This is a genomic window from Streptomyces sp. NPDC093065 (assembly GCF_044754585.1).
Taxonomy (GTDB): domain Bacteria; phylum Actinomycetota; class Actinomycetes; order Streptomycetales; family Streptomycetaceae; genus Streptomyces.
The window spans coordinates 113,027-170,511 of sequence record NZ_JBIVPJ010000012.1; the positions used below are offsets into that span (position 1 = coordinate 113,027).

Sequence of the window (57,485 nt, forward strand, 5' to 3'; positions counted from 1 at the left end):
ACGCCCTGTGGTCCCGCCTGGAGCGCGCCGCCCGCCTGATGGGCCGCGGCATCCCGACGGGCCTGGTGCTGCGCCGTCCCAACGGCCAGACGACGGTCGCCCACCGGGGCACGCCGGTGGTGACGGCCACGGGCGAGCCGTCCGAGCTGCTGCTGTTCGCGTACGGCCGGCAGGGCGCCGCGAAGGTGGAGCTGGAGGGCGAGGCGGACGCGGTCGCGAAGCTGCGGGAGACCAAGCAGCTCGGTATCTGATCTCCGCGTCGCTCACTTCGGCAGCTCGGCCCGCCGCACGCCAGGCGCGCACAGGGCGACGACCCCGCCGAGGCCGCAGACGGCGGCGCTGACGGCGAAGACCGGGCCGGTGCCCCAGACGCCGATGGCCGCGGCGGACAGCGGCATGCTCAGCGGGGCGATCCCCAGGCTGACGATGCCGCCGACGGCCGTGACCCGCCCCAGGTAGGCGGGGTCGGACTGGGTCTGCAGGAGGGCTCCGCACATGGCGCCGCTGAGCCCCGTGAGCAGGCCGATGAGCAGCGCGGTGCCGACGGCCACGGGGAGGCCGGGCGCGTGGGCCAGGCCGGCGATCGCGGCCGAGCCGGGGATGATGGCACCGGCGGCGACGCACCCGGCGCGCGGCAGGCGTCCCCGTAGGGTCAGCAGCAGGGCGGCGACTCCCGCGCCCGTCCCGAACCCGGCGAGCACCCAGCCCATCCCCGACGCGCCCCAGCCCCGCTCGTCCGCGAGCAGGGTGAGGCCCACGTTGAGGGGGCCGACGAAGCCGAGGTCACCCAGGGCGATGGCCACCATCAGCGGGCCGAGGACGCGGTGCCGGCGGACGTAGCGGAGCCCGCCCACCAGGTCCCGCCAGGCGGTGGTCGTCGGCGCGGCGGCCGTGTCGTCGGCCGGCAGTTCCCTCATCCGTACGGAGATCAGCAGCGGCACGGACACGGCGATGAGCAGCCCGGCGAACGCGAAGGCCGCCGCCGCGCCGCCGACCGCCACGCCGAGCCCGCCGAGCGGCGCGCCCACGACGGCGGCGAAGCGTATGGCGAGGCCGCGCATGCCCTGGACGCGGGCGAGCTGGTCCTTGCCGGTGATCCGCGCCGGGAGCGCCCCCACGGCGGGCATGAACACGGCGTCGACGGTGCCGAAGACGACGGCGAGCAGAGCGAGGAGCCACAGCCCGGGGTCGGTCGCGAACAGCACGGCGGCGACGGCGAGGACCGCGGCGCACCGTACGGCGTCGCTGCCGATGACGACCCGGCGCGGCCCGAGCCGGTCGGCGATCACTCCGCCGCCGAGCATGAGCAGCGCGCGGGGCACCGCGCTGACGGCGGTGACGACGCCGGCCTGCGCGGGGGTGCCGTTCTGCACGGCGGCCCAGGACAGCGCCAGGAAGAACACCATGTCGCCGACCATGGACGCGGTGTAGGCGCCGACCCAGCGCAGGACGTTGCCGTCGCGGTGGGCGGGCACGGAGGCGCCGGGTGTCCGTACGTCCGTCGCGGACGTGGTCGCCTCAGACACGGAAGGGGAATCCGTAGACGTGCAGGGCGACGTTCTCGCGCCCCTCGGTGTCGCCGGCGGCTTCGGCGGCCCGGCCGCGCTCGTCGTACTTCTTCGCCAGGGCGAGCAGTTCGTCGCCCAGTTCCTTCAGGTCGGCGGGGGTCAGGCGCAGCTGTGACTCGTTGTCGGGGGCGGCGGAGTTCCACTCGGGGCCCCAGGTGGAGCGTTCGTCGAGGTAGCGGCGGTACATGTCGGCGCGCTGCTCGTGGAAGAGCCGGGTGGCCGCGAGGTGGGCGGCGGCCCGCTCGGGGGCGTCCCGGAAGTTCTCGCCGCGGATGCTGACCCCTTCCGACGACAGCTGCCACCAGCGTTCCCTGCCGTCCGCGCTCTGCGGATCGGCCTGCTCGATCAGCCCGTGCTCGGCGAGCTTGCGCAGGTGGTAACTGACCAGGGAGACGGCCTCGTCGACCTGGTCGGCGAGCTGCGAGGCGGTCGCGGTACGCGCCACTCCGAGGTTGCGGTAGAGCTGGATGCGCAGGGGGTGGGCGAGGGCTTTGAGGGTGCCCAGGTCGGTGATGGGGTGGCTCTCCTGGCTCGGCATGCACCCAGGCTAAATCAGGAAAGAAAAGTTGCGCAATAAGTTTTGTGCAACTTTCCTTTCGCATCTTGGTTTCTCCGCCGCTCCTCTACCGGACGGGGTGGCCCGCCTCGCGAAGCGTCTGCTTCACCTGCCCGATCCGCAGGTCGCCGAAGTGGAAGACGGAGGCCGCCAGCACCGCGTCCGCGCCCGCCTCGACCGCCGGGGCGAAGTGGGCGAGGCTGCCCGCGCCGCCCGAGGCGATGACCGGCACGGTCACGTGCTTGCGGACCGCCGCCAGCATCTCCAGGTCGTAGCCGTCCTTCGTGCCGTCCGCGTCCATCGAGTTGAGCAGGATCTCCCCCGCGCCCAGCTCGGCGGCCCGGTGCGCCCATTCCACCGCGTCGATGCCGGTGCCGCGCCGGCCGCCGTGGGTGGTCACCTCGAAGGTGCCCGCCTCGGTGCGGCGCGCGTCGACCGACAGGACCAGGACCTGTCGGCCGAACCGCTCGGCGATCTCGCGGATCAGGTCGGGGCGGGCGATGGCCGCCGTGTTGACGCCCACCTTGTCCGCGCCGGCCCGCAACAGCTTGTCGACGTCCTCGGCGGTGCGCACGCCGCCGCCGACGGTCAGCGGGATGAACACCTGCTCGGCGGTGCGGCGCACCACGTCGTAGGTCGTCTCGCGGTTGCCCGACGAGGCGGTGATGTCCAGGAACGTCAGCTCGTCGGCGCCCTCGGCGTCGTACACCTTGGCCATCTCGACGGGGTCGCCCGCGTCGCGCAGGTTCTGGAAGTTGACGCCCTTGACGACCCTGCCGTCGTCCACGTCCAGGCAGGGGATGACTCGGACCGCCAGGGTCATGAATCCACGGCTCCTCTATACGCTTCCACTTCGACCGACACCAGGACCCGCGAGTCGATGAAACCCTGCACGACCAGCAGGGTCGTGGCCGGGCGCACGGAGTCGAACAGCTCCTTGTGGGCGCGGCCCACCGCATCGACGTCGCGGGAATGTGCCAGGTACACACGGGTCCGGACCACGGACTCGACACCGAGCCCGAACTCGCCGATCGCCTCGACGGCGGTGGCGAAGGCGACCTTGGTCTGTTCGTACGGGTCGCCCTCGCCATAGAGCATGTCGCCCTTGAAGGCGGTGGTGCCCGCCACGATGACCCGGTCGCCCGCCGCCACGGCGCGTGCGAAACCGAAGGACTCTTCCCAGGGACTTCCGCTCTGCACGCGTCGTACGGCTTCGGACGTCATGTCGACACAGCCTCCAGGGCCTCTTCCAGAGTGAACGCCTTCGCGTAGAGGGCTTTCCCGACGATGGCCCCCTCGACACCGTCCGGGACGAGCCCGGCGATCGCGCGCAGGTCGTCCAGGGACGACACACCGCCCGAGGCCACGACCGGGCGGTCGGTGGCCGCGCAGACGTTCTTCAGCAGCTCCAGGTTGGGGCCCTGGAGGGTGCCGTCCTTGGCGATGTCGGTGACGACGTACCGGGCGCAGCCCTCCTTGTTCAGGCGGTCCAGCGTCTCGTAGAGGTCGCCGCCGTCGCGGGTCCAGCCGCGGCCGCGCAGCGTCGTGCCGCGTACGTCGAGGCCCACCGCGATCTTGTCGCCGTGCTCGGCGATGACCTTGGCGACCCACTCGGGGGTCTCCAGGGCGGCGGTGCCGAGGTTGACCCGGGTGCAGCCGGTGGCGAGGGCGGCGGCGAGGGTGTCGTCGTCGCGGATGCCGCCGGACAGCTCCACCTTGATGTCCATGGCCTTCGCCACCTCGGCGATCAGCGCGCGGTTGTCGCCGGTGCCGAACGCCGCGTCCAGGTCCACCAGGTGCAGCCACTCGGCGCCGGAGCGCTGCCAGGCGAGGGCGGCCTCCAGCGGGGAGCCGTAGGAGGTCTCGGTGCCGGACTCGCCGTGCACGAGGCGGACGGCCTGGCCGTCGCGGACATCGACGGCGGGCAGGAGTTCGAGCTTGCTCATCTCTACCGGGCTCATCTCTACAGGGTCTCGATCCAGTTGGTGAGGAGCTGGGCGCCGGCGTCGCCGGACTTCTCGGGGTGGAACTGGGTGGCCCACAGCGCGCCGTTCTCCACGGCGGCCACGAAGGGCTCGCCGTGTGTGGACCAGGTGACCCTGGGCTCGGCGATCAGCGGGTTGTGCGTCTCCTGGGTCCACTCGTGGACGGCGTAGGAGTGCACGAAGTAGAAGCGGGCGTCGGCGTCCAGGCCGGCGAAGAGCTGGGAGTCGGCCGGCGCCTCGACCGTGTTCCAGCCCATGTGGGGCACGACGTCGGCCCGGAGCGGTCCGACCGTGCCGGGCCACTCGTCCAGACCCTCGGCCTCCACTTCGTGCTCGATGCCGCGCGAGAAGAGGATCTGCATGCCGACGCAGATGCCCATGACCGGGCGGCCGCCCGACAGCCGGCGGTCGACGATCCAGTCGCCGCGCGCGGCCTTCAGGCCCTCCATGCAGGCGGCGAAGGCGCCGACGCCGGGTACCAGCAGCCCGTCGGCGTTCATGGCCTTGTCGTAGTCACGGGTGATCTCGACGTCGGCCCCCGCGCGCGCGAGGGCGCGCTCGGCGGAACGGACGTTGCCGAAGCCGTAGTCGAAGACGACGACCTTCCTGGCCGGGGCGGCGCCGGTCAATTCCAGACCTCCAGCCTCAGGACGCCCGCGAGCAGGCACATGCCGGCGCCGATGGAGAGCAGCACGATCAGGCCCCTGGGCATCTGCTGCTTGGCGAAGGAGTAGATGCCGCCGAGGAGGAACAGACCGACGACGATCAGTGCGGTGGACGTGCCGTTCATCGGTTACAGCGCGCCCTTCGTGGAAGGCAGGATGCCGGCCGCGCGCGGGTCGCGCTCCGAGGCGTAGCGCAGGGCCCGGGCCAGCGCCTTGAACTGGCACTCCACGATGTGGTGCGCGTTGCGCCCGTAGGGCACGTGCACGTGCAGGGCGACCTGGGCCTGGGCGACGAAGGACTCCAGGATGTGCCGGGTCATCGTCACGTCGTACTCGCCGATCATCGGCGCCATGTTCTCGGGCTCGGTGTGCACGAGGTAGGGGCGGCCGGACAGGTCGACGGTGACCTGGGCGAGGGACTCGTCCAGCGGGACCGTGCAGTTGCCGAAGCGGTAGATGCCCACCTTGTCGCCGAGGGCCTGCCTGAAGGCGGCGCCCAGCGCGAGGGCGGTGTCCTCGATGGTGTGGTGGGAGTCGATGTGCAGGTCGCCGTCGGTCTTCACGGTCAGGTCGAACAGACCGTGCCGGCCGAGCTGGTCGAGCATGTGGTCGTAGAAGCCGACGCCGGTGGCGATGTCGGTCTTGCCGGTGCCGTCGAGGTCGATCTCGACGAGGACCGAGGTCTCCTTGGTCGTGCGCTCCACGCGTCCCACGCGGCTCATGTGTTCTGCTCCTTCTTGACTTCACGTACCGCGTCGAGGAACGCGTCGTTCTCCTCCGGGGTGCCGGCGCTGACCCGCAGCCATCCCGGCACGCCGTTGTCCCGGACCAGGACACCCCGGTCGAGGATCTTCCGCCAGGTTTCGTGGGAGTCCGCGAACCGCCCGAACTGGACGAAGTTGGCGTCGGACTCGGTCACCTCGTAGCCGGTGGCGCGCAGTTCGGCGACCAGCCGGTCCCGCTCGGCCTTCAGCTGCTCGACGTACTTCAGCAGCGTGTCCGTGTACTCCAGGGCGGCCAGCGCGGTCGCCTGGGTGACGGCGGACAGGTGGTACGGCAGCCGTACGAGCTGGACGGCGTCGACGACGGCCGGGTGCGCGGCGAGGTAGCCCAGGCGCAGGCCCGCCGCGCCGAACGCCTTCGACATGGTGCGGGAGACGACCAGGTTCGGCCGGCCCTCCAGCAGCGGCAGCAGGGAGGTGCCGTGGCTGAACTCGATGTACGCCTCGTCCACCACGACCATCGACGGCCTGGCGCGCTGCGCCGCCTCGTGGAGGGCGAGGACCGTCTCGGCCGGGACCGCGTTGCCGGTGGGGTTGTTGGGGGTGGTGACGAAGACGACGTCCGGGCGGTGCTCGGCGATCGCCTTCTCGGCGGCGGGCACGTCGATGGTGAAGTCCTCGTGGCGCGGCCCGGAGATCCAGCCGGTGCCGGTGCCGCGCGCGATGAGGCCGTGCATCGAGTACGACGGCTCGAAGCCGATCGCGGTGCGGCCGGGGCCGCCGAAGGTCTGCAGCAGTTGCTGGATGACCTCGTTGGAGCCGTTGGCCGCCCAGACGTTGCTCACGTCCAGGGGGTGCCCGGAGGTCTTGGTCAGGTACTCGGCGAGCCTCGTGCGCAGCTCGACCGCGTCCCGGTCGGGGTAGCGGTTGAGGTCGCGGGCGGTCTCGCGGACGCGCTCGGCGATCCGCTCGACCAGGGCCTCGGGCAGCGGGTAGGGGTTCTCGTTGGTGTTCAGCCGTACCGGCACGTCCAGCTGGGGCGCGCCGTAGGGGGACTTGCCGCGCAGCTCGTCCCGTACGGGGAGATCGTCGATGCCGAACGTCACTTGCTTTCCGGGACCTTCCACTCGAACCTCGCCTTGATCGCCGCGCCGTGCGCGGGCAGGTCCTCGGCCTCCGCCAGCGTCACCACGTGGTGCGCGACCTCGGCGAGCGCGTCGCGCGTGTAGTCGACGACGTGGATGCCGCGCAGGAAGGACTGCACGGACAGGCCCGAGGAGTGACAGGCGCAGCCGCCGGTGGGCAGGACGTGGTTGGACCCGGCCGCGTAGTCGCCGAGCGAGACAGGCGCCCAGGGGCCGACGAAGATCGCGCCGGCGTTCTTGACCCGGTCGGCGACGGCGGCGGCGTCGGCGGTCTGGATCTCCAGGTGCTCCGCGCCGTAGGCGTCGACCACGCGCAGTCCCTCGTCCAGGCCGTCCACGAGGACGATCGCGGACTGGCGGCCGGCCAGCGCCGGACGGATCCGGTCCTCGACGTGCTTGGTCGCCTCGACCTGGGGCTGGAGCTCCTTGTCCACCGCGTCCGCCAGCTCCACGGAGTCGGTGACCAGGACGGCGGCGGCCAGCGGGTCGTGCTCGGCCTGGCTGATCAGGTCGGAGGCGACGTGCACCGGGTCGGCGGTCGAGTCGGCCAGGACGGCGATCTCGGTCGGTCCGGCCTCGGCGTCGATGCCGATCTTCCCGGTGAAGTAGCGCTTGGCGGCGGCGACCCAGATGTTGCCGGGGCCGGTGACCATGTCGGCGGGCGGGCAGGACTCGGTGCCGTAGGCGAACATCGCTACGGCGGTGGCGCCGCCCGCCGCGTACACCTCGTCGACGCCGAGCAGGGCGCAGGCGGCCAGGATCGTGGGGTGCGGGATGCCGCCGGCCGGGTCGTTCTCAAAAGCGGGGGCCTGCGCGGGCGAGGCGAGCGCGATCGAGCCGACGCCGGCCTCCTGGGCGGGCACCACGTTCATGACCACGGACGACGGGTAGACCGACCGGCCGCCGGGCACGTAGAGCCCGACCCGCTCGACCGGCACCCACTTCTCGGTGACCGAGCCGCCGGGCACGACCTGCGTGGTGTGCGTGCTGCGGCGCTGCTCGCGGTGGACGAGGCGGGCACGGCGGATCGACTCCTCCAGCGCGGCGCGCACGTCCGGGTCGAGGCCCTCCAGCGCGCGGGTCAGCTCCTCGGCCGGAACACGCACCTGTTGCAGCCGGACCCCGTCGAACTGCTCGGTGAAGTCGATCAGCGCCGCGTCCCCGCGATGATGCACGGCCTCGCAGATCGGACGCACCTTCTCCAGGGCGACCGAGACGTCGAAGTCGGCTCGGGGCAGCAGGTCGCGCAGGGCGGGGCCCTCGGGGAGGGCGTCGCCGCGCAGATCGATTCGGGAGATCACGGAACCAATTCTCTCAGACCCGCGTCCGGCACGGTCCGCGCGTATCAATGGCTGATACAGAACGCGACGGACCTCACGGCCCAGGGTGAACTCGCGCGATCCGTGCTCACTTTGAGTGTTCGGAAGGTCACACAGTGGGCATGAACGGTTGTACGAAGCGTGAGCGACCGACGAGTAGTTGGGGAGGGAGTGAAGCACCGTGACCCAGGGGGCCCGCCGTCGTGACGGAGAGCTGCCGGACGACCTGACCACCGCCGAGGCGGGCATGTGGCAGGCCTTCCGCAACGGCAGTGTGTACGACCTGCGCAGCGGTGACACGCTCGTCGACGATCCGCACGGCGGGCAGCCGTGGGGTCCGGAGCGGACGGTGCGGGCGCGCGTCGTGTGCTGGCTGCTGCTCGACGGGCCGCCGGCGCTCGCGGGCCGGGTGTCCTCGCTGCAGCTGGTGGGCGTGCGGATCAGCGACACGATGGATCTGGCGGGCGGCACGGTGGTGCCCTACGTGGAGCTGCGGCGCTGCCGCTTCGACCGGGAGCTGCTGCTGCCGGAGACCCGGTTCACGACGGTGCGGCTGGTGGACTGCGCGGTGCCGCGCCTGGAGGCCGCGCGGCTGCACACCGAGGGCGACCTGCACCTGCCGCGCTCCCGCTTCCCGGGCGGCATCCGGCTCACGGACGCGCAGATAGGCACCGACCTGCTGCTCAACCAGGCGATCGTGCACCGGGACCGCAGCGGGCGGTCCATCGCCGCGGACGGCATGACGGTGGGACAGGACCTCCAGGCCGAGATGCTGGAGTCGCACGGCGAGGTGAGCCTGCGCAGCGCCCAGGTCGGCGTGTCGCTGAGCCTGCGCGGCGCCCGGCTCCTGAACCCGTACACGCGGCACGCGCTGAACGCCCCGCAGCTGACGGTGGAGCGCACGCTGTACCTGACCCCGGCGGGTCTGGGCAGTCCGCTGCTGCGCGGGACCACACCCGCGCAGGGCACCCGCATCCAGCGCTTCGAGTGCGAGGGCGGGGTGCGTCTCGACGACGGGCGGTTCGGCGACGCGCTGGACCTGGAGCACGCGCGGTTCACCTTCACCGACGAGCAGGAGCTGTCGCTGCGCCGGGTGCAGACGCCCGAGCTGCGCTTCCTGGGCGAGCGTCCGGCGCGCGGGCGGGTGGTGCTGTCGGGGGCGCGGGTGGTCAACCTGATGGACCGGGCGGACAGCTGGCCGGGCCCGGGACGGCTGCACATGGGCGGCTTCGCCTACGAGAACCTGGTGCCGCGCGGGCCGTTCCCCCTGGAGAAGCGGCTGCGCTGGGTGGGCGCCGCCACCGCCGAGTACCACCCGGAGCCGTACGAGCGCCTCGCCGCCGTGCTGCGGGCCGGCGGCGAGGACGAGGACGCCCGCGAGGTGCTGCTCGCCAAGCACCGCAGGCGCCGCGAGAGCCTTCCGGTCGCCGCGAAGCTGGTGGGCTACGCGCAGGACTGGACGGTCGCCTACGGCTACCGGCCGGGCCGGGCGGCGGTGTGGATGGCGGTGCTGTGGGCGGCCGGCTCGCTCGCCTTCGCCCGCGCGGAGCCGCCCCCGCTGAAGAGCGGCGAACACCCGGACTGGAACCCGGCACTCTTCGCCCTCGACCTCCTCCTCCCGGTGATCGACCTGGGACAGGCGGGCTCCTGGCAGCTCCACGACGGCTGGCAGTGGCTCGCGACGGCCCTGGTCCTGCTGGGCTGGGTCCTGGCGACGACGGTGGCGGCGGGGGCGACCCGCCTGCTCCGCCGGAACTGATCCCGCCGGGGGTGCCCGCGGTCCGCCCGGGCCGAGCACGTCCCCCGCCCCGAGGAGGCCCCGACAGCGGGCCCGGCCCCGCCCCCGCGGCAGGACAGACGGCCACGGCAGCTGCCCGAGACAGCGCATCACCTTCCCGGCTACCCGTTCGTCCCTGGCCCCGGCGAGGCCCGCTTCGACCCGAGACGGCTCAGGAAGGCTCGGGGTAAGGCCCGCTTCCCCCGGGGCGGCTCAGGAAGGCTCGGGGTCGGCCCGCTTCGGCTCGGGGCGGCTCGGGGTCGGCCCGCTTCCGCCCGAGGCGGCTCAGGGAGGCTCGGGGTCGGCCCGCTTCCCCCGGGGCGGCTCAGGGAGGCTCGGGGTCGGCCCGCTTCGGCTCGGGCGGTTCGGGCGGTTCGGGCCGCCCTGGGCGGCGCGGGGCGGCGCGGGATCCGCTTCGCGGGGCTGCTTGTCCCCGGCTCCCGGAGGGTTCGGCTCCTGCCCGGAGGGTTCGGCTCCTGCCCGGAGCCGGCCACGGGCCGTCGGCCACCCGGCACCCGGCACCCGGCACCCGGCACCCGGCACCCGGCACCCGGCACCCGGCACGGTACTCCCGGGACGCGCGGCGCTCGGGGCACGTCCACCCCGTTCACCGCCCGCCACCGGCCGCGGGGCAGCCGCCGCGGACGGGGAGTCCCCGCCTGGGCCGCCCGCGGGCGCGACCCCGGAACGCGCAGCCGGTGCGGGACGGCCGGTGCGGGTGGGAACACGACCGGCCGAAGGCGAAGCCGGGGCCGCACAACCATCCCGAACCCTCGACCGTCGTACTGGCCATGCTGCGCGCGTTCCTGCGGACCGCCGCTGTCCGGGCCCGCTCCCGGTCACCACGGCCCGCCCCAGACGACGACGTGCTCCTCGACGCCCCCGACGACCGCCTCGCCCCCGCCCTCGTCGCCGCGGCCCGCGGCGAGCACGGCCCCGCGGCCGGCCTGCTCGCCGGTACCCGCGTCAACGCCGAATGGGACCACCGCGACCGCTACGCGACCCGGCTCGCCGCCTTCGCCCGCTCCCGTTCCGGGTGGCTGGACACCTGGCGGGCGGCCGCGCCGGACGACCCCGACGCCCTGCTGGTGGCGGCCCGTCTGACGGTCCACCGCCGCTGGGACTCCCCGGCCCGCACCGAAATGCTGCGCCAGGTGATCCCCGCGCTCGTCGCCGCCGCCGAGGCCGCCGGCCCCGTCGACCCGGTGCCGTGGCGCACCGCGCTGGACGCCGCGCGGGGCGCGCACGCGCCGCACGCCGAGTTCGAGCGGCTGTGGGAGCAGGCGGTCCGCCGCTCCCCGCACCACTACGGCAGTCACGTCGCCGCCCTGGAGTACCTGGCCGACGCCTCGCCCGGGGCCCACGGCGAGTGCCTGGACTTCGCGGAGACGGCCGCTCAGGACGCCCCCGAGGACGCGCTGGTACGGGCCCTGCCCCTGCGCGCGGCCTTCACCTGCCTCACGGCCACCGGCACCTCCGCCACCGGCACGTCCGCCGACGGCGCCACCGCCGTACGCACGCACCGCCGCCGCCTGGACGGCGCGGCCGACCGCGCGACCGCCCTCTCTGCGGCCCACCCGGCGGCCGACCCCTGGGCGGCGGAGCTGCGGAACCTGCTCGTCTACGTCCTCGTACGCCTGGAGCGCCACCGGGACGCGGCCGAGCAACTGCGGCTGACCGGCCCGTACGTCACGTCCTTTCCGTGGGAGCGGGACACCGACGACCCCGACCCGCTCGGCCGCTTCGTCCAGGTGCGCGCGGACGTCCGTGCGCGCCTGGAGACGGGCGCCCATTAGGCTTCTGCGTCGTGACCACCGTCCGGCTCCCCCTCTTCCCCCTGAACTCGGTCCTGTTCCCGGGGTTGGTGCTCCCGCTCAACGTCTTCGAGGAGCGCTACCGCGCCATGATGCGCGAGTTGCTGAAGACCTCGGAGGACGAACCACGCCGGTTCGCCGTCGTGGCGATCCGCGACGGCCACGAGGTGGCCAGGACCGCCCCCGGCCTGCCCGACCCGACGGCCACCGTCGAGCACGGGCCGACAGCCGGGTTCGGGGCCGATCCGCTCAAGGCGTTCCACAAGGTCGGCTGCATCGCGGACGCGGCGACGATCCGCGAGCGGGCCGACGGCAGCTTCGAGGTGCTGGCCACCGGCACCAACCGGGTGCGCCTGACCTCGGTGGAGACCTCGGGCCCCTTCCTGACCGCCGAACTGGAGCCGCTGCCCGAGGAGCCGGGCGACGAGGCGGGTGCCCTGGCCGAGGGTGTGCTGCGCTCCTTCCGGCAGTACCAGAAGCGGCTGGCGGGGGCCCGCGAACGGTCGCTGGCGACCGGCGCCGACCTGCCGGACGAACCGGGTGTGGTCTCCTACCTGGTCGCCGCCGCGATGATGCTGGACACGCCGACGAAGCAGCGCCTGCTCCAGGCCCCGGACACCGCGTCGCGGCTGCGGGACGAGCTGAAACTCCTTCGCTCCGAGACCTCCATCATCCGTACGCTGCCGTCCCTGCCGGCGTCGGAACTGACGCGCGGCCCGACGAGTCTCAACTGAGGTACTGGCCCGCATGGCGAAGAAGCCGAGCAAGGCGAACAGGAAGCAGCAGCAGTCCGGCGGCACGCCCGCGACGGTGGCGCTCACGGCGGCGGGGGTGACCTGCACGGTCCACGCCTACGAGCACGACCCGGCCCACGCGTCCTACGGCGAGGAGGCGGCCGAGGCGATGGGTGTCTCCCCCGAACGGGTGTTCAAGACACTGGTGGCGGACGTCGACGGTGCCCTGACGGTCGCGGTGGTGCCGGTGGCGGGCCGGCTGGACCTCAAGGCGCTGGCGGCCGCGGTGGGCGGCAAGCGGGCTGCGATGGCCGACCCCGCCCTGGCCGAGCGCACCACGGGCTATGTACGCGGCGGCATCTCCCCGCTGGGCCAGCGCAAGCGGCTCGCGACGGTCCTGGACGCCTCGGCCACGGACCACGCCACGATCTGCGTCTCGGCGGGCCGCCGCGGCCTGGAGGTCGAACTCTCCCCGGCCGACCTGACCGCCCTCACGAACGCGACCCTGGCCCCCATCGCCCGCTCCGCATAGCCTCCTCCCCCAGCTGCGCGCAGTCGTGCCGCACAGCCCCCCAACTGCGGGCAGTCGTGCCTCCCCCAGTGCCTGAACGGCCTGGGAGGTACCCCCAGGGCGGCACGGGTGGGCGCAGGCGGCACCCCGCAACGCCGGGCCGCGCACCCACCCCGCCACCCGCCCGGCGATGCCTACTTGCCGTACGGCCCCGCCGGATACTGCCCCGGCGCCGGCCAGGGATCCGGCTCCGGGTCCCGCGGCCCGAACAGCCCCGTCAGCCCCAGATGGACCACCAGCGCCGCGAAGGACCACGCCAGCAGCACGCCCTTCGCCCCCAGCTTCAGCGGCGCGGAGAACGTCACCCCCTCACCCGCCTCCTTGGCGTGCGCGATCACGTCCTGCGTCGGCCCGAGCCACACCCCGAGCCGCCACGCCAGCAGCGACCCGAGCACCCCGCCGACGCCGAGGGCCACCACCAGCGGCACTCCCCCGCGCCGCCGCAGCAGGAAGACCACGATCGCGCTGAGCGCCCCGAACGCCAGCGCGAGCAGCGTGAACGTTCCGTCGACGCCGATCGCCTGCTCGCCCTCGGAGTCCTTGAGGTAGACGACCCAGTTGCCGTCGACCACGTCGCCCACCAGCGGCACACTGGGCGCCAGCTTCCACCACAGCACGCCCAGCAGCGCGCCGAAGACCGCGACCGCCACCACGGTCACGGCGGCCTGCCGCACTTCCTTCAACATCCCGGGGCCGTCCTGTTCGCCATGAGGGTCACCGTGGGGGTCGTACGGGCCGCCGGGCGCGGCACCCACCGCGTCGGCGCCCACCGCGTGCGCACCGGCGGGCGGCGGCACCGGCCCGCCCCGGTACGACGGGCGTTCGTTCGGCGGCGGTGGCGGAGTCAAGGGTGCGGTCACCGTGCCATCGTGCCAAACCCGCCTGTGCGGCGCGTCACCGGACGGCGGCCCGGCGGTACGCCCAGGTGGCCACGGCCAGCGAGATCACCCCGACCGCGGCGCACACCGCGAGGTCGCCGAGGACGAAGCCCCAGTCGGGCCGTCCGCCGAACGTGCGCGCGAAGGCCTCGACACCGTACGTGGAGGGCAGCAGGTCCCGGGCCAGACGCACCACCTGCGGCATCCGTTCGGGCGGCAGCACGCCGAGGAGCAGGGCAGCCGACATGCCCAGCTGGCCGAGGAGCGTGGCGAACTCGGGCCGGGGGGCGAGCAGGCCCAGCGCCGCGCCCAGTCCGGCGAGCGCGGCGCCCGCCAGCGGGATCACGGCCAGCAGCACCCACAGGTGGGTCATCGGCAGCCCGAACAGCAGGCAGCCGAACACCGCCGTCACCACGGTCCCGGGCGCGGTGAAGGACGCGTACGCGCCCGCCGCGCCCAGCACCACCGCGGCGGGCGGCACCGGCAGCGTCGCGTAGTGGTCGAGGCCGCCGCTGGCGCGCAGCTGGCCGAAGTACTGGGCGAGGAGGTTCAGCGCGACGAAGGCCACGACGAGCACCGCGGACCCGGCGACCACGGCCTGCGCCTCGCCGCCGCCGTCCACGACGCCCCGCATCAGGACCATGATGCCGATCGACTGGAAGGTCGCCACGAACAGCAGCGGGATGCGCGCGACCCGCGCCCGGGACAGCTGCGCCCGGTACACGGCCACCAGAGAGGGCCACAGCCGTGCCCTGGGCCCCAGCTCGGCCGGGCCGGTCACGTGCCGCTCCTCGGCTGCCGGGGCAGCGCCCTGCAGGGCATCGGCGGGTACGACACTCACGTCGCGCTGCTCCCCTTCGCTAGGGTCGTTCGAAGCGCTCACCCGAACGGGTGCACTCGTCCCGACGGGTACGGATGCTGCGGCCGGTGTGCTCACCGCTCGCGTGCTCACGCCCTCACCAGCCCCTGCCGCGCGGCGCCGCCCAGCGCCAGGTAGACGTCCTCCAGGCTGGGCGTGGCCAGGGTGAAGTCGTCCAGGGCGGCGAAGGCCGCGCCGCCGGTCACGGTGGCGACGACCGCGCGGGCCTCCTCCGGGGCCAGCCGCAGCGTCCAGCGGCGCCCCGCCTCGACGACGCGGTCGCGCAGGGCGGCGACCTCCGGGACGTGCAGCGGCGCGCTCTCGCGCCACACCAGGTCGACGCGGACCTCTCCGGCGACCTTCTCCTTGAGCCCGGAGGGCGTGTCGCAGGCGATCACGCGGCCCCGGTCGAGGACGGCGACCCGGTCGAGGACGGTCTCCGCCTCGATGACGTTGTGGGTGACGAGCAGCACGGTGGTGCCGTGTTCGGCGCGCCGCCGGTCGACGGCCGTCCACACCGCGCGCCGGGCCACCGGATCCATGCCGGTGGTCGGCTCGTCCAGGACGAGCAGCGGGCGCTGCCCCACCAGTGCGGCGGCGAAGCAGGCCAGGCGGCGCTGGCCGCCGGAGAGCTTCTTGATCGGACGGGCGGCGAGGCCGGTCAGCCCCAGCTCCTCGAGCACGGCGTCCCGCTCGGCGCGGGCCCGGCGCACCTCGAGGCCGCGCAGCCGCCCGGTGGTCTCGGCGGCGAGCGACACGGTCAGCTCGTCCAGGGCGCTGGACTCCTGGCCCAGGTAGGCGAGGATCCGCGCGGCCCGCTCCGGGTGGCGCACGATGTCGTGCCCGAGGATCTCCACGCTGCCGCAGTCGGGCCGCATCAGTCCGGTGAGCTGGCGTACGAGGGTGGACTTGCCGGCGCCGTTGGGCCCGAGCAGTCCGAAGATCTCACCGCGGCGGATGTCCAGGGTGACGTCGTCGGTGGCCCGGACCTCGGGAGTGGCCGGAGCGCCGCGCCGGCCGCGTACGGCCGGATAGGTCTTGGTCAGTTCGCGCACCACGCACACGGCATCGCCACCGGGTCGAGATGCCTGTGCCGCGCGCGTACTCACAAGGGACGAGACTACGGGGTCGGTCCCCCCGGCCCGTCCCCGGGTCCGCCCATAAGTGTCGATTCAGCCGGGTGGAGCGCAGGTGTGCCGGGGCCGTCGGGGCGCCTCACTCCGCGGCAGGCGTGCGTTCGGTCGCCGTCCGCACGTCGACCTCCCGCCAGAACCCGGCCCGGATCGCGTACCGGTCGTGCTCGTCGATCTGGTCGTCCTTGTGCGCGAGCAGCCCGAAGCGGGCCGCGTAGCGCAGCAGCTCGCCGTCGACACGGTGCGGGATGCGCGGGTACATCCCGGACAGCTTCTGCAGGTGGGCGTGGTCGCCGAGGCGTTCGAGCCAGCGGCGGGCGAAGACCTGCCCGACCTCGTACGGGTCGCCGCCGACCGTGGTGATGTCCTCCTCGCGGTCCGCCCAGCGCTGCTCGGCCGTGGTGAGCTGGGCGAGCGTCGGCAGCGAGGCGGCCTCGGACGACTCGGCTGCGGGCCGGTCGACCCAGCCCTTGTCGGAGGACCAGCGCAGGGTGGCGTTCGTCGGCTGCGGGGCGGAGTGGGCGCCTGGGGCGCGCAGGGCGGCGAGGTCCTTGGGGGTGGGCACGCCCTTGGCGGGCGGCACCCGCTCGTCGGTGCCGCCCGCGGCGGCCGTCGTGGTGGGGTGCTCGGGCGTCTCGGCGGGCCGCCGGGCGGCGGAGAGGGCGGACTCGGGCAGCGGCGCGGAGAGGATCGCGGCGATCTCGGGGCGCGGCACGGGAGGCGGCGCGCAGATGCCGCCGAGTTCCTTGGCGCGTACCGCCTTGGTGATCCACGTGCGGTCGAGGACGCGGCGTTCGTCGGCCTCGGCGACGAGGTCCTCGGACTGGTTGTAGTCGCCGTCGGCGGCCTGTACGGCCCACAGGTGGACGGCGACGCCGTGTTCCTTGGCGGCCATCATGCCGGGCAGCAGGTCGCCGTCGCCGGTCACCAGGACGACGTCGGCGCAGGCGCGGTTGCGGGCCAGCTCGGTCAGTTCGGCGTGCATGGCGGCGTCGACGCCCTTCTGCGCCCAGCGACCGTCACTGCGTGTGAGGGCGCCGAGCCGAACGGTGACCCGGGGCATCACGCGCAGCCGCCGGTGTTCGGGCTGCGGGACGCGGTCGGGGGCGCCGTCGAACCAGTAGATGCGCAGCAGGGGCTGCTGCGTGTCGGACTCGGCGCGGTCGCGCAACCCCTGGACGAGAGCGGCGTGATCGACGGTGATGCGCGAGCGCGAGGGCTCTCCTGCCAGGAGACTCGCGGCGGCCCCCAGCAGATACCCGGCGTCCACCAGGACGATGCAGCGGTCCACGCGATCCACCCTCTTTCCGGGAGGTTTGCTTCGGGCTTCCTTCGAGTCTGCCCGACCACGCGGAGGTTAACGGCCCGAACTCGATCTTCGGCGTGGCGTTTCGGCACTCCGCGTCCGCCCGGACCGCGTCACGGACGGTAATTGCCCGATATGCGTTCTTTGTTGGCCTATGTGAATCTGGTTCCGGCCCTGGCCCCTAGATCCCCCTCAGGAGGTAGATCACCATGGCCAAGAACAAGAACAACCGTGATCGTAAGCAGCCCCAGTCCGAGCGCTCCCCGCAGACGGCCGAGTCGGCCGTGCTGGACCGCGAGGAGCAGCACTCCCCGCAGCTGACGACGCCGGGCGACGCGGCTTCCCGCAAGCGGCAGAAGCGCTTCGGCCACAACTGACGTTCACGACGAAGGGCGCACCCGGCAACCGGGTGCGCCCTCGCTCGTTCGACGCTCAGCCCGCCAGGCAGGACGGGCCGAGCAGCACCTTCAGGTCGCCGAACAGGGCCGGATCGGGCTTCACCCGGTGCCGGTCCAGGCGCAGCACCGTCGTCTTCGTGGGCCCCTGGAGCTTGATCCGCACCTCGCTGTCGCCCCGGTGGTGGGTGAGGATCTCACCGAGCCTGCTGACCATCGGCGGGGTGATGCGGGTCGCCGGGATGGTGAGGACCACGGGCGCGTTGGTGCCCGCGTTGGACAGGTCGGGGATCATCAGCTCCATCGCGACCAGCCGGGGCACGTCCTCCCGCTTGTCGAGGCGCCCCTTGACGAACACCACGGCGTCCTCGACGAGTTGCGTGGACACCAGCTGGTAGGTCGCCGGGAAGAACATGCACTCCAGCGAGCCGGCCAGGTCCTCGACGGTGGCGATGGCCCAGGCGTTGCCCTGCTTGGTCATCTTGCGCTGCAGGCCGGAGATGATGCCGCCGATGGTGACGACCGCGCCGTCGCCGAAGTCACCGCCGGTGAGCTGGGAGATGCCCGCGTCGGCCTTGTCGGAGAGCACGTGCTCCAGGCCGAAGAGCGGGTGGTCGGAGACGTAGAGGCCGAGCATCTCCCGCTCCTGGGCGAGGAGATAGGTCTTCTCCCACTCGTCCTCGCCGAAGACGACGTCGAGTCCGAAGCCGGGCTCGTCGTTCTGCTCGTCGCCCATGCCGCCGAAGAGGTCGAACTGCCCCTCGGCCTCCTTGCGCTTGACCGCGACCACGTTGTCGATCATCGGCTCGTACTGCGCGGTGAGGCCCTTGCGGGTGTGCCCCATCTCGTCGAAGGCTCCGGCCTTGATCAGCGACTCCGTCGTCCGTTTGTTGCAGACGACCGCCTCGACCTTGTCCAGGTAGTCGGGGAAGGACGCGTACTTCCCCTTGGCCTTGCGGCACCTGATGATCGACTCGACGACGTTGGTGCCGACGTTGCGCACGGCGGAGAGGCCGAAGAGGATCACGTCGTCGCCCTGCGCGGCGAAGTTCGACATGGACTCGTTGACGTTGGGCGGCAGCACCTTGATGCCCATGCGCCGGCACTCGTTCAGGTAGACGGCCGACTTGTCCTTGTCGTCCTTGACCGAGGTGAGCAGGGCGGCCATGTACTCGGCCGGGTAGTTCGCCTTGAGGTAACCGGTCCAGTAGGAGACCAGGCCGTACGCGGCCGAGTGCGCCTTGTTGAAGGCGTAGCCCGCGAAGGGCACCAGCACGTCCCACAGGGCCTGGATGGCCTCGTCGCTGTAGCCGTTCTTCCTGGCTCCGGCCTGGAAGAGGACGAAGTTCTTCGCCAGCTCGTCGGGCTTCTTCTTGCCCATCACGCGGCGCAGGATGTCGGCCTCGCCGAGCGAGTAGCCCGCGATGATCTGGGCGGCCTTCTGCACCTGCTCCTGGTAGACGATCAGGCCGTAGGTGACCGCGAGGACCTCCTGGAGGGGCTCCTCCAGTTCCTTGTGGATCGGCGTGATCTCCTGGAGGCCGTTCTTGCGCAGCGCGTAGTTGGTGTGCGAGTCCATGCCCATGGGGCCGGGACGGTAGAGCGCGGAGACGGCGGAGATGTCTTCGAAGTTGTCCGGCTTCATCAGCCGCAGCAGGGAGCGCATGGGTCCGCCGTCGAACTGGAAGACGCCGAGCGTGTCGCCGCGTTGCAGCAGTTCGAAGGTCTTGGGGTCGTCCAGTGGCAGCGACAGCAGGTCGAGGTCGATGCCCTTGTTGGACTTCACCATCTTGACGGCGTCGTCCATGATCGTGAGGTTGCGCAGGCCGAGGAAGTCCATCTTCAGCAGGCCGAGCGACTCGCACTGCGGGTAGTCCCACTGCGTGATGGTCACGCCGTCGGTGTGCCGCACCCAGATCGGGGCGTGGTCGACGATGGGCTCGCTGGACATGATCACGCCGGCGGCGTGCACGCCCATCTGCCGCACCAGGCCCTCGACGCCCTTGGCGGTGTCGATGACCTTCTTCACGTCCGGCTCGTTCTCGTACATCGAGCGGATCTCGCCGGCCTCGCTGTAGCGCGGGTGCGTCGGGTCGGTGATGCCGTTGAGGTCGATGCCCTTGCCGAGGACGTCGGCGGGCATGGCCTTGGTGAGCCGGTCGCCCATCGCGTACGGGTAGCCGAGGACGCGCGCGGAGTCCTTGATGGCGTTCTTCGCCTTGATCTTGCCGTACGTGCCGATCATGGCGACCTTGTCGGCGCCGTACTTCTCCGTCACGTACCTGATCACCTCGACGCGCCTGCGCTCGTCGAAGTCGATGTCGACGTCGGGCATGGAGACGCGCTCGGGGTTGAGGAACCGCTCGAAGATCAGGCCGTGCGGGATGGGGTCGAGGTCGGTGATGCCCATGGCGTAGGCCACGATCGAACCGGCAGCGGAGCCTCGGCCGGGGCCCACCGCGATGCCCTGCTTCTTGGCCCACATGATGAAGTCGGCGACCACGAGGAAGTAGCCCGGGAACCCCATCTGGATGATGACGTCCATCTCGTACTCGGCCTGCTTCTGGCGGTCCTCGGGGACCTGGCCCGCGAAGCGGCGCTCCATGCCGCGGCGGACCTCCTCCTGGAACCAGGTGACCTCGGTGAAGCCCTCGGGGATGTCGAACTTCGGCATGAGGTCGCGCTTCTCGAACATACCGGCCGTGTCGATCATCTCGGCGACCAGGCGGGTGTTGGCGCAGCCCTCCTGCCAGGCGTCGGAGGAGTCGACGGCGTACATCTCGTCCGTCGACTTCAGGTAGTAGCCGGTGCCGTCGAAGCGGAAGCGGTCCGGGTCCGAGAGGTTCTTGCCGGTCTGGATGCACAGCAGGGCGTCGTGCGCGGTCGCCTCGTGCGCGTAGGTGTAGTGCGAGTCGTTGGTGACCAGCGGGGGAATGCCGAGCTTCCTGCCGATCTCGAGGAGCCCGTCGCGGACCCGGTGCTCGATGTCGATGCCGTGGTCCATCAGTTCCAGGAAGTAGCGGTCCTTGCCGAAGATGTCCTGGTAGTCGGCGGCAGCTTTCAGGGCCTCGTCGAAGTGGCCGAGGCGCAGCCTGGTCTGCACCTCGCCGGAGGGGCAGCCGGTGGAGGCGACGATGCCCTCGGACCACTGGCTGATGGTCTCCTTGTCCATCCGGGGCCACTTCTGCAGCCAGCCCTCGGCGTACGCGTCGGAGGAGAGGCGGAAGAGGTTGTGCAGCCCCGTCTTGTTGGTCGCCCACATCGTCTTGTGGGTGTAGCCGCCGGAACCCGAGACGTCGTCCCGCTTCTGGTGCGGCTGGCCCCACTGGATCTTGCGCTTGTTGCGCCGGGACTCGGGGGCGACGTACGCCTCGATCCCGATGATCGGGGTGACGCCGGCCTTCTGCGCGGAGTGGAAGAAGTCGTACGCCCCGTGCAGGTTGCCGTGGTCGGACATGGCGATGTGCGTCATGCCCATCTCGTTGCACGCGTTGAACATGTCCTTGAGCCGCGCGGCACCGTCCAGCAGCGAGTACTGGGTGTGAACGTGCAGGTGCGTGAACGGCGGCTTGGACACGTGCGGCCTCCTGGGAAAACTGGGGACGACTGGCTGCGGTCGATCCGGGGGGTCAGCGTCGAAGTCTATGCCTCGCCACTGACACTCGAAGGCTCCCGCCGCGTACCTTCTGGGGCGGGCACTCCCGCATCCCCTCGAACGTTGGCCCGGGTGGAGATCCGCTCCACCCGTCAGGCATCACCGCACCAGGAGGCACCAGGCATGTCGGTCCCGCAGCTCAACGAGGAGCACCGCGGCGAGGAGATCCTCGCCGTCTTCGACACCGCCTTCGGTCAACTGCTGGCCGCGGATCCCGCGGCGTTCCGCGTGAAGTTCCGGAAGATGGCGGCGTCGGCCTTCGCGTTCTACCGCGGCACCGCCGGTCTCTTTTACCGCGATTTGACCGAGGACCCGGAGTTCGGGGACCGGCACGGCGGCGCCTACCTGGACGAGCGGACCTCCCGGGTGTGGATCCACGGCGACCTCCACGCGGAGAACTTCGGCACGTACATGGACTCCACCGGCCGGCTGATCTTCAACGTCAACGACTTCGACGAGGCCTACGTCGGCCCGTTCACCTGGGACCTCAAGCGCTTCGCCGCCTCCGTCGCGCTGATCGGGTACGCCAAGGCGCTCAGCGACGAGCAGATCACCGAGCTGGTGGGGGTGTACGCGGGCGCGTACCGCGAGCGGATCCACGCCCTGGCCACCGGCGCCAAGAGCGACGAGGTGCCGCCCTTCACGCTGGACACCGCGGACGGACCGCTGCTGGGCGCGCTGCGGATGGCCCGCTCGCTGACCCGCTTCGGGCTGCTGGACTCGATGACCGAGATCCGTGACTTCGAGCGCCGCTTCGCCCCCGGCGGCGGCTCCGTAGAGCTGGACGCCGCCACCCGCTACAAGGTGCTCGCGGCCTTCGACGGCTACCTGGAGACCCTCCCCGAGTCCTCCCTGGCCCGCCCGGACTCCTACCGCGTGAAGGACGTCGTCGGCCGCCGGGGCATCGGCATCGGCTCGGCCGGCCTGCCCTCGTACAACATCCTGCTGGAGGGCAACAGCGACGCCCTGGAGAACGACGTCGTGATCTACATCAAGCAGGCCCAGACCCCGGCCGTCTCCCAGTACGTCACCGACCGGGCGATCCGGGACTACTTCCAGCACGAGGGCCACCGCACGGTGATCTCCCAGCGGGCCCTGCAGGCGCACGCCGACCCGTGGCTGGGCTGGACCGAGCTGGACGGCGCCGGGCAGCTGGTCGCCGAGGTCTCGCCGTACGCCGTCGACCTGGACTGGGGCGACATCGACGACCTGGAGGAGATCGCCGAGGTCGTCGCCGACCTGGGCCGGGCCACCGCCACCATGCACGGGGCGGCCGACGACCAGTCCGGGGAGTCCCTGGTGCCGTTCTCCACCGAGCGGGCCATCGACGCGGCGATCGCGGCCGACGAGGAGGGCTTCGCACCCCTGCTGGTCGACTTCGCGCACCGGTACGGCGCCCGCGCGCGGGCCGACCACCAGACCTTCGTCGACCTGTTCCGCAACGGCCGCATCCCGGGCCTGTAGCCGGCCCCGCCTGTCGGGACTCTCACAGGCAACCTTTAGGGGTCCCTTACCGGACCCCGTGACACACTCTTCTACTGCTATGGACATATCCGGAACCCCGCTCAGAGCCGTACGCGCGGCGCTGTTCACGGCACTCGCCGTGACCCTCAGCACCGCGTCGCACGTGCTGCTGTCCGGGGTCCCGCTGCCGCTGAGCACGGTGGCCGCGGTCGCCGCCGCCGTGTTCCTGATCGCGTACGCCCTGGCCGGGCGGCGCGAGCGCGGCTTCGGGCGGATCGCCGCCCTGCTGATCCCGCTGGAGCTGGCCGCCGACACCGTCTTCACCACCGGCCAGCACGTCTGCTACGGCCGGGCGGGCGGCCCGGTCGCGGGCCCGCTGCGCTCCGTCGGCTTCGACGTGCTGTGCGGCGACGGGACCGGCATCCACGCCGGGGTGACCGCGCCGCTGACCCGGGTCACCGGGGCCGAGACCGACCGGATGGCATCGGTGCTGGCCCAGGCCGACCCCCGCACCGCCTGGCTGCTGCTCGGCGCGCACATCGGCGTCGGGCTGCTCGCGGCGGCCTGGCTGCGGCGCGGCGAGCGGGCGCTGGCCCAGCTGCTCGGCGCGGTGGCCGCGACCACCTTCCGGCCGCTGCTGCTCGCCGTCGCGGCCGTGAGCGTACGCCGGGCACCGGCGGTGCGCCGCCCCGTGCCCCCGGCCCGCCGCGCCGCCGGCGCCCGCGAGCGGATCCTCACGCACTCCCTGGGACGTCGCGGACCACCGAGCCCGGTGGCGGCCCTCGTGTGACCCGGCACCACCCAGGTCGCACGAGCACCACCGAGCACGGCAGTCCCCCCATACGCACCTCCGCACACCCCCGTGTGCGCGTCCCCGGAGAGATCATCATCATGAGCAAGCGGAACAGCCAGGCGGCGAAGACGGCGGCCCGTGAGCGTCTGCGTCAGGAGCGCGAGCGCCAGGCCAAGCGCGACAAGGTCAAGCGGCAGCTCGTCGTGGCCGCCTCCATCGTCGGCGTGCTGGCGATAGCCGGCGGCATCAGCTACGCCGTCGTGCAGAACAACAAGCCCACCGGCTGGGACAAGGCCGCCGAGGCGAAGGTGGTGGCCCCGGCCAACACCTCCGGCAAGGACGGCACCACGGTCGTCATGGGCGAGTCCAAGTCCGACAACGTCGTCCACCTCTACGAGGACCCGCGCTGCCCGGGCTGCGCCGCCATGGAGCAGAGCATCGGCGAGACCGTCAACAAGGGCATGGAGGATGGCGACTACAAGCTCTCCTTCACCATCGGCACCTTCCTCGACGGCAACCTGGGCGGCGAGGGCTCGAAGAACGCGCTGAGCGCGCTCGGCGCCGCGCTGAACGTCGGCCCCGAGGCGTTCGTGGACTACAAGACCGCGCTGTACTCCACCGATTACCACCCCGAGGAGTCGACCGACGAGTTCGCCAAGGACGACTACCTGATCAAGGTGGCGAACACGGTCGACGCGCTGAAGGACAACAAGAAGTTCCAGGACGCCGTGGAGAAGGGCACCTACGACGCCTGGGCGATGCGGATGAGCAAGTCCTTCGACAAGGCCGAGGGTGTCGAGTCGACGCCGACGATCAAGATCAACGACAAGGTGGTCGAGACCCCGAGCACGCCCGACGCGTGGCAGAAGGCGCTGAAGGACGCGGGCGTCACCAAGTGACCCGGCGGCTCCGCCGGTTGCGGTGACCGCCGTCCGACGAGTGGGCGAACTTTTGCGAGTTCGCCCACTCGCCCGCATACCGATCAGTAACCTGATCGGCCGTGACCAGTCGACACAGAGCGTCCCAGAAGAACGTGAACCCCGGGAGCCCCGAGGACTCCGGCAACTCCCGCACCCCGAGCCGCCGTACGGTCGTCAAGGCCGCGGCGGCCGGGGCCGTCCTGGCCGCCCCGCTCGCCTCGGCGCTGCCCGCGGGCGCGGCCGGCGCGGCCCCCGCCTTCCTCCACGGCGTCGCCTCCGGCGATCCCCTGCCCGACGGCATCCTGCTGTGGACCCGGGTGACGCCGGTGCCCGAGGCCATACCCGGCTCCGGGACCGGCCCGGACACCGAGGTGGGCTGGGTCGTCGCCACGGACAAGGCCCTCTCGAACGTCGTCGCCAAGGGGTCCGTCACCGCGACGGCCGCCTCCGACCACACCGTCAAGGCGGACGTCCGCGGCCTCGCGCCCGCCACGGACTACTGGTTCCGCTTCTCCGCGGGCCCCACCGACTCCCCCGTCGCCCGCACCCGCACCGCCCCCGCGCACGACGCCGCCGTCACCGGCCTGCGCTTCGGCGTGGTCTCCTGCGCCAACTGGGAGGCCGGGCACTTCTCCTCGTACCGGCACCTCGCGGCCCGCGGCGACCTGGACGCCTGGCTGCACCTGGGCGACTACATCTACGAGTACGGCACCGGCGAGTACGGCACCCGCGACACCGTCGTACGCCCGCACGCCCCGGCCCACGAGATCCTGACCCTCGCCGACTACCGGATCCGGCACGGCCGTTACAAGACCGACCCCGACCTCCAGGCGCTGCACACCACGGCGCCGGTGGTGGCGATCTGGGACGACCACGAGATCGCCGACGACACCTGGTCGGGCGGCGCCGAAAACCACACCGAGGGTGCCGAGGGCACCTGGACGGAGCGTCAGAGCGCCGCCAAGCGGGCCTACTTCGAGTGGATGCCGGTGCGCCCGGCGATCGCCGGCACCACCTACCGGCGGCTGCGCTTCGGCAAGCTCGTCGACCTGTCGCTGCTCGACCTGCGCTCCTTCCGCTCGCAGCAGGCGGCGCTCGGCAACGGCGAGGTCGACGACCCGGACCGCACCCTCACCGGCCGCGCCCAGCTCGACTGGCTCAAGTCCGGCCTCGCCGCCTCCGACGCCACCTGGCGGCTGGTCGGCAACCCGGTGATGATCTCGCCGTTCGCGGTCGGCTCGCTCCCCGCCTCGCTGCTCGGTCCGCTCGCCGAGCTGCTCGGGCTGCCGAAGGAGGGCATCGCCCTCAACACCGACCAGTGGGACGGCTACACCGACGACCGCCGCGAACTGCTGGCCCACCTGCGCGCACACGCGATCCGCAACACCGTGTTCCTGACCGGCGACATCCACATGGCGTGGGCCAACGACGTGCCGTACAACGCCGGGACGTACCCGCTCTCCGCCTCGGCGGCCACGGAGTTCGTCGTCACGTCGGTGACCTCGGACAACCTCGACGACATCGTGAAGGTCCCCGAGGGCACCGTCTCGGCGATCGCCGCGCCGGTGATCCGGGCCGCGAACCGGCACGTCCACTGGGTCGACACCGACCGGCACGGCTACGGCGTACTCGACGTCACCGCCGACCGGGCGCAGATGGACTACTACGTCGTCTCCGACCGCACCGACCCGGACGCCACGTCCGCCTGGGCCCGCTCCTACCGCACGCGCAGCGGCACACAGCGGGTCGAGCGCGTCTACGCCCCGCTCTGAGCCTCCTGAAGGGACTCGAGGAAGCCGAGCGCCACCCGCCAGGTGGCCTCGGCCGCCTCCGCGTCGTAGTCGTCCAGCTCCGGGTCGGTGTACAGGTGACCGGCGCCGGGATATCTGTGCACCTCGACCTCGGCGCCGATCCGGCCCATCTGGAGGTACCAGGCGCTGAGCCAGTCGTCCGTCTCGAAGGGGTCCGGCTCGGCCACGTGCAGCTGGACCGGCAGGCCGTCCACCGAGGCGTTGGGCGCGAGGTCCGAGGTGCCGTGCAGGAGCAGCAGTCCGCGCGCCCGGTGGTCGCCGAGGGCGAGGGTCTGGGCGACGGAGGCGCCGAGCGAGAACCCGGCGTACACCAGCCCGCGCTCGGAGTAGGGGGCGGCGGCCAGCACGGCCCGCTTCAGCAGCTCCTCGCGGCCGATCCCGTCCTGATGGGCCATGCCCTCCTCGACCGAGTCGAAGGTGACGCCCTCGAAGAGATCCGGGGTCCACACCTGGTGGCCGGCCTCGCGCAGCCGGTCGGCGGCCTGCCGCACCGCGGGCCTCGGGCCGAGGGTCGAGTGAAAGAGCACGATGTTCATGGGGCCATGGTGCCAGCCGGGTGTGACACAGCCGCGCCCGGCGACACCCCGGACGGGACGTAGGTCACAGGTTCACAGCGCCGCGCGGCCGGTTACGTTCGAGGGATGGAGACGATACTCCGCCCGCTGATCGTGGTCGGCGGCTCGGTGCTGCTGACCCTGGTCATCGGCTGGGCCACCGACCTGTTGCTGCGCAAGGCCGACGGACGACACCCCGAGACACCGCTGTGGGGGCTGCTGCGGCGCGCCCGCGTGCCCTACCAGATCGTGCTCTGCGCGGGGCTGCTGAGAGGGTCGTACGTCGAGGCCGAGGTGTTCCCCGAGCACCAGACCGGGGTCGGGCGGACGCTGACGCTGGCGCTGATCGGCTCGGCGGCCTGGCTGGTGGTCCGGATCGCCGCGGCGGTCGTCGAGACGTCCTACTCCCGTTACGCGCACGCCCACGCCGAGCGCGACCCGGCCCGGGTGCGGCGCGTGCGGACCCAGGTGTCACTGATCATGCGGGTGGTCACGGCGGTCGTCGGCGTGGTCGCCGTTTCGTCGATGCTGCTGACGTTCCCGGCGATGCGCGCGGCGGGCGCCTCGCTGCTGGCCTCGGCCGGGATCATCGGCATCGTCGCCGGTGTGGCGGCCCAGTCCACGCTGGGCAACCTGTTCGCCGGGTTCCAGATCGCCTTCGGCGACATGGTGCGCATGGGCGACACGGTCGTCGTGGACGGGGAGTGGGGCACCGTCGAGGAGATCACGCTGACGTACCTGACGGTGCGCACCTGGGACGAGCGCCGGATCACGATGCCGGTGTCGTACTTCACCTCGAAGCCGTTCGAGAACTGGTCGCGCGGCACCCCGCAGATGACCGGGACCGTCTACTGGCACCTCGACCACTCGGCGCCGATGGACCTGATGCGCGAGCGGCTGCGGGACGTCCTGCGCGAGTGCCCTGCCTGGGACGGGCGCAACTACAACCTGACCGTCACGGACACCACCCCGACCACCATGGAGGTGCGGGCCCTGGTGACGGCCAGGGACGCGGACGACATCTGGACGGTGCGCGTCACGGTGCGCGAGGGAATGATCCGCTGGCTGGCCGACGAGCACCCGTACGCGCTGCCGCGGATCAGCACGGCCGAGGCGGCACCGCGCCCGCTGCACGACGGCTTCCCACACGCCCGCCGCTCCCCCGACGCGGACTCCCCCCGTTCCTCGGACGCGGGCTCCCGCCACTTCACGGAGCGGCCGACGAAGACCCGGAGCCACTGACCGGTGTGGGGCCGTGCCCGCGGGTCAGCGCAGGCTGCGTACGTCGAGGTGGCGCAGGACCCGGTCGACGATCTCCGGGTCCGCGCCGGGCTCGCTGCGGGCCGCCAGCACCTCGTGCCGGGCGGCGCTCAGCATCTCGCCCTGGATGCGCCGCACCCGTTTGATCCGCCGGGCCCGCTGTTCCTGCGCCTCCCGCCGTTCCTCGTCCCCGAGGTCCGGGCTGATGCGTATCCCGATGTCGAAGGCGCGCCGCAGCATCTGCTCGGACAGCTCCTCCGGCAGTTCCTCCACCGACTCGATCTCCTTGAGCCGCTGCTTGGCCGCCCTGGCCGCCCGGAGGGCCAGGTCCCGCTCGAACTCCTGCTCCCGCTCGGTGTTCGCCCGTACCCCGAGCCGGCCCACCAGCCAGGGCAGTGTCAGGCCCTGCAGCAGCAGGGTGCCCATGATCACGCCGAACGCGATGAAGACGATCTCCTCCCGGTGCGGGAACGGCGCTCCGTCGTCCGTCTCCAGCGGGATCGCGAGGGCGAGCGCGACGGAGGCCACGCCCCGCATCCCGGCCCACCACATCACGACGGTCTCCCGCCAGCTCGTCGGGATGTCCTCGTCCTGGTCGCGTCTGGCGTGCAGCCGCTGGGTCAGCCAGGTGGCCGGCAGCAGCCACAGCAGCCGGACCAGGATGACGACGCCGAGGATGGCCGCCGCCCAGCCGAGCAGCTCCGTCCACCGGCCGGAGGCGGTGCGCACGGCGTTGTGCAGTTCGAGCCCGATCAGCCCGAAGGCCACCCCGGTGACCAGGGTGTCGACCACGTCCCAGACGGTGTGGCCGCCGAGCCGGGTCATCACGTCGTCGGCGTCCGAGGCGTACTCGGCGAGGAACATGGCGGTGGTGAGCACGGCGAGCACGCCCGAGCCGTGCAGTTCGTCGGCGGCGACGTAGCTCACGAAGGGCACCAGCAGGGTCAGGCCGATCTGCAGCGTCGGGTCGCCCAGCACGCTCATCAGCTTGTTGGAGCCCCAGCCCAGGGCGAGCCCGATCGCGACGGCGACGACGGCGGACAGCACCAGGTCGAAGCCGGCTCCCCACGGCGAGAAGGAACCGCCGACCGCCGCGGCGATGGCCACGTGGTAGAGGACGATGGCCGTCACGTCGTTGAAGAGCCCCTCGCCCTCCAGGATGGACACCAGGCGGCGCGGGAGCCCCAGTTGCCCGGCGACGGCGGTCGCGGCGACCGGGTCGGGCGGCGCCACCAGCGCGCCCAGCGCGAAGGCGGCGGCGAGCGGCAGCCCCGGCACGATCGTGTGGGCCACGGAGGCCACACAGAGCATGGTGACGAAGACCAGCGCGACGGCCAGCAGGAAGATCGGGCGTTTGTTGGCCGCGAACTGCCGCCAGGACGTGCGCCGTACGGCGGCGTACAGCAGCGGCGGCAGCAGCGCGGGCAGGATCAGTTCGGGCGGGATGTCGACGTTGGGCACGAAGTCGAGCAGGGCCAGGACGATCCCGAGGAGCGTCATCAGCACCGGCGCCGGCAGTCCGAGCCGGTCACCGATCGGGACGCTCAGCAGGGCCCCGAGCAACAGCATGAACAACAGGGCCAGCTGATCCACAGTCACCGCTCCGGTTGGGGTTTCTGGCGTTGCACGGCGGACCTCAAGCCTGCCACGCCACCGGCCCCACCAGCCCGTTCGGCGCCCCGGCTACAGGGGTCGCCGCATCGCGCGGTGCGGAATCCCGGCGTCCGGGAACTCGGGTCCGTAGGCCTGGTACCCCAAACGTTCGTAAAAACCCAGGGCGTGGGTCTGTGCGTGCAGGTCCACGGCGGTGAGTCCACGCGCGCGTGCCGCGTCCTCCACGGCCCGCACCAGCGCGGCCCCGACGCCTAGACCGCGGGCGTTCGCGGTCACCGCGAGCCGGCCCAGGGAGCCGACGGCCGGGTCGCCGTCGCCGTTCTTCGCGGTGGCGGCCGCGCCGTGCAGCAGCCGGCCGGTGCCGAGCGGCACGCCGTCCGCCCGGACCGCGAGGACGTGCACGGCGTCGGCGTCGTAGGCGTCGTACTCGATGTCCTCGGGGACCTTCTGCTCGGCGACGAAGACGTCCTTGCGCACCGCGAAGCAGGCCTCCCGGTCGGCGGGGTCCTCGGCGACCCGCACCTCGTAGACCGGGGCCGGGCTCGGGGCACTCATCCGTAGGTCTCCTCGCGGACCCGGTCGAGGGCCTGCTGCAGATCCTCGGGGTAGTCGCTGGCGTACTCGACCCGGTCGCCGGTGCCGGGGTGCTCGAAGCCGAGGCGTACGGCGTGCAGCCACTGGCGGGTCAGTCCCAGCCGCTTGGCGAGGGTGGGGTCGGCGCCGTAGGTGAGGTCGCCGACGCAGGGGTGGCGGTGGGCGGCCATGTGGACGCGGATCTGGTGGGTGCGGCCGGTCTCCAGCTTCACGTCGAGCAGGGAGGCGGCGCGGAAGGCCTCGATGAGGTCGTAGTGCGTGACCGAGGGCTTGCCCTCGGCGGTGACGGCCCACTTGTAGTCGTGCTGCGGGTGGCGGCCGATGGGCGCGTCGATGGTGCCGCTGGTCGGGTCGGGGTGGCCCTGCACGAGCGTGTGGTAGCGCTTGTCGACCGTGCGCTCCTTGAACTGGCGCTTGAGCGAGGTGTACGCGCGCTCCGACTTGGCCACCGCCATCAGGCCGGAGGTGCCGACGTCGAGGCGGTGCACGATGCCCTGGCGCTCGGCGGCGCCGGAGGTGGAGATGCGGTAGCCCGCGGCGGCCAGTCCGCCGATGACGGTCGGCCCGTTCCAGCCGGGGGACGGGTGGGCGGCCACGCCGACCGGCTTGACGATCACCACCACGTCGTCGTCGTCGTGCACGATCTCCATGCCCTCGACGGGCTCGGCGACCACCTGCACGGGCGCGGGCGCCTGCGGCATCTCGACCTCGAGCCAGGCGCCGCCGTGGACGCGCTCCGACTTGCCGACCACCGACCCGTCGACCTGCACCTTCCCCGCCGCCGCCAGCTCGGCGGCCTTGGTGCGGGAGAAGCCGAACATGCGGGAGATGGCGGCGTCGACGCGCTCGCCCTCCAGGCCGTCGGGCACGGGCAGGGTACGGATCTCGGGAATCGTGCTCACCCGTCGAGTATGCCGGACGCCCCGGACACACCCGAACGCGCGCCCAGTCCCTGTGGACGGCCGGGCGCCTGTGGACGACCGTGCTCCCCGTGCGGGTCAGTCCTTGTGGACGGTCCCGTCCGGGTCCAGGCCCCGGAAGGAGAGGATCACGATCAGGATGCCGCCGCAGACGATCGCCGAGTCGGCGAGGTTGAAGACGGCGAAGTGCTTGGGCGCGATGAAGTCCACCACCGCGCCCTCGAACACCCCGGGAGCACGGAAGATCCGGTCGGTGAGGTTGCCGAGGGCGCCGCCGAGCAGCAGGCCGAGCGCGATCGCCCACGGCAGGCTGTGCAGCTTGCGCGCGAGGCGGGCGATCACGACGATCACGGCCGCCGCGATCACCGTGAAGATGACCGTGAAGGCCTCGCCGAAGCCGAAGGCCGCGCCCGCGTTGCGGATCGCCGCGAACCGCAGCCAGTCGCCGATGATCTCGATCGGCTCGTGGTGCTCCAGCTTCGCGACCACCAGCATCTTGCTGCCCAGGTCGATCAGGTACGCGAACAGCGCGACCGCGAACAGCACGGCGACCCGCCGCTTGCCCCGAGGGCGCTCAGGAGCCTGCTCCGGCTTCTGCTCCTGTTCGGCGTCGGGCCGCTCCTGCCCGTCCCCCGCCGCGTCCGGGGTGTCCGGAGTACCGATGATGCGCTCCGCCTCTGCCACGTGAGTCCCTCAGCCCTAGGTCCTTGACTGAGCACGAGGGTACGGCACGCCTCCCGTCCCGGCTGCTGCTCAGTACCGGCGCTCCTGCTTCTGCTTGCACTCCACGCACAGGGTGGCCCGCGGGAAGGCCTGCATCCGCGCCTTGCCGATCGGGTTGCCGCAGTTCTCGCACAGGCCGTAGGTGCCCGCGTCCAGGCGTTCCAGGGCGCGCTCGGTCTGGGTGAGCACCTCGCGCGCGGTGGCGGCCAGCGCCAGTTCGTGCTCGCGCGTGATGTTCTTGCTGCCGGTGTCGGCCTCGTCGTCGCCCGCGCCGTCGCCGGAGTCGCGCATCATGCCCTGCAGCGACCGCTCGGAGGTGTCGATCTCCGTGCGCAGCCGGTCGGCCTCGGACTGCAGCTCGGCGCGCGCCTCCTCCGCCTCTTCCGGCGTCCAGGGTTCCTCGCCGGGGCGTACCGCGAGTTCTCCGGGTTCCGCGGCGTTGCCGCGGGCCTTGGGGACAGCGGTCTTGGCGGCCGTGGCCGTGCCAGGAGTCTTCTTCGCAACCACCGTCGTGGCTCCCGTCTGCTCCGCGGCCTCGGCCGCGCCCACTTTCTTGGCCGTGCTCTTCTTCGCCGTGCTCTTCTTCGCGGTGCTTCCGCCCGCCGTGCTCTTCTTCGCCGCCGCCTTCTTCGCGGTGCTTCCGCCCGCCGTGCTCTTCTTCGCCGCCGCCTTCTTCGCGGTGCTTCCGCCCGCCGCGGTCTTCCCCGCCGGGTCCGTCTTCGCAGCGGTCCTCTTCGCAGCGGTCTTCGTCGCCGGGCTCTTCCTCTCGGCCGCCTTCTTCTCCGGGTCCTGCTCCGCGGCGCTCTCCCCGGCGGCGCCCTGCTTCGCGGCCGTCGTCTTCTTCTTCGCCACCATGGCCGCGGCCCCTTCACATATTGTGATCTTGCGCGCGAATCGTGCTGGGACGATAAATCGACTCCGGTCCCGCGGCAACGGGGCACGCCGCCCGACTCGCCCGCCCACCGCGCGCCGCGCGGCGAGCATGCATCCGTTGTGCCCAGCTCCCCGCCCGGTAATCCGCCGGATCGCCCCCGGCCGGCCCCCGCGGGAGCCGGCCCCCCGGACGGCGGCATTCGGGTCACGCCGAAACCGGTCGGCCGCCGTCCGCGCGGCGCCGTACACTGGGCCCAGCGAAAAGCGTGGATGGGGACGAGTAGCGGCGTCAGCAGCCCAGAGCGACCCGGGGACGGTGTGAGCCCGGGGGCGAGCGCGACGTGAAGATCACCCCGGAGCCGCCGGAAGAAAGCCGTGGCCGGGCGGTCACGGCGAGTAGAACCGGCTCGCGACCCCAATGAGGGGGCTCACCGGAGCACACGACGCACCGGCCGGGCCAAGGAGGGTGGTACCGCGGGAGCACGGCTCTCGTCCCTCCGACGGAAGGCAGCACGTCCGCCGGAGGAAGCCCGTTGAATACGCAGCCGCAGTACCGCCAGGTGCCCGCCCAGGTCGACCTGCCCGCGCTCGAACACGCGGTGCTCGACTTCTGGCGCGAGCAGAAGATCTTCGCCAAGAGCCTGGAGCAGTCCGAGGGCCGCCCCGAGTGGGTGTTCTACGAGGGCCCGCCCACCGCCAACGGCATGCCCGGTGCCCACCACATCGAGGCACGCGTCTTCAAGGACGTCTTCCCCCGCTTCCGCACGATGCGCGGCTACCACGTGGGCCGCAAGGCCGGCTGGGACTGCCACGGCCTGCCCGTGGAGCTGGCGGTGGAGAAGGAGCTGGGCTTCTCCGGCAAGCAGGACATCGAGGCGTACGGCATCGCCGAGTTCAACGCCAGATGCCGCGAGTCGGTGACCCGGCACACCGACGCGTTCGAAGAGCTCACGACGCGCATGGGCTACTGGGCCGACCTCCAGGACCCGTACCGCACGATGGACCCGGAGTACATCGAGTCCGTCTGGTGGTCGCTGAAGGAGATCTTCGACAAGGGCCTGCTGGTCCAGGACCACCGCGTCGCCCCCTGGTGCCCCCGCTGCGGCACCGGCCTGTCCGACCACGAGCTGGCCCAGGGCTACGAGACGGTCGTCGACCCGTCCGTCTACGTCCGCTTCCCGCTGACCTCGGGACCGCTGGCCGGCGAGGCCGCGCTGGTCGTCTGGACGACGACCCCGTGGACCCTGGTCTCGAACACCGCGGTCGCCGCGCACCCCGACGTGACCTATGTCGTCGCGACGAACGGGCAGGAGAAGCTCGTCGTCGCCGAGCCCCTGGTCGCCAAGGCCCTCGGCGAGGGCTGGGAGACCACCGGACAGTCCTTCACGGGCGCCGAGATGGAGCGCTGGACGTACCAGCGCCCCTTCGAGCTGGTCGAGTTCCCGGAGCCCGCGCACTACGTGGTGAACGCCGACTACGTCACCACCGAGGACGGCACCGGCCTCGTCCACCAGTCCCCCGCCTTCGGTGAGGACGACCTCAAGGTCTGCCGCGCCTACGGCCTGCCCGTCGTCAACCCGGTCCGCCCGGACGGCACCTTCGAGGAGGACGTCCCGCTCGTCGGCGGCGTCTTCTTCAAGAAGGCCGACGAGAAGCTGACGGAGGACCTGGACACGCGGGGCCTGCTCTTCAAGCACATCCCGTACGAGCACAGCTACCCGCACTGCTGGCGCTGCCACACGGCCCTGCTCTACTACGCGCAGCCGTCCTGGTACATCCGCACCACCGCCGTCAAGGACCGTCTCCTCCAGGAGAACGAGAAGACCAACTGGTTCCCGGACGCGGTCAAGCACGGCCGGTACGGCGACTGGCTGAACAACAACATCGACTGGGCGCTCTCCCGCAACCGCTACTGGGGCACCCCGCTGCCGATCTGGCGCTGCGCGGAGGACCACCTCACGGTCGTCGGCTCCCGCGCGGAGCTGACCGAGCTGTCCGGCACCGACCAGTCGGCCCTGGACCCGCACCGCCCGTACATCGACGACGTGACCTTCACCTGCACCCACGAGGGCTGCTCCCTCGAAGCGGTGCGCGAGCCCGAGGTCATCGACGCCTGGTACGACTCGGGTTCGATGCCATTCGCGCAGTGGGGCTACCCGTACAAGAACAAGGAGCTGTTCGAGAGCCGCTACCCGGCGCAGTTCATCTCCGAGGCCATCGACCAGACCCGCGGCTGGTTCTACACGCTGATGGCGATCGGCACCCTGGTCTTCGACAAGTCGTCCTACGAGAACGTGGTCTGCCTCGGCCACATCCTCGCCGAGGACGGCCGCAAGATGTCCAAGCACCTGGGCAACATCCTGCAGCCGATCCCGCTGATGGACCAGCACGGAGCGGACGCGGTGCGCTGGTTCATGGCGGCCGGCGGCTCGCCCTGGGCGGCCCGCCGGGTCGGCCACGGCACCATCCAGGAGGTCGTCCGCAAGACGCTCCTCACGTACTGGAACACGGTCGCCTTCCAGGCCCTGTACGCCCGCACCACGGGCTGGGCCCCGAGCGAGGCGGACCCGGCCCCGGCCGACCGCCCGGTCCTGGACCGCTGGCTGCTCTCCGAGCTGCACGCGCTGACCGACCAGGTGACCCAGGCGCTGGACGCGTACGACACCCAGCGGGCCGGCAAGCTGCTGTCGGCGTTCGTCGACGACCTGTCCAACTGGTACGTGCGACGCTCCCGCCGCCGCTTCTGGCAGGGCGACAAGGCGGCGCTGCGCACCCTGCACGAGGTCGTCGAGACGGTCACCAAGCTGATGGCGCCGCTGACCCCGTTCATCACCGAGCGGGTCTGGCAGGACCTGGTCGTGCCGGTCACCCCCGGCGCGCCGGAGTCGGTCCACCTGTCCGCGTGGCCGGAGGCCGACCTCACGGCGATCGACCCGGAGCTGTCGAGGCAGATGGTCCTGGTCCGCCGACTGGTCGAGCTGGGCCGCGCCACCCGAGCGGAGTCGGGCGTGAAGACCCGCCAGCCGCTCAGCCGCGCCCTGATCGCGGTGGCGGGCTTCGACGCGCTCTCCCCCGAGCTGCACACGCAGATCACGGAGGAGCTGAACGTCGAGTCCCTCGCCTCGCTGAGCGAGGTCGGCGGCTCCCTGGTCGACACGACCGCGAAGGCCAACTTCCGGGCGCTGGGCAAGCGGTTCGGCAAGCGCGTGCAGGACGTCGCGAAGGCCGTCGCGGGCGCGGACGCCGCCGCGCTGTCCCTCGCGCTGCGCGAGGGCACGGCATCGGTGGAGGTCGACGGCGAGACGGTCACTCTCGCTCCGGACGAGGTGATCATCACGGAGACACCGCGCGAGGGCTGGTCGGTCGCCTCCGACTCGGGCGCGACGGTGGCGCTCGACCTGGAGCTCACGGAGGAGCTGCGCCGCGCGGGTCTCGCCCGGGACGCGATCCGCCTGATCCAGGAGGCCCGCAAGAACAGCGGCCTGGACGTCGCCGACCGGATCGCCCTGCGCTGGACGGCCACGGACCCGGCGACGATCGCCGCCCTGACCGGCCACTCCGGTCTGATCTCCGACGAGGTCCTGGCGACGGACTTCGCCCAGGGCGAGGCGGACGACACGTACGGGGCGCCATTCTCGGACGAGGGGCTGTCCCTGGTGTTCCGCCTGCGCAAGCAGTAGCCAAGGAAAGCGCAGAGGGCCCGCATCCGGGAGATGCGGGCCCTCTGCCGTAGCCGCCGCAGCTGCGGGCAGTCGTGCCGCTGGGGCGGCACGGGTGGGCGGTGGGGGCACCTCCCACTCGAGCGAAGCCGAGAGTGGGGGAGGCACCCCGCCAGCGCCGGGCAGCGCACCACCCCCGCGCCCACACCAACGCCCCGCACCTCGAACCGCGCACGCCAAAGGGCGGGCCCCGGGTCAGAAACCCGGGGCCCGCCCTGAACGTTGCCGAAGGCTACGCCGTACTACCTACCGGACGTCAGTCCGACACAGCTCAGTTGTCGTCCTCGTCGATCAGGAACCCGCGCATCGGCGAAGGCGCCTGCCCCATCGGCGACGGCCCCTGCGGCCGCACCGGTGCCATCGGCTGGGTCATCGCCGGCGACATCTGCTGCTGCCCGCCGTAGGACGGGCCGGGCTGGCCCGGACCGCTGCCCATCGACTGGTTGCCGCCGTAGGACGGGGCACTCGCGCCGGCCGGTGCCATCGAGGGCGCCGGGGACGGCGGCAGAGAGGCCGTCGCGGGCGTACGCGGCGGGGCGAGCGAGTCGTCCGCCTGCGTCTCCAGCTGGCGCAGCTGCGACTCCAGGTAGGACTTCAGCCGCGTGCGGTACTCGCGCTCGAAGCCGCGCAGGTCCTCGACCTTGCGCTCCAGCGTGGCGCGGGCGGACTCCAGGGAGCCCATCGCGACGCGGTGCTTCTCCTGCGCGTCCCGCTCCAGGGCGTCCGCCTTGGCACGGGCGTCCCGCTCCAGACCCTCGGCACGCGAACGGGCCTCGCCGACGATCTTGTTGGCCTCGGAACGGGCCTCGGCGATCGCCTGGTCGGCGGTCTGCTGGGCCAGCGAGAGGACGCGGGCGGCGCTGTCGCCACCGGGGCCGCCCTGACCGGGCATGCCGGGGCCGCCGGGGCCCTGCGGGCCGCCCATGGGGCCACCCATCGGACCGGGACCCATCTGACCCTGCATCGGGCCCGGGCCCTGGCCCATCGGCCCCGGTCCCTGACCCATCGGGCCGGGACCCTGCGGGCCACCCTGTCCGCCGGGGCCGGCGGGCAGTTGCGGAGCACCGCTCGGCAGCTGGGGCGGACCACCCATGGGGCCACCCATCTGCTGCTGCGGCGGGCCCGATATGCCGGCGGGCACCGGAGCGCCGGGACCTCGCATGCCCTGCTGCGGCATACCGCCCTGCTGCGGGTGCCCCTGCTGGTGCGGTGGCTGCCCCTGCTGCGGCGGCTGCTGGTCCTGCGGCGGTTCCGGAGGCTTGCGCATGTTCTGCTGGTTCTGCGCGGCCGCACGCGTCGCCGCGGCCAGCTTGGCGCGCAGGTCCTCGTTCTCGCGGAGCAGTCGGGTCAGTTCGGCTTCGACCTCGTCGAGGAAGGCATCGACCTCGTCCTCGTCATAGCCTTCTCGGAGGCGGACGGTCGTGAACTGCTTGTTCCGCACGTCCTCGGGGGTCAACGGCATCTCTTCACCTCAACGTTGTCGTCGGCATTCGGCAAGCCCGTATCTCTCTCATCGATCACAGCCGGCTCACGATCGAGATCAGGATGTAGACGATGATCATCAGTACGAAGAAGGACAGGTCGAGCGCCACGCCCCCGAGACGCAGCGGCGGGATGAACCGCCGCAGAAGCTTCAACGGTGGATCGGTGACAGTGTAGGTGGCCTCAAGAACGACCACCATCGCCTTGCCGGGTTGCCACGAGCGGGCGAACTGGAAGACGTAGTCCATGACCAACCGGAAGATGAGCACGATGAGGAAGCACATCAGCGCGATGTAGACGACATCCAGGACCACGCTCATGACCTGTGCTTCCCTCTCCCCTGAACCATCTGTCGGGCCCTGTCCCGGGCCCGGGTTCTTGCTCTGTACCGGTGGTGCGTCTCAGCTCTGGTTGAAGAACCCGCCCTCTGCGATGCGGGCCTTGTCCTCCGCCGTGACATCGACGTTAGCAGGAGACAGCAGGAACACCTTCTGCGTCACCCGCTCGATACTGCCGTGAAGACCAAACACCAAACCGGCCGCAAAGTCGACAAGTCGCTTCGCATCTGTGTCATCCATCTCAGTGAGATTCATGATCACCGGAGTGCCCTCACGGAAGTGTTCCCCGATGGTACGGGCCTCGTTGTAGGTCCGGGGGTGAAGTGTGGTGATCCGGTAGGGCTCTCGTTCGGACACGACCTTGGGCATGATGACCGGTGCGCTCTTTTCCAGGCTTGCGCGTTCTTGTGTGATGGACGCCACGGGCGCGATACGTGCCGGGCGGCTCGATTCCGCCGCGAGCGAAGCGGAACGGGGCATCGGCTCGCGCTGCACGGGCGGTTGTACGACTCGTACCTCTTCGTCCCTTTGGGGCTGATGCGAACCATGTGACTGGTGCGCCGGTTCATGACGCCGGTGGTCCCGCTCGGGCTCCGGGTCCAGTTCGGGTTCGAAGTCGTCGTCGGGGTCGAATCCCCTGCCGTCGTACCCATCGTCCTCCACGAGGCCGAGGTAGACCGCCATCTTGCGCATCGCGCCGGCCATGCTCTGAGTCCTCCGCTCTGTGGTGGATCTGCCGACGACTCCAAGTGCCTGCGATCCACGAGGTCGTTGCGTCCGCCTTTCGGCGGTAATGACCATATTTTCTGCTGTGGTCCGACTTCTTGGCGACGTTACCCGAGCCTGGGGCGGACTCCGAGTACCGCAGTGCCGACGCGTACATGTGTCGCTCCGGCGGCCACGGCCTGTTCGAGGTCCGCACTCATCCCCGCGGAGACCATGTTCGCAGCCGGATGGGCTCGGCGCACGTAGGTCGACAAATCCATGAGGTGCTCGAACGCCGCCTGTTGGCGCCCCGCGTACTCGCCGGTGAGCGGGGCGACGGTCATCAGCCCGTCGAACCTCAGCCCGTCCGATCCGGCGACCAGGTCGGCCAACTCTTCGATTCCGTCGGGCGAGACGCCGCCGCGCTCTCCCCGCCCGCCCTCCCCCGCGTCGAGCGCGACCTGGAGGAGGCAGCCCACCTCGCGACCGGCCCGTACGGCCTCCTTCGACAGGGCCGTGACGAGCCTTGCCCGGTCCACGGACTGCACCACGTCCGCGTAGCCGACCACGGAACGCACCTTGTTGGTCTGCAACTGGCCGACGAAATGCCACGAAAGCGGCAGATCCGAACACGCGGCGGCCTTGGGTGCCGCGTCCTGGTCGCGGTTCTCCGCGACGTGGCGCACGCCGAGTTCGGAGAGAATGCGCACATCGTCCGCCGGGTAGGTCTTGGTGACCACGATGAGGGTCACCTCCTCACGCGGGCGGCCCGCGGCCGCGCAGGCGGCGGCGATGCGCTCTTCCACTGCCGCCAGGTTCGCGGCGAGTTCGTGCTTACGGTCCGTCATGCCCCATCAGTCCAGCCACACATAGCCCGCGAGCCGCCCGGTGGTGCGGTCGCGTCGGTACGAGAAGTGGTCCTTCGACTCCCGGGTGCACACCGGCGACTGCGCCCGGTCGCGCACCCCGAGGCGCTCGAGCTGCGCGTGCACTCCGGCGCCCACGTCGAGCGCCGGTGTGCCCCAACTGGTGTCGGCGTACGCGGCCGGCTCGACGGCGGCCACTTCGGCGCGCATCTCCTCGGGCACCTCGTAGCACCGGCCGCACACGGCGGGTCCGGTGCGGGCGACGATCCGGGCGGGGTCGGCGCCGAGTCCGGTCATGGCCCGTACGGCGGCGGGGACGACCCCGGCGACCAGTCCGGGCCGGCCCGCGTGGGCCGCGGCGGCGACACCGGCGACCGGGTCGGCGAGCAGGACGGGCACGCAGTCGGCGGTGAGGACGGCCAGGGCCAGACCGCGTTCGACGGTGACGACGGCGTCGGCCCGCGGGACCGGGCGGTCCCCCCAGGGCGCGTCGACCACGGCGACCTCGGCCCCGTGCACCTGGTTCATCCAGACCACCCGGGCCGGGTCGACGCCCAGCGACTTGGCCGCCAGCTCCCGGTTGGCCGCGACGGCGCCGGGGTCGTCGCCGACCGCGCCGCCGAGGTTGAGCTCCTCGTACGGAACGGCGCTCACTCCGCCCCACCGGTCGGTGAAGCCGAAGTGCGCGCCGTTCACGGTGTCGCGCTGTCCTATCACTTCAGGAAGTCCGGCACGTCCAGTTCCTCGGCCGCGCTGTCCGAGTAGGTGCGGGACGGCGGGACCGGCGGCGCGGAGACCGGCGGCAGGTCGCTCACCGGCTCCGGCGCGGGGGCCGGCTCCGGCTCCTCCTTCGGCTTGACGCTGCCGAGCGAGCCGAAGGACGGGCGGCTCTCGGACGGGCGGGCCGGGGTGGGCTCCTCGCGCTTGGCCGAGGAGGACCCGAGGACGTTGTCCCGCTTGGACGGCGGCTGCCCCCCGTCGAAGCCGGCCGCGATCACGGTGACCCGCACCTCGTCGCCGAGGGCGTCGTCGATGACCGCACCGAAGATGATGTTGGCCTCGGGGTGGGCGGCCTCGCTGACCAGCTGGGCGGCCTCGTTGATCTCGAAGAGGCCGAGGTCGGAGCCGCCGGAGATGGAGAGCAGGACCCCGCGGGCGCCGTCGATGGACGCTTCGAGCAGCGGGGAAGAGATGGCCATCTCGGCCGCGGCCACCGCGCGGTCGTCGCCGCGGGCCGAGCCGATGCCCATGAGGGCCGAACCGGCCTCGGACATGACCGACTTGACGTCGGCGAAGTCCAGGTTGATCAGGCCGGGCGTGGTGATGAGGTCGGTGATGCCCTGCACACCGGAGAGCAGCACCTGGTCGGCGGACTTGAACGCGTCGAGCACGCTGACCTGGCGGTCCGAGATGGACAGCAGCCGGTCGTTGGGGATGACGATGAGGGTGTCGACCTCTTCGCGGAGTTCCGCGATGCCGTCCTCGGCCTGGTTGGCCCGGCGCCGTCCCTCGAAGGTGAACGGGCGGGTGACCACGCCGATGGTGAGGGCGCCCAGCGAGCGGGCGATGTTGGCGACGACGGGCGCGCCGCCGGTGCCGGTGCCGCCGCCTTCACCGGCTGTCACGAAGACCATGTCGGCCCCCTTGAGGACCTCCTCGATCTCCTCGCGGTGGTCCTCGGCGGCCTTGCGGCCGACGGCCGGGTTGGCTCCGGCGCCGAGTCCGCGGGTGAGTTCGCGGCCGACGTCGAGCTTGACGTCGGCGTCGCTCATCAACAGCGCCTGTGCGTCGGTGTTGATGGCGATGAACTCGACGCCCTTGAGACCGACCTCGATCATCCGGTTGATGGCATTGACACCACCGCCGCCGACACCGATGACTTTGATGACTGCGAGGTAGTTCTGCGGTGCTGCCACGTCGAAGGCCTCTCGCCTCGAGTTACGTGTCGCCCGACCGCCGAAGCACTGATGCCCCCGCGACCCGACGACTGATGCCGATTGGGACGGTCCGTAGCGCCGACCCGAACCCTAACGCTGAAGTTTAGGGTTACCAGTGTGTCTGTTCCTTGGACTCTTCCGAACAGGACACTAAGTCGACAAGTGGCGCACGTTCAACGAACACGCCGAACCTCCCGTTTTTCTTTTCACCCTATGTGATCAGCCGTAGCGCTGCCCAACCAGGGTGCTGGCCTGCACGTATACCCGTCAACTCCCGGATGACGCCGGGGCGGTGGGAACACTCACGTCGAAGTGCCGCGCGTCGGGCGTCGCTTTCATGAGTGCGGTGAGCGCTCGGGCCTTGCGCACACCCTGCTCACCGCTTCCCCACGACACGGTCCGCTCGCCGCTCAACTCCAGTGAGATGTCGTCGTAGGAACGGACCTTGACGAGCCGCGCGTCCCGGGCGACCTCGTCCGGGAGCCGGCCGGCCACCCGTACCGCCTCGCGCACCAGCCGGTCGTCGTCGAAACGGCGCAGGCTCGCCGCGGCGGAACCGGAACGGGCCGGTTCCAATTCCAGCGTGGGCACGCCTTTGGGCGCCTTGGAAACCGTGGCGAAACGGACGCCTTCATCGTCCACTTCCACGAAGTTTCGGCCCTTTTGGACAATCAGGACCGGAGTACGCTCCGTCACTTTCAGTCCGATTCCGTGCGGCCAGGAACGCTCCACCTCGACCTCGTCGATGCGGGGCAATTTCCGCCGCAGCCGGGCCTCGACCGCCTCGGTGTCGACCGAGACCAGCGGATCCCCGACCGGCACGTCGGCGGCCTCGCGCACCTGAGCGGGCGTCAGGACGCGGGTGCCGGAGACCGACACGTCCTCCAGACGCGTCCAGTTGGAGCCGTAGAGCACCCAGACGGTCCCGCCCGCGACGAGCACGAGCGCCGCGACGAGAATGATGATCGTACGAAGACGGGGCGGGCGGAATCGCCGGACCCCGGGCGGGCCGGACGACTCCTGCTGGCGTGCACCGCGCTCGGCGGTGGTCGGTCCGGCCACGCTCCCCTGCCTTCCGTCAGTGTCTAGCGGTGCGCACGGGCGGCGATCGCCTCGTACACCATGCCGACGAGGAGGTCGTCGGCGTCCCGGCGGCCGAACTCGGCGGCGGCGCGGGACATCTCGTACAGCCGGTGCGGGTCGGCGAGCACGGGCAGGACGTTCTGCTGGAGCCACTCGGGCGTGAGTTCCGCGTCGTCGACCAGCAGTCCGCCGCCTGCCTTGACCACCGGCTGGGCGTTGAGCCGCTGTTCGCCGTTACCGATGGGCAGCGGGACGTAGGCGGCCGGGAGCCCCACGGCGGAGAGTTCGGCGACGGTCATCGCGCCCGCGCGGCAGAGCATCATGTCGGCGGCGGCGTACGCGAGGTCCATCCGGTCCAGATAACTTACCGGGATGTACGGGGGCATCCCCGGCATCTGGTGGACCTGCGGCAGTTCGTTCTTGGGTCCGACCGCGTGCAGGATCTGGATCCCGGCCTGCTGCAGCCACGGCGCGACCTGCTGGATGACCTCGTTGAGGCGGCGGGCGCCCTGCGAGCCGCCGGTGACCAGCAGCGTGGGCAGGTTGGGGTCGAGCCCGAACATGGCGCGGGCCTCGGGGCGGGCGGCGGCCCGGTCGAGGGTGGCGATGGAGCGGCGCAGCGGGATGCCGATGTAGCGGGAGTTGCGCAGCTTGCTGTCGGGAGTGGAGACGGCTACCTGGGCGGCGTAGCGCGAGCCGATCTTGTTGGCCAGGCCGGGGCGGGCGTTGGCCTCGTGGACGACGATCGGCACGCCGAGTCGCTTGGCGGCGAGGTAGGCGGGCAGCGCCACGTAGCCGCCGAAGCCGGCCACGGCGTCCGCCTTGGTGCGCTCCAGGATCTGCTCGGTCGCCTTGATGGTGCCGCGCAGCCGGCCCGGGACGGTGATCAGCTCGGGGGTGGGCTTGCGCGGCAGCGGTACGGCCGGGATCAGCGCCAGCTCGTAGCCGCGCTCGGGCACCAGGCGGGTCTCCAGGCCGCGTTCCGTGCCCAGGGCCGTGATTCCCACGGTCGGATCCTGCCTGCGCAGGGCGTCCGCGAGGGCGAGCGCGGGCTCGATGTGGCCCGCGGTTCCTCCGCCGGCGAGTACGACATGCACCGAAATTCACCGCTCTCCGGACGAACGCGCCGCCGAGGCACGCCGTCGCATCGTGTTCCAACTCCGGGGGTTCCGCTTGGCCGCGGGTCCCCTGGCTCCCCGCTTTCTACCAAAGCGAGGTTGCCGCAACGCAAGCGCCGCCCGCGCACCGGGTTCGTCACGCGCGAAGGCGATCAGCAGACCGATGGCGAACATGGTCGGCAGCAGGGCGGAACCCCCGTAGGAGAACAGCGGGAGCGGGACACCGGCGATCGGCAGCAGCCCGAGGACCGCACCGATGTTGATCACGGCCTGGGCCGTGATCCAGGTGGTCACGCCTCCCGCGGCATACCTCACGAAGGGGTCCTCCGTGCGTCCGGCCACGCGGATACCCGCATAGCCTAGAGCCGCGAACAGGGCGAGCACCGACAGTGTCCCGGCCAGGCCCAGTTCCTCACCGGTGACGGCGAAGATGAAGTCGGTGTGCGCCTCGGGGAGTTGGCCCCATTTCTCCACACTGGCGCCGAGCCCGGAACCGAAGAGTCCGCCCGAGGCGAGGGCGTAGATGCCGTGCACGGCCTGCCAGCAGGAGTCGCCCGGTCCGGGGTCGGTGGCACCGAGGCAGTTGAGCCGGGCCATGCGGTTCTCGCTGGTCTTGATGAGGACGAAGCCCAGCAGCAGGGCGATGGAGAGCACGCCCGCGAACAGCCGGGTGGGCGCGCCGGCCAGCCACAGCAGACCGAACAGGATGGCCGTGAGAATGATCGCGGTGCCCATGTCGCCGCCGATCATGATCAGCCCGAGCAGCATGAACGCGGCCGGCACCAGTGGCACCAGCATGTGCTTCCACTGCGTCAGCAGCTTCTTGTCTTGCTTGCGGGCGAGCAGGTCCGCGCCCCACAGCACCAGGGCCAGCTTGCCGAACTCGCTGGGCTGGATCTGGAAGGAACCGCCCAGTGAGATCCAGTTCTGGTTGCCGTTGACCGCGACCCCTATCCCCGGCACCTGGACCAGGATCATCAGGAAGACGGCACCGGCGAGAATGGGGTAGGCGAGCGCCCGGTGCAGCTTGACCGGCATCTTCGTCGCGGCGGCCAGGAGGCCGACGCCGATCAGCGCCGCGAGGGCCTGCTTGCGGAAGAAGTAGGAGCCGGGCAGCGACAGCTGGAGCGCGGTGATCTGGGAGGCCGAGTAGACCATCACCAGGCCGAGCACGATGATCAGGGCGCTGCCGCCGCAGATCAGGTAGTACGCGGTCAGCGGCCGGTCCCAGGCGCGGCGCAGGCGCAGGTACAGGCGCAGCACCGGGTTCTCCTGCGGCTGCCGCGGCGCCGCCGGCCGCTTGACGGCCCGCTGGACGGGCGGTCGTCCGGTACGGCTCTGGGGACTACCGGGCATCGCGGCCTCCGCTGTACGTCGGCATGGACCGTCGTCCTCCCGAGTTCACCCGGCGGCAGGAGGCGGCCGGGTCAGGCGCCGAGTTCGCGAACGGCCTGCGCGAACGCGTCACCGCGCTGGTTGTAGTTGGTGAACATGTCCATGGAGGCACAGGCCGGTGCCAGCAGCACCGTGTCACCGGGCCGGGCGAGCCGCCGCGCCTCCTGGACGGCCTGGAGCATCGCACCAGTGTCGGTCCGGTCGAGGTCGACCACGGGTACTTCGGGGGCGTGTCGCGCCAGGGCTTCGCGGATCAGGGCGCGGTCCGCGCCGACGAGGACGGCGCCGCGCAGCCGCTTCGCCGCACCGGCGACCAGTTCGTCGAAGGTCGCGCCCTTGGCCAGCCCGCCTGCGATCCACACGATCGACTCGTAGGCCGCCAAGGAGGCTTCGGTGGCGTGGGTGTTGGTGGCCTTGGAGTCGTCCACGTAGGCCACGCCGTCCACGTCGGCGACGTGTGCGATGCGGTGGGCGTCCGGGGTGAAGGCGCGCAGCCCGTCCCGTACGGCGGCGGCGGAGACGCCGAAGGCGCGGGCGAGGCCCGCCGCGGCAAGGGCGTTGGCGATGTTGTGCGGGGCGGGCGGGTCGACGTCCGCGACCTCGGCCAGCTCCTGGGCGTTCTTCTGCCGGTCCTCGACGAAGGCGCGGTCGACCAGGAGTCCCTCCACGACGCCGAGTTGGGAGGGGCCGGGCGTGCCCAGGGTGAAGCCGACCGCCCGGCAGCCCTCCTCGACGTCGGCCGCGCGGACCAGGTCCTCGGTCGCCTTGTCGGCCACGTTGTAGACGCAGGCGACGCGATTGCCCTCGTAGATGCGGCCCTTGTCGGCGGCGTAGGCCTCCATGGAGCCGTGCCAGTCGAGGTGGTCGGGGGCGAGGTTGAGGACGGCGGCGGAGTGGGCGCGCAGGGAGGGCGCCCAGTGGAGCTGGTAGCTGGACAGCTCGACCGCGAGGACGTCGTACTCGGTGTCGCCGGTGACCGCGTCGAGGAGCGAGACGCCGATGTTGCCGACGGCGGCGGTACGCAGACCGGCCGCCTTCAGGATCGAGGCGAGCATCTGGACCGTGGTGGTCTTGCCGTTGGTGCCGGTGACGGCGAGCCAGGGCGCGGGCTTCCGGCCGTCCAGGCCGCGCAGGCGCCAGGCCAGTTCGACGTCGCCCCAGACGGGGACGCCGGCCTCGTCGGCCGCCGTGAACAGGGGCTTGGTGGGCTTCCAGCCGGGTGCGGTGACGATCAGCTCGGTGCCTCCGGGGAGCGTGTCCCCGTCGCCGAGGCGCACGGTGACGCCGAGCGCCTCCAGCTCCGCCGCCTGCGACCGCGCGCGCTCGTCCGCGCCGTCGTTGACGACGGTGACCTGCGCGCCGAGCCCGTGCAGGGCCTTGGCCGCCGGGACGCCTGAGACGCCGAGTCCGGCGACGGTGACGTGCTTGCCGCTGAATTCCGAAGGCACCGAGGAGGTCACTTGTCCGTTGCCCATCCCGCGTAGAAGAGGCCGAGTCCGACGATCACACAGATGCCCTGGATGATCCAGAAACGGACCACGACAAGGACTTCGGACCAGCCTTTGAGTTCGAAGTGGTGCTGGAGTGGCGCCATCCGGAAGACCCGCTTGCCGGTGAGGCGGAAGGAGCCGACCTGGATGACCACCGACATGGTGATCAGGACGAACAGGCCGCCGAGGATGGCCATCAGCAGTTCGGTGCGCGAGCAGATCGCCAGACCCGCGAGCACACCGCCGAGCGCGAGCGAACCGGTGTCGCCCATGAAGATCTTGGCCGGCGAGGTGTTCCACCACAGGAAGCCGAGGCAGGAGCCCATCAGCGCGGACGCGACCACCGCGAGGTCGAGCGGGTCTCTCACCTCGTAGCAGGCCCCCGGGTTGGTCAGGGTCAGCGCGTTGGCGCAGGACTCCTGGAACTGCCAGACGCCGATGAAGGTGTAGGCGCCGAAGACCAGGACGGAGGCGCCGGTGGCCAGGCCGTCCAGGCCGTCGGTGAGGTTCACGCCGTTCGACATCGCGAGGATCATGAACAGCGCCCAGACGACGAACAGCACCGGGCCGATGGTCCAGCCGAAGTCGGTGATGAACGACAGCTTCGTGGACGCCGGGGTGTTGCCCCGGTTGTCCGCGAACTGCAGCGCGAGCACGGCGAAGGCGATGCCGACGGTCAGCTGGCCGATCATCTTCGCCCTGGCCCGCAGGCCCAGCGAGCGCCGCTTGACGATCTTGATGTAGTCGTCGAGGAAGCCGACCAGGCCCATGCCCACCATCAGGCCCAGCACCAGCAGACCGGAGAAGGTCGGCCCCGCGTCGATGTCGGGGTCCAGGTAGCCGGTGATGCCCTTGGCGAGGAAGTACGCGGCGACCGTCGCCAGGATGAAGGCGATACCGCCCATGGTCGGCGTACCGCGCTTGCTGGCGTGCTCGCGCGGTCCGTCGTCGCGGATGTACTGGCCGTAGCCCTTGCGGGCCAGGAGCTTGATCAGCAGCGGGGTGCCGACCAGCGTCAGGAAGAGGCCAATGACTCCTGCGAACAGGATCTGCTTCATCATCGGGCGGCAACCTCACCCTCGGCGCCGGTCTCGAGCAGCGCCGAGGCGACGCTCTCCAGGCCCACCGAACGGGACGCCTTCACGAGCACGACGTCCCCCGGGCGCAACTCGCTGCGCAACAGGTCGACCGCCGCCTGTGCGTCGGACACGTGCACCGACTCCTCACCCCACGAACCCTCGTTATATGCGCCCAGTTGCAGCCATCGGGCTTCCCTGCCCCCGACCGCGACGAGCTTGCCGACATTGAGCCGGACGGCGAGCCGTCCGACCGCGTCGTGCTCGGCGAGCGCCTCGTCCCCGAGCTCGGCCATCTTGCCGAGCACCGCCCACGTGCGACGCCCCTTGCTCATGGCCACCAGCGCGCGCAGCGCGGCCTTCATGGACTCGGGGTTCGCGTTGTAGGCGTCGTTGACGACCGTCACGCCGTCCGGGCGCTCGGTGACCTCCATCCGCCAGCGGGAGAGGGAGCCCGCCTCGGAGAGCGCGGTGGCGATCTCGTCTGCGGACATGCCCAACTCGTGGGCGACGGCGGCCGCGGCGAGCGCGTTCGACACGTGGTGCTCACCGTACAGGCGCATGGTCACATCGCTTGCACCGGAGGGTGTGTGAAGGCTGAAGGAAGGCTGTCCGGTGTCCGTGAGTCGCACGTTCTCGGCAGAGACGTCCGCTTCGCCGGACTCTCCGAAAAGGATCACCTTCGCCTTCGTTCGGGAGGCCATGGCCCGTACGAGGGGGTCGTCCGCGTTGAGGACCGCGGTGCCGCCCTCCTCGGCCGGCGGCAGCGCCTCGACGAGCTCGCCCTTGGCCTGGGCGATCTGCTCCCGGCCGCCGAACTCGCCGATGTGCGCGGAGCCGACGTTCAGGACGAGGCCGACCTTCGGCGGGGTCAGCTCGCACAGGTACCGGATGTGACCGATGCCGCGGGCGCCCATCTCCAGGACGAGGAACTTCGTCTCGTCGGTGGCGGTGAGCGCGGTGAGCGGCAGTCCGACCTCGTTGTTCATGGAGCCGGGCGTGAAGACCGTGGGCGCCTTGCGGCGCAGTACCTGGGCGATCAGGTCCTTGGTGCTGGTCTTGCCGGCCGACCCGGTGAGGGCCACGAGGGTGGTGCCCAGGCGCCGCACGACGTGCCGGGCGAGAGCGCCCAGGGCGGCCTGGACGTCCTCGACGACGATCGCGGGCACGCCGACGGGGCGGGAGCCGAGGACGGCCACCGCACCCGCTTCGACGACCTGCGCGGCGAAGTCGTGGCCGTCCACCCGCTCGCCGACGAAGGCCACGAAGAGGCTGCCGGGCCCCGCTTCCCGCGAGTCCCGGACGACCGGCCCGGTGACCTCGGCGGACGCGTCCGGTATGTCGTGCATCCGCCCGCCGACGACTTCTGCGATCTCGGCGAGTGAGAGGGTGATCACAAGTTCGTCCCCTGCATCGGGATCAGGATCGGCTGGATCATTCGGGATCTCATCCCTGTCTCATCCCTGGGTCTTCTTGATGGCTTCGCGCAGCACCTGACGGTCGTCGAAGGGACGGACGACCCCGGCGATGTCCTGGCCCTGCTCGTGGCCCTTGCCGGCCACCACGACGGTGTCGCCGGGCTCGGCCCGGGCGACGGCGGCGGCGATCGCGGCGGCCCGGTCCTCGAAGACCTGCACCTCGCCGCGCTCGTGCGCGGGCACGGTCGCCGCGCCCTGGAGCATGGTGGCGAGGATCGCGAGGGGGTCCTCGGAGCGGGGGTTGTCGGAGGTCAGTACGGCGGTGTCGGCGAACCGGGCCACGGCGGCGCCCATCGGCTCCCGCTTGGAGGTGTCCCGGTCGCCGCCGCAGCCGAGCACGGCGTGCAGCTTGCCCTCGGTGACCTTGCGCAGGGCCCGCAGGACGGACTCGACGGCGTCGGTCTTGTGGGCGTAGTCGACCACCGCGAAGTACGGCTGGCCCTCGTCCACGCGCTCCAGGCGGCCCGGTACACCCGGTACGGCGGCGACGCCGTCGGCGGCGGCCTGCGGGTCGAGCCCGGCGGCGGCGAGGGCGACGATCGCGGCGAGGGTGTTCGCCACGTTGAACGGCCCGGCCAGCGGCGACTTGGCGGCGATCCGCTCGCCCTTGGGCCCGAGGACGGTGAACGTGGAGTCCAGCGGGCCGACCTCGACCTCGTCGGCGCGCCAGTCGGCGTCCGGGTGGCCCTCGGCGGAGTAGGTGACGACCGGGACGGTGGCCTCGCCCGCGAGGCGGCGCCCGTACTCGTCGTCGACGTTGACCACGCCGAGTTTGCTGCGCCCGGGGGTGAAGAGCTGCGCCTTGGCCTGGAAGTAGTCCTCCATCCCGGAGTGGAACTCCATGTGCTCCGGGCTGAGGTTGGTGAAGACCGCGATGTCGAAGACGCACGCGTCGACGCGGCCGAGGACCAGGGCGTGGCTGGAGACCTCCATGGCGACCGCCTCGGTGCCGCGCTCGCGCATCACCGCGAACAGGGCCTGGAGGTCGGTGGCCTCGGGCGTGGTCCGCTCCGACTTGATGCGCTCGTCACCGATGCGCATCTCGACGGTGCCGATCAGACCGGTGGACTTCGCCGTGCGCAGACCGCCCTCGACGAGGTACGCGGTGGTGGTCTTGCCGGAGGTGCCGGTGATGCCGAACTGGAGGAGGTCGCGGCCGGGGTGGCCGTAGATCGTGGCCGCCAGTTCGCCCATCCGCGCGCGCGGGTCGTCGACGACGAGCGCCGGCAGCCCGGTGGCGGCGACGCGCTCCGCGCCGGCCGGGTCGGTCAGCACGGCGGCGGCGCCGAGACCGGCGGCCTGGGTGACGAAGTCGGCGCCGTGGGCGCGGGCTCCGGGCAGTGCTGCGTACAGGTCGCCGGGGCGGACGGCGCGCGAGTCGTGGGTGATGCCCGTGACCTCGGCGGAGCCGTCCGGAGCGGCGGCACCCAGCTGATCGGCGAGTTCCGCGAGGGGGGTGGCGGAGATCCGCACCGGCCGGGGCGGTCCCGGATATGTCACGGGGTGGCCCTTCTGGGTGGTTTGGGAGTGATCAGGGTGTGGCACGGCGGTGAGCGTACCGGGAGTACCCGCCTGGGGGCCAAAGAGGGCTCCGCGCGCAGCGCGGTCCGGCAAGGGCGGTGGGGGGAGACGGGTGGGCGAGGTGGGAGGGCTGGACTGGTTCCCGGGGTCGGGGGTGATCGTTGTCACGGGTGGTTCCTGGTGGCTCGGTACTGAAACGGCGCTGGCTCGGTACGGGCTCGGTGTCTGTGGGGGCGGTGCTGCTCAGGGCTTGAAGGTCACCGGGAGCCTCGCGGGATCGGCCCCGGTCGGCGGCACCTGGAGGGTCTTCAGGGCGAACTCCATGACCTGCTTGTAGATGGGACCGCAGATCTGGCCGCCGAAGTAGCTGCCCTCGGTGGCGTTCTGGATGGCGCAGTAGACGGTGACGCGGGGCTTGTCGGCGGGCGCGAACCCGGCGAAGGACGAGGTGTAGCCGTGGTACTTGCCGGTGGCCGGATCCACCCGGTTGGCCGTGCCCGTCTTGCCCGCCACCCGGTAGCCGGGGATGCGGGCCTTGGTGCCGGTGCCCTCCTCGTCGTCGACGACGGACTCCAGCATCTGTGCGAGGGTCTTCGCGGTCTTCTCGCTGGTTACACGGGTCTTCTCGGGCTCCGGGGCCGGGGTGAAGCGTCCGTCGGCACCCTTGGTGCCCCGTACGAGCGTGGGTTCGATCCGGACGCCGCCGTTGGCGATGGTCGAGTAGATGGAGGCCGCCTGGAGCGCGTTCACGGAGACGCCCTGGCCGAAAGGAATCGTGTACTGCTGCGAGGTCGACCACTGGCCGGGCGGCGCGAGGATGCCCTTGGTCTCGCCGGGGAAGCCGAGCCCGCTGTAGCCGCCGAGGCCGAACTTGCGCAGGTAGGAGTAGAGCACCTTGTTGGCCTCGGCCTGGGTCTTGCCCAGTTCGCCGGTGGCCATGATGGTGCCGATGTTGCTGGACTTGGCGAGCACGCCGTTGAGCGTGAGGTACCAGGTCGGGTGGTCGATGTCGTCCTTGAAGAGCCGGTCGCCGCGCTTGAGCCGGTTGGGGACGGTGATGTGGGTGCCGGGGGTGGCGGCGTTCTCCTCCAGTACGGCCGCCATCGAGAGCACCTTGGCGGTGGAGCCCGGTTCGAAGGCGTCCTGGAGTGCGGCGTTGCCGAGCGCGTCGGGGTCGGCGTGGGCGAGGTCGCCGGGGTCGAAGCTCGGCGCGTTGGCCATGGCGAGGATCTCGCCGGTGGCGGTGTCCTGGACGATGACGTAGCCGCCGTCCGCCTTGGACTTCTCCACCTGCTCGCCGATGGCGTGCTGCGCGGCCCACTGGATGTCGCGGTCGATGGTCAGCTCGACGTCGCTGCCGGGCACGGCGGGCGTCTCGGTGGACCCGGCCGTGGGCACCTGCCGCCCGCCGGACTGCGCGTAGCGGATCTTGCCGTCCTCGCCGGCCAGCGTCTTGTCCAGCTTGCGCTCCAGGCCGCCGCCGCCCTTGCCGTCGGCGCCGACCCAGCCGAGGACGCCGGCGGCGAGGTCGCCGCCCGGGTACACGCGTTTGCTGCTGGGGTCGGCGAAGACGCCGGCGAGCACGTTGACCGCGGACTTGTCGGTCTCCGCCTTGGTGGTGAGCGCGGTCTTCAGGTCCTTGATCTGGTTCCAGACCTGGGGCGTCTGCCGGCGCGCGAGACGGACGTAGCGCAGTTTCCTGTTCTTCGGGCGCAGCACCTCGGCCAGATGCTGCTGGTCCTGGCCGAGGATGGGCGCGAGCAGCGCCGCCGCCTGCTCGGGCCCGTCGTCGACCTTGAGCTGTTCGCGGGTGAACATCGTGGGGTCGGCGGTGATGTCGTAGGAGTCCACGGTGCTCGCGAGGGCGACGCCGTTGCGGTCGGTGATGCCGCCGCGCTCGGCGGGCAGGGTGTGCACCACGTAGCGGTTCTGCTCGGCCTTCGCGGAGTACGTGCCGGCGTCGACGGCCTGCACCTGGAGGAGCCGTACGACGAACGCGGCCAGCACGAGCGTCAGCGCGAGGCCGATCATGCGCAGACGGGGGCGCGGGCTGCCCAGCCGGAAGGCGCGGGGCGCCGGCCGGGGCGGTCCGGGCCTGCGGGCCGGCCGGGCGCCGGGGCCGGGGCGGCGCCCGCCGCCGGGGCGGGCGGGCCTGGCGGGTCCGGGCACACGGCGCCGCGGCGGTTCCCTGTCGGACACTTCCGTCACCTGCCGGGAGTCGGGGTCGGGGTGGGCGTCGCCGCCGTGGTGGGGGTGGCGGCCGTGCCCGTGGTGGTGGACGTGGGGGACGGGGCGGACGGTTCGGCGTAGGGGGACGGGGTGGCCGCGGACGGGCTGCCGGACGTCGCGGTCAGCGCCTCGGGGGCGAGCACGAGCGGGGTGGCCGCGGCGGGCGCGGGGCTGGGCGAGCCCTTGACCTTCCCGTCGGGATCGAGGAAGGCGGGGTCGCCGCCGGGCACCATGCCCAGTTCGCGGGCGCGGCGCTGGAGGGCCCGGGGGGCGGAGTAGGCGTCGATGTCCCGCTGGAGCGCCTGCTCCTCGTCGGTCAGCTCCTTGGTCTGCTGCTTCAGGTCGTCCAGCTGGAAGGAGCCTTCGCTGAGGGCGGAGTTGAGCACCAGGAGCCCGATGAGGCCACCGCCGAGGAGGACCACGACCAGGAGGACGAAGGGGGCCCGGGCCGCCTGGCCGCGGGCGCTGTTCGTGGGCAGGAGCCGGGCGAGGCGGGCCGCCCTGCCCTTCAGCTCGGGATTCCTGCTCACTCGCCCTCCCCCAGGGGGTGTCGTCCGCCGCCGTGCCCGGCCTGCCTCGCTCGGTCCGCCCGAGGGACTCCCTTCACCCGAGGGACTCCCTGATGCGCTCGGCACCGCGCAGCCGTGCCGGTGCCGCCCGCCGGTTCTCGGCGATCTCCTCCTCGGTGGGAAGTTCGGCACCGCGCGTCAGCAGCTTGAGGCGCGGCGCGTAGCGTTCGGGGACAACGGGCAGACCGGGCGGCGCGGTGTTGGCGGCGCCGCCCGCGAACACCTGCTTGACCAGCCGGTCCTCCAGCGAGTGGTACGACAGCACGGCGATCCGCCCGCCGACCGCGAGCGCCTCCACGGCCGCCGGGATCGCCCGCTCGAGCACCGGCAGTTCGCCGTTGACCTCGATGCGCAGGGCCTGGAAGGTGCGCTTGGCCGGGTTGCCGCCGGTGCGCTTGGCGGCCTGGGGCAGTGCCGCGCGGATCAGCTCGACGAGGCGGGCGCTGTTGGTGAACGGCTCCTTCTCGCGCTCGCGCACGACGGCGGACACGATCCGCTTGGCCTGCTTCTCCTCGCCGTACGCCCGCAGGATGCGGACGAGTTCGCCGGGCGGATAGGTGTTGAGGACCTCGGCGGCGCTCATGCCGGTGCTCTGGTCCATCCGCATGTCGAGCGGGGCGTCCTGGGCGTAGGCGAAGCCGCGGCCGGCCTCGTCGAGCTGCATGGAGGAGACGCCGAGGTCGAACAGCACGCCCTGGACGCGGGGGACGCCGAGCCGGTCGAGTACGTCGGGCAGCTCGTCGTAGACGGCGTGCACGAGGGTGGCGCGCTCGCCGTGCGGGGCGAGCCGCTCGCCGGACAGGCGCAGGGCCTCCTTGTCGCGGTCGAGCGCCACGAGCCGGGCCTCGGGGAAGCGTTCGAGGAGCGCCTCGCTGTGCCCGCCGAGTCCCAGCGTGCAGTCGACGACCACGGCTCCCGGCTCCTTGAGGGCGGGCGCCAGCAGGTCCAGACACCGCTGGAGCATCACCGGGACGTGTCGACTCTGGCTCAAGTGGGGCGGCCTCTCAGATCCGGCGCGACGTCACGCACCGCCGGGTCCCCTCCCGCTCGCGTCCGAAGGGGAAGGCCTGCCGGCGCCAAAAGCGTCGGCCGGCCGGGAGCGGGAGGAGGCCGAGCCGTACGTACGCGCCGCGCACGTGGGGAGATCTGGCGGGACGTCGTCCAGGTCTCCGGGGAATTCAGTCCAGCAGGGAGAACCTCGCCTCCCGCTTCGCGTCACTTTAGTCCACCGTGTCGCCCGGTCAATCAACCGGCCTGCGCGTCGCGGTCGCCGGCGTCCGCAAACCGGCATCGCACGGCTTTTCACTCATACGGCCGCCTTTGCACCGCCCTGTGGGTTGGCTCACAACAGGCCTCGATGACGTTCTTTGTCCCGCTTCACAGCGGGCCACCGGCCCGGACGGCCAGTAACGTCATGGATATGACGACTTCTGCATCGGTACCCGCAGGCCCCGAATCCGCCACCGTGGCCGACCACACCGTCACCGACCGGCTCGTCGAAGCGAACGGACGCTATGCCTCGGCGTTCGACGACCCCGGGATGGACGCCCGCCCCGTCCAGCGCGTCGCGGTCGTGGCCTGCATGGACGCCCGCCTCGACCTGCACGCCGCGCTCGGCCTGAAGCTCGGCGACTGTCACACGATCCGCAACGCGGGCGGTGTGGTCACCGACGATGTGATCCGCTCCCTGACGATCAGCCAGCGGGCGCTCGGCACCCGCAGCGTGGCCCTCATCCACCACACCAACTGCGGCATGGAGTCCATCACCGAGGAGTTCCGGCACGATCTGGAACTGGAGGTCGGTCAGCGCCCCGCGTGGGCGGTGGAGGCCTTCCGGGACGCCGACCAGGACGTGCGGCAGTCGATCGAGCGGGTGCGCACCTCGCCGTTCCTGCTGCACACCGAGGATGTGCGCGGTTTCGTCTTCGACGTGAAGACGGGCCTGCTGCGCGAGGTCGACCCCGCCTGACCGGGCGGCACGCCCCCGACGATCCCGCCGGGCAGGCGCCGCCGCCGAGGCCCTACGGGCCGTGAGTGCCGCAAGGGCCGACATGTCGCGGCCAGTTGTCCACAGGCAGTGACACGAATCGGTAACGGCGGCAAGAATGCGGGAAGTGGTGTCGCACGGAACTTTTTCCGGGCGGCGTCCGTGATTCGGGGTGGGCCGGTCCGCACAGTGGGGCCGGCCCGGCAAGTTGGGGTACCTCCATTCCTCAGGGAGTGCGGGGAAAGGCCGAGGAGGGCCGGGTGACGACCTATGACGACCAGGCGAGCCATGGGGGCGCCGCCGCGCGCGCGTACGGGAGCGTGGGGGAAGATCTGACCGCCGTGGTCGAGCGGGTCCGCGGTTCGGTGGAGGACGTGATCGAGGGCAAGCCCGAGGTCGTACGGCTCTCGCTGACCGTGCTGCTGGCCGAGGGACACCTGCTGATCGAGGACGTCCCGGGTGTCGGCAAGACGATGCTGGCCAAGGCCCTGGCGCGGTCCATCGACTGTTCGGTCCGCCGCATCCAGTTCACGCCGGACCTGCTGCCCTCGGACATCACCGGGGTGTCCATCTGGGACCAGCAGCGCCGGGACTTCGAGTTCAAACCGGGCGCGATCTTCGCGCAGGTGGTGATCGGCGACGAGATCAACCGCGCGTCGCCGAAGACGCAGTCGGCCCTGCTCGAGTCGATGGAGGAGCGCCAGGTCACCATCGACGGCCAGACCTACGAGCTGCCCAGCCCCTTCATGGTGGTGGCGACGCAGAACCCGGTCGAGATGGAGGGCACCTATCCGCTGCCGGAGGCCCAGCGGGACCGCTTCATGGCCCGGGTCTCCATCGGTTATCCGAGTCCCGACGCCGAGTTGCGGATGCTGGACGTGCACGGCGGGGCCAGCCCGCTGGACGATCTGCAGCCGGTGGCGCACGCGCACGACATCCTGAAGCTGATCGAGGCGGTCCGCGGCGTCCACGTGGCGGATCCGATCCGGCGGTACGCGGTGGAGCTGGTCGCCGCGACCCGGGTCCACCCGGACCTCAGACTCGGCGCCTCGCCGCGTGCCACGCTGCATCTGCTGCGCGCGGCGAAGGCGTCCGCCGCCCTGAGCGGCCGGGACTACGCGCTGCCGGACGACGTCCAGGCCCTCGCGGTCGCCGTCCTGGCCCACCGGCTGCTGCCGACCGCGCAGGCCCAGCTCAACCGGCGCACCGCCGAGCAGGTCGTCCAGGAGATCCTGCAGCGCACCCCGGTGCCCGCGGAACCTCAGCAGCAGACGGGCCTCGGCATGGGCCGCGGCACGTCGGCGTACGGTCAGCAGCCGCCGCGGAGGCTGTGATGGACGCCGGGGGGACGGCCGGGGCCGGGACGGACCGGGGTGAGGGCGGTGGCATCCGGACCGCCCTGGCCGGTCTGACCACCCGCGGGCGCTCCTTCCTGGCCGCCGGCATCGCGGCCGCGGTCTGCGCCTATGTCCTCGGGCAGAGCGATCTGCTGCGCGTCGGGCTGCTCCTGGGCGTGCTGCCCCTGGTCTGCGCGGCCGTGCTCTACCGCACGCGCTACCGGGTCGCGGGCAGTCGCCGGCTCTCCCCCGGCCGGGTGCCCGCGGGCAGTGAGGCCCGGGTCCATCTGCGCGTCGACAACGTCTCCCGGCTGCCCACGGGTCTGCTGATGCTCCAGGACCGGGTGCCCTACGTGCTCGGCCCGCGGCCCCGCTTCGTCCTCGACCGGGTCGAGCCGGGCGGCCGCCGCGAGGTGTCCTACCGGGTCCGTTCCGACCTGCGCGGCCGCTACCCGCTGGGTCCGCTGCAGCTGCGCCTGACCGACCCGTTCGGCCTGTGCGAGCTGACCCGCTCCTTCTCGGCGTACGACACCCTGACCGTGATCCC

General features: G+C 71.8%; 52 protein-coding genes (2 of these 52 running past the window's edge). 15 read left to right on the plus strand and 37 right to left on the minus strand.

All coding sequences use genetic code 11. The annotated features are described in order from the left end of the window. A protein-coding gene (locus tag ACIQFU_RS21615) for a TIGR03085 family metal-binding protein (protein ID WP_402553596.1) crosses the window boundary here: on the plus strand, positions 1–251 show its final stretch. It extends 385 nt beyond the left edge of the window; only the last 251 of its 636 coding nucleotides appear in the window; its start codon lies off the left edge, out of view; it ends in the stop codon at positions 249–251. Positions 252–263: 12 nt separating this feature from the next. Here the strand turns inward: ACIQFU_RS21615 and ACIQFU_RS21620 are convergent, their stop codons facing one another. From ACIQFU_RS21620 to hisD, 10 genes are all read right to left on the minus strand, one after another. Beyond that, the gene (locus ACIQFU_RS21620) at positions 264–1,526 is read right to left on the minus strand and encodes an MFS transporter (RefSeq protein WP_402553597.1); all 1,263 of its coding nucleotides are present in this window, start codon (positions 1,524–1,526) and stop codon (positions 264–266) included. Further along, positions 1,519–2,106 (minus strand): ArsR/SmtB family transcription factor, encoded by a 588-nt coding sequence (locus ACIQFU_RS21625; protein WP_402553599.1) that lies wholly within the window; start codon positions 2,104–2,106, stop codon positions 1,519–1,521. Before ACIQFU_RS21625 ends, ACIQFU_RS21620 begins: the two co-directional genes overlap by 8 nt. An 85-nt stretch (positions 2,107–2,191) precedes the next feature. Continuing rightward, positions 2,192–2,947: an imidazole glycerol phosphate synthase subunit HisF gene (gene hisF, locus ACIQFU_RS21630; RefSeq protein ID WP_402553601.1), complete on the minus strand. Its 756-nt coding sequence runs from the start codon at positions 2,945–2,947 to the stop codon at positions 2,192–2,194. Continuing rightward, the gene (locus tag ACIQFU_RS21635) at positions 2,944–3,348 is read right to left on the minus strand and encodes a RidA family protein (protein WP_402553602.1); all 405 of its coding nucleotides are present in this window, start codon (positions 3,346–3,348) and stop codon (positions 2,944–2,946) included. Before ACIQFU_RS21635 ends, hisF begins: the two co-directional genes overlap by 4 nt. Beyond that, positions 3,345–4,070 (minus strand): bifunctional 1-(5-phosphoribosyl)-5-((5-phosphoribosylamino)methylideneamino)imidazole-4-carboxamide isomerase/phosphoribosylanthranilate isomerase PriA, encoded by a 726-nt coding sequence (priA, locus tag ACIQFU_RS21640; protein ID WP_059299098.1) that lies wholly within the window; start codon positions 4,068–4,070, stop codon positions 3,345–3,347. Before priA ends, ACIQFU_RS21635 begins: the two co-directional genes overlap by 4 nt. 17 nt (positions 4,071–4,087) lie before the next feature. Next, entirely contained in the window at positions 4,088–4,738 is a 651-nt protein-coding gene (gene hisH, locus ACIQFU_RS21645) for an imidazole glycerol phosphate synthase subunit HisH (protein ID WP_402553604.1), read from the minus strand. Further along, positions 4,735–4,899, minus strand: a complete 165-nt coding sequence (locus ACIQFU_RS21650) for a hypothetical protein (RefSeq protein WP_402553605.1) — start codon at positions 4,897–4,899, stop codon at positions 4,735–4,737. The genes hisH and ACIQFU_RS21650 overlap by 4 nt, the downstream gene beginning before the upstream one ends. 3 nt (positions 4,900–4,902) lie before the next feature. Beyond that, a complete protein-coding gene (gene hisB, locus ACIQFU_RS21655) occupies positions 4,903–5,496 on the minus strand; it encodes an imidazoleglycerol-phosphate dehydratase HisB (RefSeq protein ID WP_003976763.1) in 594 nt (197 codons plus the stop codon). Then, on the minus strand, positions 5,493–6,602 hold the full coding sequence (locus ACIQFU_RS21660; protein ID WP_402553606.1) for a histidinol-phosphate transaminase: 1,110 nt from the start codon (positions 6,600–6,602) through the stop codon (positions 5,493–5,495). The genes hisB and ACIQFU_RS21660 overlap by 4 nt, the downstream gene beginning before the upstream one ends. Next, complete coding sequence (gene hisD, locus ACIQFU_RS21665; protein WP_402553607.1) at positions 6,599–7,942, minus strand: histidinol dehydrogenase; 1,344 nt, start codon at positions 7,940–7,942, stop codon at positions 6,599–6,601. The genes ACIQFU_RS21660 and hisD overlap by 4 nt, the downstream gene beginning before the upstream one ends. Positions 7,943–8,141: 199 nt before the next feature. On the opposite strand from hisD, the gene ACIQFU_RS21670 reads away from it, so the two are divergent. From ACIQFU_RS21670 to ybaK, 4 genes are all read left to right on the plus strand, one after another. Then, on the plus strand, positions 8,142–9,719 hold the full coding sequence (locus ACIQFU_RS21670) for an oxidoreductase (RefSeq protein ID WP_402553609.1): 1,578 nt from the start codon (positions 8,142–8,144) through the stop codon (positions 9,717–9,719). A gap of 809 nt (positions 9,720–10,528) precedes the next feature. Then, positions 10,529–11,533 (plus strand): hypothetical protein, encoded by a 1,005-nt coding sequence (locus tag ACIQFU_RS21675; protein ID WP_402553611.1) that lies wholly within the window; start codon positions 10,529–10,531, stop codon positions 11,531–11,533. Positions 11,534–11,544: 11 nt separating this feature from the next. Further along, on the plus strand, positions 11,545–12,285 hold the full coding sequence (locus ACIQFU_RS21680; RefSeq protein ID WP_402553612.1) for an LON peptidase substrate-binding domain-containing protein: 741 nt from the start codon (positions 11,545–11,547) through the stop codon (positions 12,283–12,285). Between the two features lie 13 nt (positions 12,286–12,298). Further along, entirely contained in the window at positions 12,299–12,817 is a 519-nt protein-coding gene (gene ybaK / locus ACIQFU_RS21685) for a Cys-tRNA(Pro) deacylase (protein WP_402553613.1), read from the plus strand. 173 nt (positions 12,818–12,990) lie between these two features. On the opposite strand, the gene ACIQFU_RS21690 is transcribed toward ybaK, so the two are convergent. The 4 genes from ACIQFU_RS21690 to ACIQFU_RS21705 all read right to left on the minus strand — a co-directional run bounded on the left by ACIQFU_RS21690 (position 12,991) and on the right by ACIQFU_RS21705 (position 17,017). Next, the gene (locus tag ACIQFU_RS21690; RefSeq protein ID WP_402553615.1) at positions 12,991–13,716 is read right to left on the minus strand and encodes an AAA family ATPase; all 726 of its coding nucleotides are present in this window, start codon (positions 13,714–13,716) and stop codon (positions 12,991–12,993) included. Positions 13,717–13,750: 34 nt separating this feature from the next. After that, positions 13,751–14,575, minus strand: coding sequence for an ABC transporter permease (locus ACIQFU_RS21695; protein ID WP_402553616.1), 825 nt, complete (start codon positions 14,573–14,575; stop codon positions 13,751–13,753). A gap of 107 nt (positions 14,576–14,682) precedes the next feature. Continuing rightward, complete coding sequence (locus tag ACIQFU_RS21700; RefSeq protein ID WP_402553752.1) at positions 14,683–15,657, minus strand: ABC transporter ATP-binding protein; 975 nt, start codon at positions 15,655–15,657, stop codon at positions 14,683–14,685. A 151-nt stretch (positions 15,658–15,808) separates the two neighbouring features. Next, positions 15,809–17,017 carry an NYN domain-containing protein gene (locus ACIQFU_RS21705; protein ID WP_402553618.1) on the minus strand — a complete coding sequence of 403 codons (1,209 nt, stop codon included), beginning with the start codon at positions 17,015–17,017 and terminating at the stop codon, positions 15,809–15,811. 224 nt (positions 17,018–17,241) lie between these two features. Here ACIQFU_RS21705 and ACIQFU_RS21710 point away from each other — a divergent pair, with 224 nt between their 5' ends. Further along, on the plus strand, positions 17,242–17,409 hold the full coding sequence (locus tag ACIQFU_RS21710) for a hypothetical protein (protein ID WP_402553620.1): 168 nt from the start codon (positions 17,242–17,244) through the stop codon (positions 17,407–17,409). Between the two features lie 55 nt (positions 17,410–17,464). Here ACIQFU_RS21710 and dnaE read toward each other — a convergent pair whose 3' ends face one another. After that, positions 17,465–21,004, minus strand: coding sequence for a DNA polymerase III subunit alpha (gene dnaE / locus ACIQFU_RS21715; protein WP_402553621.1), 3,540 nt, complete (start codon positions 21,002–21,004; stop codon positions 17,465–17,467). A 201-nt stretch (positions 21,005–21,205) separates the two neighbouring features. On the opposite strand from dnaE, the gene ACIQFU_RS21720 reads away from it, so the two are divergent. The 4 genes from ACIQFU_RS21720 to ACIQFU_RS21735 all read left to right on the plus strand — a co-directional run bounded on the left by ACIQFU_RS21720 (position 21,206) and on the right by ACIQFU_RS21735 (position 26,031). Continuing rightward, a complete protein-coding gene (locus ACIQFU_RS21720; RefSeq protein ID WP_402553623.1) occupies positions 21,206–22,546 on the plus strand; it encodes a DUF2252 domain-containing protein in 1,341 nt (446 codons plus the stop codon). Between the two features lie 79 nt (positions 22,547–22,625). Then, positions 22,626–23,336 (plus strand): hypothetical protein, encoded by a 711-nt coding sequence (locus tag ACIQFU_RS21725; RefSeq protein ID WP_402553625.1) that lies wholly within the window; start codon positions 22,626–22,628, stop codon positions 23,334–23,336. Between the two features lie 101 nt (positions 23,337–23,437). Continuing rightward, positions 23,438–24,238, plus strand: a complete 801-nt coding sequence (locus ACIQFU_RS21730) for a DsbA family protein (RefSeq protein WP_402553627.1) — start codon at positions 23,438–23,440, stop codon at positions 24,236–24,238. Positions 24,239–24,339: 101 nt separating this feature from the next. After that, positions 24,340–26,031: an alkaline phosphatase D family protein gene (locus tag ACIQFU_RS21735; protein WP_402553628.1), complete on the plus strand. Its 1,692-nt coding sequence runs from the start codon at positions 24,340–24,342 to the stop codon at positions 26,029–26,031. Here ACIQFU_RS21735 and ACIQFU_RS21740 read toward each other — a convergent pair. After that, positions 26,016–26,606, minus strand: a complete 591-nt coding sequence (locus ACIQFU_RS21740; RefSeq protein WP_402553630.1) for a dienelactone hydrolase family protein — start codon at positions 26,604–26,606, stop codon at positions 26,016–26,018. The genes ACIQFU_RS21735 and ACIQFU_RS21740 overlap by 16 nt on opposite strands. 105 nt (positions 26,607–26,711) lie before the next feature. On the opposite strand from ACIQFU_RS21740, the gene ACIQFU_RS21745 reads away from it, so the two are divergent. Next, positions 26,712–27,866 carry a mechanosensitive ion channel family protein gene (locus ACIQFU_RS21745; RefSeq protein WP_402553632.1) on the plus strand — a complete coding sequence of 385 codons (1,155 nt, stop codon included), beginning with the start codon at positions 26,712–26,714 and terminating at the stop codon, positions 27,864–27,866. Positions 27,867–27,890: 24 nt separating this feature from the next. Here ACIQFU_RS21745 and ACIQFU_RS21750 read toward each other — a convergent pair whose 3' ends face one another. The 5 genes from ACIQFU_RS21750 to ACIQFU_RS21770 form a co-directional block, all read right to left on the minus strand. Continuing rightward, entirely contained in the window at positions 27,891–29,477 is a 1,587-nt protein-coding gene (locus tag ACIQFU_RS21750) for a Na+/H+ antiporter (RefSeq protein WP_402553754.1), read from the minus strand. 90 nt (positions 29,478–29,567) lie between these two features. Next, the gene (locus ACIQFU_RS21755) at positions 29,568–30,053 is read right to left on the minus strand and encodes a GNAT family N-acetyltransferase (RefSeq protein WP_402553634.1); all 486 of its coding nucleotides are present in this window, start codon (positions 30,051–30,053) and stop codon (positions 29,568–29,570) included. Next, positions 30,050–30,994, minus strand: a complete 945-nt coding sequence (locus ACIQFU_RS21760; protein WP_402553636.1) for an RluA family pseudouridine synthase — start codon at positions 30,992–30,994, stop codon at positions 30,050–30,052. The genes ACIQFU_RS21755 and ACIQFU_RS21760 overlap by 4 nt, the downstream gene beginning before the upstream one ends. Positions 30,995–31,090: 96 nt before the next feature. Next, positions 31,091–31,696: a signal peptidase II gene (gene lspA, locus ACIQFU_RS21765; protein ID WP_402553637.1), complete on the minus strand. Its 606-nt coding sequence runs from the start codon at positions 31,694–31,696 to the stop codon at positions 31,091–31,093. A gap of 69 nt (positions 31,697–31,765) precedes the next feature. Beyond that, positions 31,766–32,590: a TraR/DksA C4-type zinc finger protein gene (locus ACIQFU_RS21770; protein ID WP_402553638.1), complete on the minus strand. Its 825-nt coding sequence runs from the start codon at positions 32,588–32,590 to the stop codon at positions 31,766–31,768. A 551-nt stretch (positions 32,591–33,141) separates the two neighbouring features. On the opposite strand from ACIQFU_RS21770, the gene ileS reads away from it, so the two are divergent. Further along, the gene (ileS, locus tag ACIQFU_RS21775; protein ID WP_402553639.1) at positions 33,142–36,288 is read left to right on the plus strand and encodes an isoleucine--tRNA ligase; all 3,147 of its coding nucleotides are present in this window, start codon (positions 33,142–33,144) and stop codon (positions 36,286–36,288) included. Positions 36,289–36,598: 310 nt separating this feature from the next. On the opposite strand, the gene divIVA is transcribed toward ileS, so the two are convergent. The 16 genes from divIVA to rsmH all read right to left on the minus strand — a co-directional run bounded on the left by divIVA (position 36,599) and on the right by rsmH (position 54,605). Next, positions 36,599–37,789 (minus strand): apical growth/hyphal branching protein DivIVA, encoded by a 1,191-nt coding sequence (gene divIVA / locus ACIQFU_RS21780; RefSeq protein WP_402553640.1) that lies wholly within the window; start codon positions 37,787–37,789, stop codon positions 36,599–36,601. 55 nt (positions 37,790–37,844) lie between these two features. Then, a complete protein-coding gene (locus ACIQFU_RS21785) occupies positions 37,845–38,129 on the minus strand; it encodes a YggT family protein (protein WP_007448661.1) in 285 nt (94 codons plus the stop codon). A gap of 81 nt (positions 38,130–38,210) precedes the next feature. Beyond that, positions 38,211–38,852 (minus strand): cell division protein SepF, encoded by a 642-nt coding sequence (locus ACIQFU_RS21790; RefSeq protein WP_402553641.1) that lies wholly within the window; start codon positions 38,850–38,852, stop codon positions 38,211–38,213. Between the two features lie 128 nt (positions 38,853–38,980). Beyond that, entirely contained in the window at positions 38,981–39,700 is a 720-nt protein-coding gene (locus ACIQFU_RS21795) for a YggS family pyridoxal phosphate-dependent enzyme (RefSeq protein ID WP_402553642.1), read from the minus strand. Positions 39,701–39,706: 6 nt separating this feature from the next. Continuing rightward, entirely contained in the window at positions 39,707–40,435 is a 729-nt protein-coding gene (gene pgeF / locus ACIQFU_RS21800; RefSeq protein ID WP_402553644.1) for a peptidoglycan editing factor PgeF, read from the minus strand. Continuing rightward, on the minus strand, positions 40,432–41,634 hold the full coding sequence (gene ftsZ / locus ACIQFU_RS21805) for a cell division protein FtsZ (protein ID WP_402553645.1): 1,203 nt from the start codon (positions 41,632–41,634) through the stop codon (positions 40,432–40,434). The genes pgeF and ftsZ overlap by 4 nt, the downstream gene beginning before the upstream one ends. 288 nt (positions 41,635–41,922) lie before the next feature. After that, positions 41,923–42,717 carry a cell division protein FtsQ gene (gene ftsQ / locus ACIQFU_RS21810; protein WP_402553647.1) on the minus strand — a complete coding sequence of 265 codons (795 nt, stop codon included), beginning with the start codon at positions 42,715–42,717 and terminating at the stop codon, positions 41,923–41,925. Positions 42,718–42,740: 23 nt separating this feature from the next. Then, complete coding sequence (murG, locus tag ACIQFU_RS21815; RefSeq protein WP_059299072.1) at positions 42,741–43,835, minus strand: undecaprenyldiphospho-muramoylpentapeptide beta-N-acetylglucosaminyltransferase; 1,095 nt, start codon at positions 43,833–43,835, stop codon at positions 42,741–42,743. Between the two features lie 6 nt (positions 43,836–43,841). Beyond that, entirely contained in the window at positions 43,842–45,212 is a 1,371-nt protein-coding gene (gene ftsW, locus ACIQFU_RS21820) for a putative lipid II flippase FtsW (RefSeq protein WP_402553649.1), read from the minus strand. A 71-nt stretch (positions 45,213–45,283) separates the two neighbouring features. After that, complete coding sequence (gene murD, locus ACIQFU_RS21825) at positions 45,284–46,699, minus strand: UDP-N-acetylmuramoyl-L-alanine--D-glutamate ligase (RefSeq protein WP_402553651.1); 1,416 nt, start codon at positions 46,697–46,699, stop codon at positions 45,284–45,286. Between the two features lie 8 nt (positions 46,700–46,707). Continuing rightward, on the minus strand, positions 46,708–47,799 hold the full coding sequence (gene mraY, locus ACIQFU_RS21830) for a phospho-N-acetylmuramoyl-pentapeptide-transferase (RefSeq protein WP_402553756.1): 1,092 nt from the start codon (positions 47,797–47,799) through the stop codon (positions 46,708–46,710). After that, entirely contained in the window at positions 47,799–49,214 is a 1,416-nt protein-coding gene (gene murF, locus ACIQFU_RS21835) for a UDP-N-acetylmuramoyl-tripeptide--D-alanyl-D-alanine ligase (RefSeq protein WP_402553653.1), read from the minus strand. Before murF ends, mraY begins: the two co-directional genes overlap by 1 nt. A 60-nt stretch (positions 49,215–49,274) precedes the next feature. Further along, complete coding sequence (locus tag ACIQFU_RS21840) at positions 49,275–50,795, minus strand: UDP-N-acetylmuramoyl-L-alanyl-D-glutamate--2,6-diaminopimelate ligase (RefSeq protein WP_402553654.1); 1,521 nt, start codon at positions 50,793–50,795, stop codon at positions 49,275–49,277. Positions 50,796–51,059: 264 nt separating this feature from the next. Continuing rightward, positions 51,060–53,024: a cell division protein FtsI gene (gene ftsI / locus ACIQFU_RS21845; protein WP_402553656.1), complete on the minus strand. Its 1,965-nt coding sequence runs from the start codon at positions 53,022–53,024 to the stop codon at positions 51,060–51,062. Next, positions 53,021–53,575 carry a septum formation initiator family protein gene (locus tag ACIQFU_RS21850; protein WP_402553658.1) on the minus strand — a complete coding sequence of 185 codons (555 nt, stop codon included), beginning with the start codon at positions 53,573–53,575 and terminating at the stop codon, positions 53,021–53,023. Before ACIQFU_RS21850 ends, ftsI begins: the two co-directional genes overlap by 4 nt. Before the next feature lie 73 nt (positions 53,576–53,648). Continuing rightward, positions 53,649–54,605: a 16S rRNA (cytosine(1402)-N(4))-methyltransferase RsmH gene (gene rsmH, locus ACIQFU_RS21855; RefSeq protein ID WP_402553660.1), complete on the minus strand. Its 957-nt coding sequence runs from the start codon at positions 54,603–54,605 to the stop codon at positions 53,649–53,651. Positions 54,606–55,034: 429 nt separating this feature from the next. On the opposite strand from rsmH, the gene ACIQFU_RS21860 reads away from it, so the two are divergent. From ACIQFU_RS21860 to ACIQFU_RS21870, 3 genes are all read left to right on the plus strand, one after another. Further along, on the plus strand, positions 55,035–55,583 hold the full coding sequence (locus ACIQFU_RS21860) for a beta-class carbonic anhydrase (protein WP_402553662.1): 549 nt from the start codon (positions 55,035–55,037) through the stop codon (positions 55,581–55,583). A 278-nt stretch (positions 55,584–55,861) separates the two neighbouring features. Beyond that, on the plus strand, positions 55,862–56,935 hold the full coding sequence (locus tag ACIQFU_RS21865) for an AAA family ATPase (RefSeq protein WP_402553664.1): 1,074 nt from the start codon (positions 55,862–55,864) through the stop codon (positions 56,933–56,935). Next, positions 56,935–57,485 carry the 5' portion of a DUF58 domain-containing protein gene (locus tag ACIQFU_RS21870; RefSeq protein WP_402553666.1) on the plus strand. 814 nt of this gene lie beyond the right edge of the window, so only the first 551 of its 1,365 coding nucleotides appear in the window; its start codon is at positions 56,935–56,937; its stop codon lies beyond the right edge, outside the window. The genes ACIQFU_RS21865 and ACIQFU_RS21870 overlap by 1 nt, the downstream gene beginning before the upstream one ends.

What these genes read in the sequence shown, in the direction of transcription:
- priA (WP_059299098.1), bottom strand. Translation starts at nt 4,070, where the DNA reads ATGAGCAAGCTCGAACTCCTGCCCGCCGTCGATGTCCGCGACGGCCAG.
- ACIQFU_RS21710 (WP_402553620.1), top strand. Translation starts at nt 17,242, where the DNA reads ATGGCCAAGAACAAGAACAACCGTGATCGTAAGCAGCCCCAGTCCGAG.
- ACIQFU_RS21770 (WP_402553638.1), bottom strand. Translation starts at nt 32,590, where the DNA reads ATGGTGGCGAAGAAGAAGACGACGGCCGCGAAGCAGGGCGCCGCCGGG.
- ftsW (WP_402553649.1), bottom strand. Translation starts at nt 45,212, where the DNA reads ATGCCCGGTAGTCCCCAGAGCCGTACCGGACGACCGCCCGTCCAGCGG.
- hisB (WP_003976763.1), bottom strand. Translation starts at nt 5,496, where the DNA reads ATGAGCCGCGTGGGACGCGTGGAGCGCACGACCAAGGAGACCTCGGTC.
- ACIQFU_RS21730 (WP_402553627.1), top strand. Translation starts at nt 23,438, where the DNA reads ATGAGCAAGCGGAACAGCCAGGCGGCGAAGACGGCGGCCCGTGAGCGT.
- mraY (WP_402553756.1), bottom strand. Translation starts at nt 47,799, where the DNA reads ATGAAGCAGATCCTGTTCGCAGGAGTCATTGGCCTCTTCCTGACGCTG.
- hisF (WP_402553601.1), bottom strand. Translation starts at nt 2,947, where the DNA reads ATGACCCTGGCGGTCCGAGTCATCCCCTGCCTGGACGTGGACGACGGC.
- ACIQFU_RS21740 (WP_402553630.1), bottom strand. Translation starts at nt 26,606, where the DNA reads ATGAACATCGTGCTCTTTCACTCGACCCTCGGCCCGAGGCCCGCGGTG.
- ybaK (WP_402553613.1), top strand. Translation starts at nt 12,299, where the DNA reads ATGGCGAAGAAGCCGAGCAAGGCGAACAGGAAGCAGCAGCAGTCCGGC.
- ACIQFU_RS21745 (WP_402553632.1), top strand. Translation starts at nt 26,712, where the DNA reads ATGGAGACGATACTCCGCCCGCTGATCGTGGTCGGCGGCTCGGTGCTG.
- ACIQFU_RS21795 (WP_402553642.1), bottom strand. Translation starts at nt 39,700, where the DNA reads ATGACGGACCGTAAGCACGAACTCGCCGCGAACCTGGCGGCAGTGGAA.
- ACIQFU_RS21650 (WP_402553605.1), bottom strand. Translation starts at nt 4,899, where the DNA reads ATGAACGGCACGTCCACCGCACTGATCGTCGTCGGTCTGTTCCTCCTC.
- ACIQFU_RS21720 (WP_402553623.1), top strand. Translation starts at nt 21,206, where the DNA reads ATGTCGGTCCCGCAGCTCAACGAGGAGCACCGCGGCGAGGAGATCCTC.
- ACIQFU_RS21790 (WP_402553641.1), bottom strand. Translation starts at nt 38,852, where the DNA reads ATGGCCGGCGCGATGCGCAAGATGGCGGTCTACCTCGGCCTCGTGGAG.
- divIVA (WP_402553640.1), bottom strand. Translation starts at nt 37,789, where the DNA reads ATGCCGTTGACCCCCGAGGACGTGCGGAACAAGCAGTTCACGACCGTC.
- ACIQFU_RS21755 (WP_402553634.1), bottom strand. Translation starts at nt 30,053, where the DNA reads ATGAGTGCCCCGAGCCCGGCCCCGGTCTACGAGGTGCGGGTCGCCGAG.
- ACIQFU_RS21860 (WP_402553662.1), top strand. Translation starts at nt 55,035, where the DNA reads ATGACGACTTCTGCATCGGTACCCGCAGGCCCCGAATCCGCCACCGTG.
- ACIQFU_RS21725 (WP_402553625.1), top strand. Translation starts at nt 22,626, where the DNA reads ATGGACATATCCGGAACCCCGCTCAGAGCCGTACGCGCGGCGCTGTTC.
- ACIQFU_RS21675 (WP_402553611.1), top strand. Translation starts at nt 10,529, where the DNA reads ATGCTGCGCGCGTTCCTGCGGACCGCCGCTGTCCGGGCCCGCTCCCGG.
- ACIQFU_RS21785 (WP_007448661.1), bottom strand. Translation starts at nt 38,129, where the DNA reads ATGAGCGTGGTCCTGGATGTCGTCTACATCGCGCTGATGTGCTTCCTC.
- ACIQFU_RS21635 (WP_402553602.1), bottom strand. Translation starts at nt 3,348, where the DNA reads ATGACGTCCGAAGCCGTACGACGCGTGCAGAGCGGAAGTCCCTGGGAA.
- ACIQFU_RS21625 (WP_402553599.1), bottom strand. Translation starts at nt 2,106, where the DNA reads ATGCCGAGCCAGGAGAGCCACCCCATCACCGACCTGGGCACCCTCAAA.